This window comes from Mucilaginibacter sp., assembly GCF_039207105.1.
GTDB lineage: Bacteria > Bacteroidota > Bacteroidia > Sphingobacteriales > Sphingobacteriaceae > Mucilaginibacter.
In genome coordinates, this window is sequence record NZ_JBCECK010000033.1 from 1 (window position 1) to 44,091 (window position 44,091).

At 40.0% G+C, this 44,091-nt stretch carries 40 protein-coding genes and 1 tRNA gene; 14 read left to right on the forward strand and 27 right to left on the reverse strand.

The genetic code is table 11. The features are described from left to right. Together dnaX and AAGC65_RS09270 are read right to left on the reverse strand one after the other, a co-directional pair. Window positions 1-463: DNA polymerase III subunit gamma/tau (gene dnaX / locus AAGC65_RS09265; RefSeq protein WP_343112161.1), on the reverse strand; the 463-nt coding region annotated here is incomplete at its 3' end. A 77-nt stretch (window positions 464-540) separates the two neighbouring features. Further along, window positions 541-750 carry a hypothetical protein gene (locus AAGC65_RS09270; RefSeq protein WP_343112162.1) on the reverse strand — a complete coding sequence of 70 codons (210 nt, stop codon included), beginning with the start codon at window positions 748-750 and terminating at the stop codon, window positions 541-543. Window positions 751-945: 195 nt separating this feature from the next. On the opposite strand from AAGC65_RS09270, the gene rpsF reads away from it, so the two are divergent. The 4 genes from rpsF to mtgA all read left to right on the forward strand — a co-directional run bounded on the left by rpsF (window position 946) and on the right by mtgA (window position 2,891). Then, window positions 946-1,311: a 30S ribosomal protein S6 gene (gene rpsF / locus AAGC65_RS09275; RefSeq protein ID WP_343112163.1), complete on the forward strand. Its 366-nt coding sequence runs from the start codon at window positions 946-948 to the stop codon at window positions 1,309-1,311. Beyond that, complete coding sequence (gene rpsR, locus AAGC65_RS09280; RefSeq protein WP_022833472.1) at window positions 1,311-1,574, forward strand: 30S ribosomal protein S18; 264 nt, start codon at window positions 1,311-1,313, stop codon at window positions 1,572-1,574. Before rpsF ends, rpsR begins: the two co-directional genes overlap by 1 nt. A 15-nt stretch (window positions 1,575-1,589) precedes the next feature. Beyond that, window positions 1,590-2,033: a 50S ribosomal protein L9 gene (rplI, locus tag AAGC65_RS09285; RefSeq protein ID WP_290324172.1), complete on the forward strand. Its 444-nt coding sequence runs from the start codon at window positions 1,590-1,592 to the stop codon at window positions 2,031-2,033. Window positions 2,034-2,210: 177 nt separating this feature from the next. Continuing rightward, complete coding sequence (gene mtgA / locus AAGC65_RS09290) at window positions 2,211-2,891, forward strand: monofunctional biosynthetic peptidoglycan transglycosylase (protein ID WP_343112198.1); 681 nt, start codon at window positions 2,211-2,213, stop codon at window positions 2,889-2,891. 70 nt (window positions 2,892-2,961) lie between these two features. Here the strand turns inward: mtgA and AAGC65_RS09295 are convergent, their stop codons facing one another. Both AAGC65_RS09295 and AAGC65_RS09300 read right to left on the reverse strand, forming a co-directional pair. Further along, window positions 2,962-3,579: a YdeI/OmpD-associated family protein gene (locus AAGC65_RS09295; protein WP_343112164.1), complete on the reverse strand. Its 618-nt coding sequence runs from the start codon at window positions 3,577-3,579 to the stop codon at window positions 2,962-2,964. A 41-nt stretch (window positions 3,580-3,620) separates the two neighbouring features. Further along, window positions 3,621-4,103, reverse strand: coding sequence for an ABC transporter ATPase (locus tag AAGC65_RS09300; RefSeq protein ID WP_343112165.1), 483 nt, complete (start codon window positions 4,101-4,103; stop codon window positions 3,621-3,623). 45 nt (window positions 4,104-4,148) lie between these two features. On the opposite strand from AAGC65_RS09300, the gene AAGC65_RS09305 reads away from it, so the two are divergent. Then, window positions 4,149-4,631 (forward strand): hypothetical protein, encoded by a 483-nt coding sequence (locus tag AAGC65_RS09305; RefSeq protein WP_343112166.1) that lies wholly within the window; start codon window positions 4,149-4,151, stop codon window positions 4,629-4,631. Here the strand turns inward: AAGC65_RS09305 and AAGC65_RS09310 are convergent. The 3 genes from AAGC65_RS09310 to AAGC65_RS09320 are packed head-to-tail and all read right to left on the reverse strand — an operon-like array spanning window position 4,626 to window position 7,185. Further along, window positions 4,626-5,417 carry a (Fe-S)-binding protein gene (locus AAGC65_RS09310; RefSeq protein WP_343112167.1) on the reverse strand — a complete coding sequence of 264 codons (792 nt, stop codon included), beginning with the start codon at window positions 5,415-5,417 and terminating at the stop codon, window positions 4,626-4,628. The genes AAGC65_RS09305 and AAGC65_RS09310 overlap by 6 nt on opposite strands. Before the next feature lie 30 nt (window positions 5,418-5,447). Beyond that, a complete protein-coding gene (locus tag AAGC65_RS09315) occupies window positions 5,448-5,879 on the reverse strand; it encodes a DUF2750 domain-containing protein (protein WP_343112168.1) in 432 nt (143 codons plus the stop codon). Window positions 5,880-5,883: 4 nt separating this feature from the next. Further along, entirely contained in the window at window positions 5,884-7,185 is a 1,302-nt protein-coding gene (locus tag AAGC65_RS09320; RefSeq protein WP_343112169.1) for a (Fe-S)-binding protein, read from the reverse strand. 239 nt (window positions 7,186-7,424) lie between these two features. Between AAGC65_RS09320 and AAGC65_RS09325 the strand changes: the two genes are divergently transcribed. Further along, a tRNA-Phe gene (locus AAGC65_RS09325) sits at window positions 7,425-7,497 on the forward strand. 78 nt (window positions 7,498-7,575) lie between these two features. Here the strand turns inward: AAGC65_RS09325 and AAGC65_RS09330 are convergent. From AAGC65_RS09330 to AAGC65_RS09380, 11 genes are all read right to left on the reverse strand, one after another. Further along, the gene (locus AAGC65_RS09330) at window positions 7,576-8,151 is read right to left on the reverse strand and encodes a hypothetical protein (RefSeq protein WP_343112170.1); all 576 of its coding nucleotides are present in this window, start codon (window positions 8,149-8,151) and stop codon (window positions 7,576-7,578) included. 302 nt (window positions 8,152-8,453) lie between these two features. Continuing rightward, window positions 8,454-9,410, reverse strand: a complete 957-nt coding sequence (locus AAGC65_RS09335) for a hypothetical protein (protein WP_343112171.1) — start codon at window positions 9,408-9,410, stop codon at window positions 8,454-8,456. A gap of 64 nt (window positions 9,411-9,474) precedes the next feature. Next, window positions 9,475-10,593, reverse strand: coding sequence for an ABC transporter permease (locus tag AAGC65_RS09340; protein WP_343112172.1), 1,119 nt, complete (start codon window positions 10,591-10,593; stop codon window positions 9,475-9,477). Continuing rightward, on the reverse strand, window positions 10,590-11,696 hold the full coding sequence (locus tag AAGC65_RS09345; RefSeq protein WP_343112173.1) for an ABC transporter permease: 1,107 nt from the start codon (window positions 11,694-11,696) through the stop codon (window positions 10,590-10,592). Before AAGC65_RS09345 ends, AAGC65_RS09340 begins: the two co-directional genes overlap by 4 nt. Window positions 11,697-11,712: 16 nt before the next feature. After that, window positions 11,713-12,453, reverse strand: coding sequence for an ABC transporter ATP-binding protein (locus AAGC65_RS09350; RefSeq protein ID WP_343112174.1), 741 nt, complete (start codon window positions 12,451-12,453; stop codon window positions 11,713-11,715). Window position 12,454: 1 nt separating this feature from the next. After that, window positions 12,455-13,372 carry an ABC transporter ATP-binding protein gene (locus AAGC65_RS09355; protein WP_343112175.1) on the reverse strand — a complete coding sequence of 306 codons (918 nt, stop codon included), beginning with the start codon at window positions 13,370-13,372 and terminating at the stop codon, window positions 12,455-12,457. A 2-nt stretch (window positions 13,373-13,374) separates the two neighbouring features. Beyond that, window positions 13,375-14,307: an HlyD family efflux transporter periplasmic adaptor subunit gene (locus AAGC65_RS09360; RefSeq protein ID WP_343112176.1), complete on the reverse strand. Its 933-nt coding sequence runs from the start codon at window positions 14,305-14,307 to the stop codon at window positions 13,375-13,377. 20 nt (window positions 14,308-14,327) lie between these two features. Beyond that, on the reverse strand, window positions 14,328-15,590 hold the full coding sequence (locus AAGC65_RS09365) for a TolC family protein (protein WP_343112177.1): 1,263 nt from the start codon (window positions 15,588-15,590) through the stop codon (window positions 14,328-14,330). 214 nt (window positions 15,591-15,804) lie between these two features. After that, on the reverse strand, window positions 15,805-16,569 hold the full coding sequence (locus AAGC65_RS09370; RefSeq protein ID WP_343112178.1) for a LytTR family DNA-binding domain-containing protein: 765 nt from the start codon (window positions 16,567-16,569) through the stop codon (window positions 15,805-15,807). Then, complete coding sequence (locus tag AAGC65_RS09375; protein WP_343112179.1) at window positions 16,566-17,597, reverse strand: histidine kinase; 1,032 nt, start codon at window positions 17,595-17,597, stop codon at window positions 16,566-16,568. Before AAGC65_RS09375 ends, AAGC65_RS09370 begins: the two co-directional genes overlap by 4 nt. Before the next feature lie 236 nt (window positions 17,598-17,833). Continuing rightward, complete coding sequence (locus AAGC65_RS09380; RefSeq protein ID WP_343112180.1) at window positions 17,834-18,226, reverse strand: helix-turn-helix domain-containing protein; 393 nt, start codon at window positions 18,224-18,226, stop codon at window positions 17,834-17,836. Window positions 18,227-18,360: 134 nt separating this feature from the next. On the opposite strand from AAGC65_RS09380, the gene AAGC65_RS09385 reads away from it, so the two are divergent. Continuing rightward, window positions 18,361-19,497, forward strand: coding sequence for an alkene reductase (locus tag AAGC65_RS09385; protein WP_343112181.1), 1,137 nt, complete (start codon window positions 18,361-18,363; stop codon window positions 19,495-19,497). Between the two features lie 93 nt (window positions 19,498-19,590). Here the strand turns inward: AAGC65_RS09385 and AAGC65_RS09390 are convergent, their stop codons facing one another. Then, window positions 19,591-20,577 carry a DUF1080 domain-containing protein gene (locus AAGC65_RS09390; RefSeq protein ID WP_343112182.1) on the reverse strand — a complete coding sequence of 329 codons (987 nt, stop codon included), beginning with the start codon at window positions 20,575-20,577 and terminating at the stop codon, window positions 19,591-19,593. A 143-nt stretch (window positions 20,578-20,720) separates the two neighbouring features. Between AAGC65_RS09390 and AAGC65_RS09395 the strand changes: the two genes are divergently transcribed. Further along, entirely contained in the window at window positions 20,721-21,374 is a 654-nt protein-coding gene (locus AAGC65_RS09395) for a carbonic anhydrase (protein ID WP_343112183.1), read from the forward strand. 93 nt (window positions 21,375-21,467) lie between these two features. Here AAGC65_RS09395 and AAGC65_RS09400 read toward each other — a convergent pair whose 3' ends face one another. The 7 genes from AAGC65_RS09400 to AAGC65_RS09430 form a co-directional block, all read right to left on the reverse strand. After that, window positions 21,468-22,859 (reverse strand): MFS transporter, encoded by a 1,392-nt coding sequence (locus AAGC65_RS09400; protein WP_343112184.1) that lies wholly within the window; start codon window positions 22,857-22,859, stop codon window positions 21,468-21,470. Between the two features lie 57 nt (window positions 22,860-22,916). Continuing rightward, entirely contained in the window at window positions 22,917-23,345 is a 429-nt protein-coding gene (locus tag AAGC65_RS09405; RefSeq protein ID WP_343112185.1) for a MarR family transcriptional regulator, read from the reverse strand. Between the two features lie 144 nt (window positions 23,346-23,489). After that, entirely contained in the window at window positions 23,490-26,411 is a 2,922-nt protein-coding gene (locus AAGC65_RS09410; RefSeq protein ID WP_343112186.1) for a TonB-dependent receptor domain-containing protein, read from the reverse strand. Then, the gene (locus tag AAGC65_RS09415; RefSeq protein WP_343112187.1) at window positions 26,335-27,756 is read right to left on the reverse strand and encodes a hypothetical protein; all 1,422 of its coding nucleotides are present in this window, start codon (window positions 27,754-27,756) and stop codon (window positions 26,335-26,337) included. The genes AAGC65_RS09410 and AAGC65_RS09415 overlap by 77 nt, the downstream gene beginning before the upstream one ends. A gap of 94 nt (window positions 27,757-27,850) precedes the next feature. Further along, window positions 27,851-30,289 (reverse strand): bifunctional YncE family protein/alkaline phosphatase family protein, encoded by a 2,439-nt coding sequence (locus tag AAGC65_RS09420; protein WP_343112188.1) that lies wholly within the window; start codon window positions 30,287-30,289, stop codon window positions 27,851-27,853. A 75-nt stretch (window positions 30,290-30,364) separates the two neighbouring features. Continuing rightward, window positions 30,365-32,818 (reverse strand): bifunctional YncE family protein/alkaline phosphatase family protein, encoded by a 2,454-nt coding sequence (locus tag AAGC65_RS09425; protein ID WP_343112189.1) that lies wholly within the window; start codon window positions 32,816-32,818, stop codon window positions 30,365-30,367. 315 nt (window positions 32,819-33,133) lie between these two features. Then, entirely contained in the window at window positions 33,134-34,654 is a 1,521-nt protein-coding gene (locus AAGC65_RS09430; protein ID WP_343112190.1) for a glycosyl hydrolase, read from the reverse strand. A 799-nt stretch (window positions 34,655-35,453) separates the two neighbouring features. Between AAGC65_RS09430 and AAGC65_RS09435 the strand changes: the two genes are divergently transcribed. From AAGC65_RS09435 to AAGC65_RS09460, 6 genes are all read left to right on the forward strand, one after another. Then, window positions 35,454-37,073 (forward strand): DNRLRE domain-containing protein, encoded by a 1,620-nt coding sequence (locus tag AAGC65_RS09435; RefSeq protein ID WP_343112191.1) that lies wholly within the window; start codon window positions 35,454-35,456, stop codon window positions 37,071-37,073. A 212-nt stretch (window positions 37,074-37,285) separates the two neighbouring features. Further along, on the forward strand, window positions 37,286-37,876 hold the full coding sequence (locus tag AAGC65_RS09440) for a sigma-70 family RNA polymerase sigma factor (RefSeq protein ID WP_343112192.1): 591 nt from the start codon (window positions 37,286-37,288) through the stop codon (window positions 37,874-37,876). After that, window positions 37,869-38,594, forward strand: coding sequence for a hypothetical protein (locus AAGC65_RS09445; RefSeq protein ID WP_343112193.1), 726 nt, complete (start codon window positions 37,869-37,871; stop codon window positions 38,592-38,594). Before AAGC65_RS09440 ends, AAGC65_RS09445 begins: the two co-directional genes overlap by 8 nt. A 12-nt stretch (window positions 38,595-38,606) precedes the next feature. Then, window positions 38,607-39,968, forward strand: a complete 1,362-nt coding sequence (locus AAGC65_RS09450; protein ID WP_343112194.1) for a S8 family serine peptidase — start codon at window positions 38,607-38,609, stop codon at window positions 39,966-39,968. Window positions 39,969-39,978: 10 nt separating this feature from the next. After that, window positions 39,979-42,750 (forward strand): CHAT domain-containing protein, encoded by a 2,772-nt coding sequence (locus tag AAGC65_RS09455; protein WP_343112195.1) that lies wholly within the window; start codon window positions 39,979-39,981, stop codon window positions 42,748-42,750. A gap of 143 nt (window positions 42,751-42,893) precedes the next feature. Beyond that, window positions 42,894-43,325, forward strand: coding sequence for a hypothetical protein (locus tag AAGC65_RS09460; protein ID WP_343112196.1), 432 nt, complete (start codon window positions 42,894-42,896; stop codon window positions 43,323-43,325). Between the two features lie 82 nt (window positions 43,326-43,407). On the opposite strand, the gene AAGC65_RS09465 is transcribed toward AAGC65_RS09460, so the two are convergent. After that, complete coding sequence (locus tag AAGC65_RS09465; RefSeq protein WP_343112197.1) at window positions 43,408-43,845, reverse strand: hypothetical protein; 438 nt, start codon at window positions 43,843-43,845, stop codon at window positions 43,408-43,410. Window positions 43,846-44,091 lie beyond the last annotated feature (246 nt).

Consider the following 44,091-nt stretch of genomic DNA (forward strand, 5'->3'; position numbering starts at 1 on the left):
TAAATATGGCGTAATGAGGAGGCTCTTCCAGCGTTTTCAGAAACGCGTTAAAAGCTGCCTGCGATAGCATGTGCACCTCATCAATAATATAAACCTTGTAACGGGCCGCTTGTGGCGGTATGCGTACCTGCTCAATCAGGCTACGAATATCATCAACCGAGTTGTTTGATGCCGCATCAAGCTCGTGAACATTAAATGAGTTGCCGTTTTCAAAAGCCTTACATGAAGCACATTCCCCGCAGGCTTCGCCATTAGGTTGTAAATTGGTACAGTTTATTGTTTTGGCCAAAATACGCGCGCAGGTAGTTTTACCCACACCACGCGGGCCGCAGAACAAAAATGCCTGCGCTAACTGATTGTTTTTAATAGCATTTTTGAGCGTATTGGTGATATGTTGCTGACCAACAACGGTTTCAAAAGTAGCCGGGCGATATTTACGGGCCGAAACAATAAAATTATCCACAGCTACGAAGGTAACAAGAAATTGCTTTAAGTTAAAGTACCAATAAAACGAATGTGTAAAATTAGAGAGCCTTGATGTTATTGCAGGTCATCATCGGGTAAATGATCATCATCTTCCACGTCATTACCGGCTATATCGTTTTCCGAATCAAGCCTGTCGTCAAAGTCTTCATCATCTTCATCATCCCAATCACCTTCAATATGCCCGTTACCACCTGGCAATGTAATATTCAGAGGGCTTGTTGCATGCTGGTTTAAATTTGCGCCCTCGTAATGCGTAAATTTCATAGTTTTAATAATCTCGGCCGCAATTTACGCACAGAGTTTGTTCCTGCTTAATAATTCATTAAAATATATTCGAAAACTACAATTTACACACAAAACTATTTTGCTTTTAGCGCTAAAAACATTTGATAAATACAGATAATCTATCTACATTTGCAGCCCGTTTAGTGCGGGTAAATAATTAAAAATCAAATAATAATGCAACAGTACGAAATCGTGATCGTTCTAACCCCGTTGTTATCTGAAGAAGTTGCTAAAGAGGCTAACGCCAAATTCAGCAAAATTTTAACAGATGGCGGAGCCGAAATTGTCCAGGAGGATAATTGGGGTTTGAGAAAATTAGCGTACCCTATTCAAAAGAAAACTACAGGGTACTATCACTTAACTGAATTTAAGGCTCCAGGTGAATTAATTAACAAATTGGAGGTTGAGTTAAGGCGCGATGAGCGTGTTTTGCGTTTCCTGACCATTGCTTTGGACAAACATGCCATTGCTTACAATGACAAAAAACGCAGCGGTGCTTTTAACAAAAAACCAGCAGCTAAAGCGGAGGAAACAAACTAATGGCTAACGAACAAATTAAATACGTTACCGCTCCAAAAGTGGAGGATAACCGTAAAAAATACTGCCGTTTTAAAAAGAATGGTATTAAGTATATTGATTACAAAGACGCAAACTTTTTATTAAAGTTCATTAACGATCAAGGTAAAGTATTACCACGTCGTTTAACTGGTACTTCATTAAAGTTTCAGCGTAAAGTGGCTCAAGCTGTTAAACGTGCACGCCATATTGGTTTATTACCTTACGTTACAGATTCATTAAAATAATAGGAGATTTAAGAAATGGAAGTTATTTTAAAACAAGATGTAAAAAACCTGGGTGATAAAGACGATGTAGTAAACGTTAAACCAGGTTATGGCCGTAACTACCTTTTACCTAAAGGTTACGCCATATTAGCTACTCCAAGCGCACGTAAAGTTTTAGCTGAAAACTTGAAACAAGCTCAGTTTAAACAAGAAAAAATCCGTAAGGATGCCGACGCGATAGCTGCCCGTTTAGAAGGCGTTAAATTGAACATTGGCGCTAAAGCCGGTGAAAGCGGTAAAATTTTCGGTGCTATCAACACTATTCAAATTGCTGATGCATTGAAAAAAGAAGGCTTTGAGGTTGACCGTCGTCGTATTACTTTTGATCAGGAGCCTAAGTTTGTTGGTGATTACATCGCAAACGTAAACCTGCACAAAGAAGTAAAAGTACAGGTTCCTTTCTCAGTTGTAGCTGAGTAATTATACTGATCCATTTTAGGGTCATCAATGTTATTTAAAATTTTAGAGGGTGTTTTGCAGAGCAAAGCACCCTCTTTTTTATAGCTCAAATTAGTTTTCGTGAAACGAACTGCTTCATCAAATAAAAAGCCCGGTCAACGTTCCAAATCTGGTAATTCCAAATCAAAATTTGGCGGTATTTTTAAACTCGTATTCAGGGTATTTAAGCTGGTGTTTTTAATTTTTGTAGGCATAAGCCTTTTAGGGGTACTGTTCTATCGTTTTGTGAACCCTCCTTTTACCTGGCTCATGATTGAGCGTGGCTTTCAGCGCAAAGCCGCAGGTAAAGAGTGGAAAGTAGATAAACAATGGAAAGACTTTGATGATATATCAGATAATATGAAGCGTGCCGCTGTGGCCGCCGAAGACCAGTCTTTTTTGGAGCATCACGGTTTTGATTTCAGAGCCATTGAAAAAGCCATTGAAAGAAACGCGCACAGCAAAAAACTAATAGGCGGCAGTACCATATCGCAGCAGGTGGCCAAAAACGTTTTCCTTTGGGAAGGACGATCTTTATTAAGAAAAGGTATTGAAGCTTACTTTACCGTATTGATAGAGGTTTTCTGGAGCAAAAAACGCATCATGGAGGTTTACCTCAATGAAATAGAAATGGGCGATGGTATATATGGTATCGAGGCTGCCTCGCAAGCCTACTTTCATAAACCGGCAGCTAATTTAACCAAACATGAAGCTGCTGCTATCGCGGTGATATTCCCAAGTCCGTTGAAATGGTCGGCCACTAAGCCAACCCGTTACTTGAAGCACAGGCAATACCTGATTATGAAAAACATGCGCAGACTGGGGCCGCTGGATTTTTAAGCCCCCTAACCCCTAAAGGGGGAATAAAATTATATGCTTAAGGCTTCTCCTTTAGGGGGTTGAGGGGCCTCTACTTCTTATACTTCCACATTCTTGTTTTGCCTTCGGTGAGCCATTCAATAGATGTTTCCAGTCGTTTCTGACGGGTAGCATCGGTTTTGGCTTCGGTAAACCACTCTACATATTCTTTTTTATTGGAATAGCTAAATCCGTCAAAAACTTCTTTTGCACGGCCATGCTTGGCTAACAATTCAGTAAAATAATCAGGGATAATCAACTCTGCCTTTTCTGTTGCAGTCTTTTTAGGCTTAGGATGGGCTTTAACGCCTAATTCGTTCAGGGCTATGCCTTGCAGTATATAATCAATAATTATTTGTTTAGCCGGCAGGTTATCAATGCTGGTTAGCCGGCCAAAGCTGCCCATAGCGGCTTCTTCGCTCGGATTCAATATGCCGTAGTTATCTTTAATAAGAGATGACCTCCAAAAGCCAAATGCACCGTGTTGTTTAAAGGAAGCCATATGGCATACCGGGCCTTTGTACTCAAAAAAAGGCATACCCCACTTCATGGTTTCACCAATCAACGGTGAAGCTTCATGTACAACTTCCCGGATGTATTCTAATATGGGTTGAGCAAACTCGGCAGATTTGGCAATATATGCATCTACCCGGCTATCGTATTGTTCCATAAATAAATTTATACAAACACTACGATTTTTACAAGGGCTTATTAACTGACCAGATCCCGGAATAACTGTATGTGCCAGCTATTTTTAAAAGGCACCTCCCATTTGCTTTCCAACTCGGTTACGTTTTGTACCATATTGTTGTAAACAATGGTTTCGGTGTTGATCTTCCCTTGTTTTAACATATCCTCAAAGGCGTGGCGAGGTAATGATTTGATCTCCTCTCCTTCGCGGTAAGCCAAGTTAAACCTGTCGAACAGATTAATGCTGAATTTTTGCTCCAGCTGCTTCATAAAATGCACTGATTTATCAATAGAGCACCCGCTGGCACCAGCCTGACTTTCATCAACTATCAAAATAAAAAAACGATTGTAGCGCACCTCGGCTTTAGCCTTTAACTGGTTGTTATGGGCTGTCCAGCTGATGGTAAAATCATCCAGTTCCTGCTGTATTTGCAGGGCTTCCTGATCGGTCAGTTTTTTATCGGCCTGATATACCCAAACCCTTGAGTGTTGAGAAAATTCCATTTACAAAAATATCAATTTATTAACTTCGGGTTACATTTTGTTGTCATGAAAAAAACACTTCTGTCACAAACAAAAAAAATTTGGTTGGTTGCTCCTGTTTTGCTCATAATCGGGCTTAATTATAGCTTTAAAGCAGGAACCGACGATATAGAATGGCTGGGTTGGAGCAATAAATGCCTAACAGAAAGCTATAATCCCCTACCCGATACCAAATTAAAAAAGTGGGAATTGGCCCTCACTAATGATTATTTTTTGCGCCTCCGAAAAACTTATCAACATGGTAAACAGGAATATTTTTCCTTCAATTTGCATCGCTTAAACAGCGTAGATTACCAGGGCAATGAGCAAGCGGGTACACTTCAATTAAGCACCGCTGCCGATGACATTATTGTGCAAACTTATGAAGATCCCAAAGGTGATATCGACTCTATGTCGACCACACTTGAACTGCCGGTAAGAAACATGAGCGCCGCCCGGTTGGATAGCCTGAAGAGTGCGCTCAGTTATTTTAAAGCAAAGGGATTATAGGTTATTAACCCTAACGGTTATCTCGGCTATATCCAGCACTTGTATCTCCTGCTCTTTATCCTGGTGTTTTACACCATCGGTAAGCATGGTCATGCAAAACGGGCAAGCCGCGGCTACTACCTGTGCTTTGGCCTCCAAAATATCAACCATACGCTCATCGTTGATATCTTTTTTGCCTGGTTCGGGTTCTTTAAACATTTGCGCACCACCGGCACCGCAACATAAGCCGTTTGATTTGCAGCGTTTCAGTTCAACCAATTCGGCATCCAACACCTCAAGGGCAGCCCGTGGCGCCTCATATACATTATTACCACGACCTAAGTAGCAAGGGTCATGAAAAGTGATCTTTCTACCTTTAAAGCTTTCGCCGCCTTCGGCTTTCAGTTTACCATCATCAATCAGCTGTTGTATCAACTGCGAATGGTGAATAACCTCATAGTTGCCACCCAAACTCGGATACTCATTTTTAATGGTATTAAAACAATGCGGGCAGCTCGTCACTATTTTTTTAACATTATAGGCGTTAAGCACCTCTATATTGGTCATGGCCAGCATTTGGAATAAAAACTCGTTGCCTGCACGCTTGGCCGGGTCGCCGGTACAACTCTCCTCTGTACCCAGCACAGCATAGCCTATACCTACATGCTGTAATATTTTACAAATGTCCCGTGTGATTTTCTGTGCCCGCTCATCAAAGCTACCGGCGCAGCCTACCCAAAATAATATCTCCGGCTCTTGTCCATTGGCGGCCATATCGGCCATAGTAGGTATTTTCAGTTCACTCATTATTTATCCTTTATATGACCATTGATCCCTTTACTCACTGATCTCGGTTATAAATTCGTTTATACTGCTATAGTTTTTAAATCCAATTGCCGAATCAATAGCATCTAATTGCTTCAAAATATCAAGCGCTACGTTTAAAGCGTCAATTTCCTTTCCAACCATGTTGGCATCCCAATTAATACCGGCTAAGGCTTCATTTTCAGCCATTTCTATACACCAGCTTTCTAAAAATTCTGCCAGTGGAATTTCAACAGGCGAATAGCCACGCCAGTCATCCCGGGCGCAAACTTTAGCAAGGGCTCTGTCTGACCAAAACGGAATCACAATAACCTCTTCACTATCATTTGCATGAGAGTTAGCCCAGCCATCTTTACTTTTCAGCGTCCACACCAATTTGGTTGCCGCCACCTTATTTACAAAGAGCTGGTATTTTGATTCGTTGGTTGCTTGATCTTGTAACATAATCTTAGATTTTATCGGCCCAATTAAACCTGTCGGCCTGGCTGTATTTCCAGGGGGCGCCGTTATTTTCCACATTGCCAAACATGTTGTTCAGACTGGCGGGTGCCTGCGATTCTTCCATCACCACATAGCGGCGCATCTCGGTAATGATCTCCAATGGGTTAATGTTTACCGGGCATGCCTCAGCACAGGCATTACAGGTGGTACAAGCCCAAAGCTCTTCGCGGGTGATATAGTTATCCAGCAATGCTTTACCATCGTCATGATCCTTACCGTATTTATCCAGGTTGTTGCCCACCTCGGTAACCCTGTCGCGCGTATCCATCATAATTTTACGGGGCGATAAAAGCTTCCCCGTAATATTGGCCGGGCACACCGATGTACACCTGCCGCATTCAGTACAGGTATAGGCTTCCATCAGGTTTTTCCAGGTCAGATCCGTTACATCTTTAACTCCGAAACGTGCCGGCTCACCAGTATTTTCGGGAACGAAAGAAGGATCAAGCATGGCCTTCACCTCATTGGTAACCGATGCCATATTGGTAAATTTACCTTTATTATTCAGGTTAGAATAATAAGTATTGGGGAAAGCCAGCAAGATGTGGAAATGCTTGGAGTAAGGCATATAATTTAAAAACAACAAAATACCTACAATATGGAACCACCAGCATACACGCTCGATAATTGCTAAAGCCTGGGCGTTATCGGGCAATAAAGGGGCTATAAGTGAGCCTATCGGAAAACTTCCTGCCTTGACGTAATGACTAAAGTGCAATAACTGCAATTTATAGTCGGCCGCGTTCATGGTTAAAAAAGCGGTCATGAGCAATATTTCGGTAATTAGGATATAGTTGGCATCAGATTTAGGCCAGCTGGTCATCTCCACACCTGTAAAGCGTTTTAAATGCACCACATTACGCCTACACAGGAAAACAACACAAGCCGTAAGCACCAGCACCGCCAATAATTCAAACGCTCCTATCAGCAAACCATATAAAGCACCTAAAGGATGCGAAAATATACGGTGCGAACCGAATATGCCGTCAATCATGATCTCCAGCACCTCCAGGTTGATGATCACGAAACCTATATAAATAAAAAAGTGCATGATGGCCGCCACAGGCCGTTTTACCATTTTAGTTTGCCCCAGGGCTACTCGAGCCATCACCTTCCAGCGAGTGGCAGCGTTGTCAGATCGATCAGTATCCTTCCCTAACAATATATTGCGCCTTATTTTAGCTACGTTTTTGGCGAAGAGGTATATGGCTAATCCTAAAATGATAATAAATATAGCTTGTGCAATCATTATGCGTGCATAGTATTTTTTCTAAATTCAAAGTTAATTGAATTGTTGAAAGAGAAAAGCGGTTTTGGACATCAAATACAGACGTATCCGTAAGTAATTGATTACATGAAACATTCTTTACCAAAATGCTTAATTTAGAAGCAATCCAATTATTGGAGGATTATTTTTCTAAACTTTTTTCAAAAAAAAGTTTGCAACCATAAAAAAAAAGCTACATTTGCACTCCCGAAACGACGGAAGGTACCATAGCTCAGATGGTAGAGCAAAGGACTGAAAATCCTTGTGTCACTGGTTCGATCCCAGTTGGTACCACAGTTTCAAAGCCTCTTAGTAAATACTAAGAGGCTTTTTTTATGGCAAAATTGTGTTCCGTAGCCCAAATGCTTTTTTTTAATGCTCATTTTTTAATTCGCGGAGCTTGTTTATGTAAGATGTGTTGTCCTGATCCGCATTGTGTGCGATAAATTCTTCCAATACGTCCATATACTCTTTTTTGAAGGACGGGTCTTCGGGGCTGGCTTCGTATTGAATGCGTGCTTTGTTTAAAGCACTAAGTTCTTCGGATCTTTTGATGTCCTTGGCACCTTGTGTTTCCTCAAAAAGGATCACGATGTTTTTTTCGTAGCCCGGTATAAATTTTACGGGAAACTTTACACCGGTTTCCGGGATGTTGATGGTATTGGAAATAGGATAAATACTTGCTGTCATGGTTGAAAACGTCCCTTTTTGATAACTGCCATCACCCTTTTGTACAATAAAATCATAATCGTAGATATACTGGTCATTCAAGGTTGAATTGGTTTCAGTGGCTTGGGTAATGACCGCTGTACTTCGCGTTCCGAATGCGTTTAAAAATGCAGCGTTGATAAACTGGCCGGTAAACGCATTAATAATGGAGTAAACGAAAGCAACAATTGGGAAAACTATCTTCTTGAACTTGAATGCTAATACGATAGCGATGAACATAAGACATAAGGCAAACAAAAAGCCGTGGTGGCCCATGAAATAAAAGAATCTCGAGAAAATGACCATAAGCTAACCGTATTAATTTATCTGTAATTCTTTATGCTTAAAAAAGGAAAATAATCTAACAAAGTATTATTAAAATGGTTCGAAAGCTTTAAGGGGGGAGTCAGCTATCTATTTAACAATGAAGATAATTCCTTTTTAAGAACTTACATACTCCTTGGGCCAAAAGTTTGATGGACGCGGAAAGCTAAGCGCCTCCAAAACAAATTGTTTGGACAAGCTATTGCAGCATTAATATTTCAATGAATAAATCCCGCTTTTTCTTTCCATAAAGCTCCGACAGTACTCTGCTGAACTTCCAGCACCCGTTCAATATATTTAATTGCTTCTTTTGAAATCTCAATTCCATGACCGGTTGCATCAAATATTTTTATGTCGGCAATTGTCCCTATATGCTTCTTGGCTGAAGCTATCGCCTTTTTGTAGGACAATACCTTGTCGTTGCCGCCGAGGAGGAGATAGACTTCTGATTTAATTTGATTTAGCTCATCCGGTTTTAACGGCTGAGGATAATCTGCCTGATTAATAAAATTCCTGATCACAAACAGTTTGTATTCATTTAATAATTGCATAAATGGTTCGCTCAAGCTATGATTTGGTGGATGCAATATAATTTTATCAATGAATTTTTGTACGCTGCTAACCGTTTTCAGCAGTGTTGCTAAATTGCTATAATAAAGGTTTGCGACAGACAGGGAGTGTTCCCCTATCCCTGCCGGATTCATTAAAATCACCTTGCTAACCATTGAGGGCGAAATCTGACACAGCTTCATGCAAACAATTGCACCAAATGAAGCGCCCATAATTGTTGCCCTACTGATAGACAGTTTATTTAATACCTCTGTCGCCCAAATTCCATATCCCTGCGTTTTAATATCAGGACTATTTCCCTCACTTAAATTAGGCCCGCCGTTAGTTTCTACAAGGTACAACCGATATTTTTCTTTAAGCGAAGCCAGGTTGTTATCAAAATCCCAAAACAAAGAACTGGTTGTAGAACCCGAAAATATTACAATCGCTTCTTTATCTTTGTATTCGGTATTATAAGCCCAAACCCTGGTTTTGCCTAAAGAGTTATGAATAATCATGGTTTCGTACCATGATGAGTTTAATTGTTGTACTCGTGTAGCCCAGTCTTCCAGGAAAGCGTTAGCCTTCTCCGCATCCCGGAAATAGGATATTCCTTTTATTTTCATTTTTTGTTACTCATGGCCATATCTTAAAGGCGTTGATTTTATTTTGATCAGTTAATAATATTGATCAGGTTGTTTTTTTATAATTAAAAATTGCCCAGGTATTAAACACAATGGCGAAGGCCAATACTTTTGCTAAATGGTATTTTATATCGTCAAAACCGCTACCCTTTAATACAATCATTCGCATTACATCAATCATATAACTCACCGGGTTAAATTTTGTAACTGCTTTGGCCCAATCAGGCATACTCTCAATAGGTGTAAATAATCCTCCCATCATAATAAAAATCATGAGGAAGAAAAACGCGATAAACATGGCCTGCTGCTGTGTTTCGCAATAGGTTGAGATCAGTAAGCCTATTCCGAGTACAGCTAAAAGGTAAACCAATATAAATCCATACATCAACAGTATACTACCCTCGGGCAAAATGCCATATACAAGCCAGGCCACCAACAAGCCAAGGGTAAATACCAGCAGGCTCAATATCAGGAAAGGGATAAGTTTACCTAAAATGAACTGATACTTTTTTATTGGTGTTACATTAACCTGTTCAATGGTTCCTATTTCTTTCTCCTTTACAATATTCAGCGATGTCAGGTATCCGCCTATCAGGGTAAGTAATACTGCCAAAATACCCGGAACCATATAAACACGATAGTTCATTAAAGGGTTATACCAGTTAGTTGGGTTAACCTCAATTGTTGGTTTTGAGTTAAACTTACCTGGTACATCTATCCTGATCCGTACATCACTATTAAAATTGCTAATGATCGTGTTTAAATAGGCGCCGCCAAGGTTTGCCTTAGTACCATTAATGGCATTTACCGCTACAAACACTTTTTGTTGATCTTCTTTGATCAGGCGCTGTTCAAATCCCTGAGGAATTTCGAGCACAAGGTCGGCTTCGTCGGTTTCTATCAATTTAAAAGCATCGCTGTACGAGGTTTTTACACCAGTCATCTTGAAATACCCCGATGACGTAATTTTTGATATCAGTTTTGCCGAATAGGTAGAATGATCATTATCAACAACAGTGATATTAATATTCTTCACCTCATAATTAGCCGCTAAAGGGAGTATCAGTAATTGCATAACAGGTACCACCAATATCATGGCAAGGATAGCCTGGTTACGGAATATCTGCCTGAACTCTTTTTGGAGCAAAAATTTTATGGTTCTCATGCCAAACGTATTTTAAAGTTTTTGATACTTATTGTTAGTAGAATCAGAGTTATCGCCACCAGTATCAGTGTTTCCTGCCATATGGCGGAAAATCCCACCCCTTTTATCATGATTGATTTCACAATGATGTAAAACCATTTTGCCGGTATCACATTTGAAAGCCACTGTAGTGCAACCGGCATATTTTCAATCGGGAACATAAAGCCACTGAACATTACAGTTGGCAGCAACATTCCCATCAGCGATATCAACATAGCCACCTGCTGCGACTCTGTATTTACCGAGATTAGCAAGCCTAATGACAAGCAGGTAATGATAAACAAGGTACTTTCGGCAAAAAGCAGAAAGATGCTTCCGCTAATAGGCAGCTCCAGTACAAAAACACTCAGCAGTAGTATGGTGCAAACATTGCCTAATGAGAGAATCAGGTATGGGAATGCTTTGGCCAGTATTACCAGCATAGGCCTGAACGGAGATACTAATAATATTTCCATAGTTCCCGTTTCCTTTTCCTTTACAATGGAAATAGCGGTCATCATTACGCAAACCAGCATCAGTACCAGCGCCATAACCCCAGGTACAAAATTGGGCGCACCTTTTAATTCGGGATTGTACAGCATCCGCATTTCCGGAATAATTCGATGAGGCCTTTTCGATTCTTTATTTAACTCCCCCTGATAATCGGCCACCACGGAGGAAAGGTAATTGGTTAATGTATTGGCGGTATTAGGGTCTGTTGAATCTGCTATTACCTGGATAGTCGCCTTATTCTGATGCAGAAGATCATGATTAAAATGCTCGGGAAAAATAATCGCCAGTTTGATCTCACCCTTTTTAAACAGCGTTTCAATTTGCTGACGGTTCAGCGCTGTATTTTCAATCTCGAAATACTCGCTTGTACCTATTTTGGTAATGATCTTTTGCGATGCGATGTCTTTAGCATGATCAACGATAATAACCTTTGACTTTTTCACCTCATTGGTAAGCGCGAATCCAAATATAAGTATCTGTATCACAGGCAAACCAAAGAGGATAAGCAGCGTCTTTCTGTCACGAAGCACATGTGCAAATTCTTTTTTTACGAATGTTAAAAACTGTTTCATTTTTTAATTTTTAAGATTATTCACTTCTTTTTGCACCTCTCGCCAGTTCAAAAAATACTTCGTCCATTGAGCCTACCGAAAATTGCTTTTTAAGATTTGCCGGACTATCCAACGCTTTTATTCGTCCATCAACCATGATAGATATCCGATTACAATACTCGGCCTCATCCATGTAATGTGTGGTTACAAAAATGGTTATCCCCCTATCAGCCGCGCTGTATATCAGATCCCAGAACTGCCTGCGGGTTACCGGGTCAACACCACCTGTTGGCTCATCAAGGAAAACAATTTTGGGTTCATGCAATATGGCCACCGAAAATGAGAGTTTTTGTTTCCAGCCGAGAGGAAGCGAGCCTACTAATTTTTTAGCTTCGCTCTGCAATCCTAACTCATAAAGCAGTTCTTCACTTTTTGATTTGATCTTCTTATCTGTAAGTCCGTAAATACCGCCAAAAAATTTTATGTTTTCCAACACAGTTAGGTCTTCATACAGCGAAAATTTTTGGCTCATGTAGCCAATGTTCTTTTTGATACACTCTGTTTGTTTGTAAATATCAAACCCAGCTATGGCCGCGTCTCCTGATGATGGTATTGAAAGCCCGCACAGCATGCGCATGGCGGTAGTTTTACCGGCGCCGTTGGCACCAAGAAACCCAAATATTTCACCTTTATACACTTCAAGTGTTATTTCGTTGGTGGCAATGAAGTCGCCAAAACGCTTGGTGAGTTTTTCTGTTTTTATAACGGTCTCTTTCATTTCAGTTTTTCAATAGTTTTATAAAGCAATCTTCTATGGTGGGTTTTACTATATCCATTTCTATGTCCTTATACCCATTGTTTTGTAAGTGTATCATCAATTCAGCCTTTGCCTGCTCTGTGTTGTCTATTAACGACAGGTGCAGGTATTCGCCGAAAATGAAGCAACTCAAGGTGTTTGAGTAATTATTGAGATCCTTTAGCAGATCGTACATTTTGTTGGCCCTGATCTGGTACAGTTGTGAAGGATAGGCATTGATAATATTATCAGGTGTATCAATAGATAATATCTTCCCGTTCTGCATCAACGCTATCCTGTCGCACAAGGTAGCTTCATCCATATAAGGGGTTGAAACAACAATGGTTATATCCTGCTGCTTTAACCGCTTTAACATTTCCCAAAATTCCTTTCTTGAAACTGGGTCGACACCTGTTGTTGGCTCATCCAGAAACAGTACGGTAGGCTTATGGATCAACGCGCAGCATAGTGCCAGTTTCTGCTTCATCCCACCAGACAGCTTACCCGCCCTGCGCTTTTTAAAGGGTTCAATTTGTACGTAGATATCTTTGATCAACTCGTAGTTCTCTGCTACACTTGTACCAAATACAGTGGCAAAAAAGTGGATATTCTCTTCAATCGTCATATCCGGATAAAGCGAAAATTTACCAGGCATATACCCTACGTTATTCCTGATCTGCTTATAATCCTTAACTACATCAAAGCCGTCAACCATCGCGGTTCCGCCATCGGGTAACAAAACGGTAGTAAGTATTCTGAAAATACTGGTTTTTCCGGCTCCGTCAGGGCCTATCAGGCCAAATAACTCTCCTTTATTTACCTTGAGAGATATGCTATCTACAGCAACTTTTTGCTCTTTGCCATAGGTTTTTGTGATGTTATTGAGTACAACCGCTTCCATAATTATAGTTTTACATCGGCATACATACCAATCTTCAAATCACCATCATTCTTAACCCTGATCTTCACGGCATACACCAGGTTGGCCCTTTCATCTTTTGTTTGTATTGTTTTAGGCGTAAACTCAGCAGCGCTACTTATCCACTCAACTTTCCCGCTATAGTTTTTATAATTTCCGTTAGTATCATTTATCATTACTTTAACCGGTTGATTAAATTTTACTGCAGACAACTGATTACCGGAAACATAAGCTCTCAATATCAGCGTAGACAGATCGGCAATTTTGTAAAGCGGTTTTCCGTCTGTTGCTATTTCATTTTCCTCTGCATATTTGATCAATACCGTTCCTGTAACTTTATTTTCAATGCGGCATTTTGCAAGCTGATCATCTATCTGAGCTATCTGTGATTTTAAAGGGGCTACATCCTTGGCTATACCATTATTTTGGATGGTTAGTAATGATCTTTGTGCCGCCTGCTCACTTTTGATCACATTTAATTGTTTCTGAGCCGCGTCGACCGCGCCATTAATATCATCCAGTTGCTTTGGCGTTGCAGCATCAGCTTTCACTAAATTCTCAATGCGTTTTTGTTCTATCAGTTGTGTTTGCAAATTGCTTTGTGCCACGGCCAATTGTTTACTATAAGGATTGGTTTGCGTGGCAATGTCCTGGGTTCTGCTTTCCACTGATTTTATCTGCGATTCCAACTGTTCTTTTTTCAGTTGAAGCTGAACAGTATCAATATATCCGATGAACTGACCAGCTTTCAATATATCGCCTTCTTTTATATTGAACTGTTTGATCTGGCCTGATTGTTCTGCAGATATTATGGTTTCTGTTGTTTCAAATGTGCCAGAAGCATCATACTTGTTTTTGTTACTGCTGCATGAGGCTAAACCTATCGCTGCAAATGCTATAATAAATACCTTTTTCATAATGTTAACTCGTTTTTAGTTTAATTTCCTGATGTTGTTTTCTGATTGTATTGTGCCATAAGCAGTTGAATGCTATGCAGCGTTTGATTTTGTTTTGCCTGATCTTCCGCATTTACTTCGCGCAGGTAGTCATTGGCATTGATCACCCCGTTTGCTAACTGAGCCAAAGAGGTGGTTTTGATTTTTCCACGTAAAGCGATGATCGCATCGTCGGTTTTCACTAAGGCTTCGTGTTTGTTTTGTTCTGAAGCTTCCTGTTTAAGTTGCAGGTTAGTATTTAGCAAAAAGGTGTCTTTTTGATAATCAACCGATTTCTTATTCATCGCCAGGATAGCTTTTTCTTTTCTGCTTGTGTAGTAACCTGACACCGACCAACTGAGCTTTATACCACTCACGTAATAACCACGAAAACTATTTTGCAACATATCTAAACCCGGTCTGCCGTAGCCACCTTCAAAGAACAGCCCCAGCTTTGGCAAATTTTTAGCTGTGATACTTTTCGATTGAACATCAAACAATGTTTTCTGGGCATCATAATAAGCCAGTTCCGGCCGGCCAATTGTTGGTAAAACAGTTACTGACGCAGGTTTCTCCAGCTTTGTAAACTCATCTAATGGCTGGTTAATAAATAGGCTAAGCATTTGAATGTATGCCAGGCGTGTAGTTTTCAGTTCAATACTATGTTGATCGTCTTTTAAGAGTTCGGCTTTCAGAACGTCGGCATTTGATTTTAAAGCAGTGCCATTTGCAATCAACGCATTGGTTTTGTCAAGCCCTAATTGAACATCTCTTTTTACAGTATCTACCTGGGCTATTTCTTCGTTCGCGATAAGGATACCGAAAAACAACTGATTGATGCGGCTTTTTAACTGGTACAGGTCAACCTCCAATTGTTGTTTGTCAATTTCAGACTGGGCAGCTATTGCTTGTTTCTGTAGCTTGATAACACCACCATCGTATACCAGCTGATTTATGGAGGTGTACCCTTTGTACTGATCTTTTGCTAAACCCGGGATATCGACATTCGGCAGCTTGAAAGGTATCTGGGTTATATCTGATTGATAAGTAGCCTGACCATTAATGCTTACCTGAGGAAGATAACCTTTAGACGCGTTTTGAATTGAATACTGAGCGCTTTTCGTGATCAGTTCCTGCCTTTTGATCAATGGATAGTTTTGCCGCGCCAGGGTGTAGCAATCTTCTAACCGAAGTGGCTTTGGCGTTTGCGCATTTACTGCAAAAATTACAGTAAAAATGCTGAGGGTGAGGAATAAATGCTTCATTGTTTAATTATTTGTCTCTTAATTACTTGACAAAGAGACAGCTATAACATCTTTTATAAAAAAGTTATGCAACGAAGCAGAAGAATTGGACAGGGAAACGGAACCAGTATAGCCGAACTATTCGGAAGTTAAACACGTTTGCGTGTTTTAAAACCCACATCAGGAGATGATAGGAGGCCGGCGGGCCGGTTAACATAGTATATAAGAAAGCGTATTACTTATCAAACCACTTTTTAAACTCAGCGGCTTTTTCTTTGCTGATGATAAGATCGTTGGTTTTAATGCCACGCATTTTTATGGTCAATTTACCAGTATCATCGCCACGATAGTTTTCTATAAACGGTAGGTGGACAAGATGCTGCCGGTTGGCACGATAAAATATTTGAGGGTTAATCAGTTCTTCTACCTCATCCAATGAGCGATAATCGGTAATGAAACGGGTGCCGTCGCGGTCAATTAAAAATATCAGTTCTTCTTTTAAAAAGAAGGCGATCCGCTCTACCGGAACCAGCGTTACCGAACGGCCCATATTTACCGCAAAACGTTCTTTGTATTGTTTACTATTATTAAAATTGACAAATAGTTCTTTTAACTCCCTCACATAACCTGCATCGCCAAATTTAGATTGCATGAGATGAAATTTTTCAAACGCGGCTTGCAATTCTTTCCTATCTACGGGTTTTAAGAGGTAATCGATACTGTTCACCTTAAAGGCACGTATAGCGTATTCATTATACGCTGTGGTGAATATAATTGGGCAATCAATTTTATATTCCGTGAAAATATCAAGGCTGATACCATCGGCAAGCTGTATATCTGAGAGGATAAGATCAGGCCTGGTATTTTCAGACAACCATTTAATTGATTGTTTTACTTCGGATAACGGGCCTAAAATTTCTGCCGAAGGCTCCAGTTGCAGCACAATCTTGATCAGGCTTTCGGCAACAAGCTTTTCATCTTCAATCACTAATATTTTCATAATAATGGCAATCTTATTTCAAATTCAGCTTCAGACTCATCTATGGCTATTGGCAACGAGGTTAAAAATGAATATAGCTCCCTTAATTGCTGCAACCCCTGTTTATTTGATGTTTCAATCTGTTTGCGCAGCTGCTTGTTATTCTTAACATGTAAGTAACTGCCATCATCCCATATCTCAATGTTCAGCGGACTATTTACCTGCAAAGAATTATGTTTTATAGCATTATCAATCAGCATTTGAAGAGTAACCATAACTATACCCTTTTCCAATGCAATGTCTGATAAGTTTATATTGATCAGCAGTAATTCCTTGTAGCGTATTTGTAATAGATAAATATAGTGCTCTATAAAGTCAACCTCGGTTTGTAAATTAACCACCTCATTCTCTTTATTCTGCAATACATAACGGTACACTTTTGATAGCTGACGTACAAATTCAGAAGCAAGTACCGGATCGGTTTGTATAAGCCCGTCCAACGATGTAAAGGTGTTAAATAAAAAGTGCGGGTTTACCTGGTTCTTTAAATTGTGATATTTCATGATCAGCTTATCCTTACCAAGTTCTGCGGCTTCTATTTGCAGCTGTGCTTTTTCGGTAATAGAGTTTTGCCAGTTCAGAAAAAAGTAAAATGCGCTGTAAGATAAATTTAGTACCACCACAAATATGAAGAAAGCTATACACATAGCTACAATAAAAGGTCGTGTAAAAACAGGCAAATGAAACGATTGAATGTAATAAACCAAAAGTATACCTAAGGGAATAATAAGCACGAGTGATATAACAATTTGAAGAATAGTTCTTTTGATCACATCTTTTAAATTTGGCAACCGGTTGATAAGTATTGCGCCGGTTTTTCTAATAATTGTCCACGACAAGGTGAACAGGCTAATCTGGAACAAAAATGCCCCGGCCTGATTTAGCAGGTCCAATTCGGGCAACGCAAATACCCTTACTACTGATGTAACAAAGGAAAATGCTATAAGTACAATATATGGGATAACCCGCCACTTTGCCATTTTACTCATTGTTTCATTCTAATTTAAGTAATCTTTCTTTACTTGTAACAAATCGATAGTACCCCTAAGTGCAAGATGTGGATAACAGGCCGTACTACGTTGTAAAAAACAACGAAGCGGAAGAAAATGACAACGAAGCGGAAGAATATTTAAAAATATAAGTTTTGAAACAGCTATTAATCAAGAAACTCGAATCCAATAAGATCGAGCTTTTTTTGTGCCGCATTTTTAATAGAATTAGTCAGTTACTTTTTAAGTGTAGTTACCTTGGGGTGGTCTAACTCAGGGTTTGTTTTGGCAATCACTGCTTCTAAGTAAGTTCTATTATTATCGCCCCATCGGTTCATCGCATCGATAATTGGCATAAGTGTTAGCCCAAGCGGCGTCAATGAATATTCTACTTTCGGCGGCAATTGATGATAGATCTTTTTATTGATAATGCCGTGTTCCTCCAACTCCTTTAACTGAAGGTTCAGTACGCGTTTGGTCGCGTCCGGCATTGCCCTTTGCAGGTCACTGGGACGCCTGATGTTTTCATAGATCGCAAAGATGAGATTGGCTTTCCATTTACCGTTCAGTATCTCTTTGGTTAAATGCAATCCACAATCTACGGGTAAAGGTAACTTACGTTCGTACATGGCTTTTTAATATACAAATATAGCTTTAACTACCGTAAACAGCTTAGGGGAAAAATTTATCCCTATATGAAGAATTTTACCCTTGTTGATGGCGCCTTGATCACATCCGATCTTTGTTGTCAAAAAAATAAAGAATGGATCAAGATAACAAAGAGCCTCTTTTGGAAAGCTTTCAATTGGGGGATCTAACATTAAAGAATCGTATTGTAATGGCTTCACTGACCAGGAGTCGTGCAGACAATCCTGAATCAGCACCTACTGATCTGAACGTCCTGTATTATCAACAACGTGCATCGGCCGGCCTAATCCTGACGGAGAGTACCTGGGTAAGCAAAAATGCGATCGGTTTTATCAATCTGCCTGGTATTTACAGTGAAGCACAAGTTGCCGGCTGGAAAAAGGTGACTGAGGCCGTTCATGAAAAAGGTGGCAAGATATTTATCCAGATTGCTCATAGTGGCGCGGTATCACATCCTGATTTTTTTGATGGTGAACTGCCGCTGGGGCCATCCACGATTAACCCTCAGGAAAAAACATTCACCCCCAAAGGGTTCAAAGATACGGTTACCCCAAAAGCTTATACCGTACCCGAGATCAAAGCGACTATTGAAGAATATAAAAAAGCCGCCGCGAATGCCAAACTTGCCGGATTTGATGGGGTTGAGATCCACGCGCAAATATTTACCTTAATTCCGCAGTTCCTGCACCCGGCTACCAACCAACGCATAGATGAGTACGGCGGTACAATCCAGAACCGTGCAAGGATTATATTTGAGATCATCGATGCCGTAAAAACAGTTTATCCAGATCAGCGCATTGGTATTAAATTTACACCTGCTGCTTATAATATGGGGTTGATTAAGCCTATCGACAGTACTCTGGACACCTTCACCTATATTTTCAAGAAACTTAATGACCTCAATTTGGCCTACATACATTTAGTAGGACCGGATGTTGACCTAACCGGAACGCCATTAAACGATATCGCGACCAACTATTATGGTTATTTCAGGAAGTTATACAATGGTCGGATCATGGTGAACCGGGGTTTCAACAAACAATCGGCTAATGAAATCATTAAAAACGGAGATGCTGACCTGGTATCATTCGGAACGTACTACATCGCAAATCCAGATCTGGTAGAACGATTTGCTGCTGACATTGAACTTGCCGAGGCAGATAGTAGCACTTTTTATACTTCCGGCGAAAAAGGATATACAGATTATCCAACTGCTAATGAAGTAATAAGTAATGCCGACAATAAAGTTTAACAACTTTGAAAAGAAACAAGAAAACAAACATAAAATCCTTCAGAAAATCTGAAGGATTTTATAAATCTCACGGGATACCAATATTTCTATAACCTACTTCACAGGCGTTATCACAATGTTTCTGTAATCAATTGGGCCGTGATCTCCCTGAATAAATATCGGACCTGGTTCACCTTCTTTGCTGTCAATAGCACCGCCGGTTATACCAGGTATTTCCTGCTTGCATATCACCATAGTACCATTAGCTACAATGGTAACCAGGCGACCAACCAACGTAATATCATAGCTTTGCCATTGTCCGGCATCTTTAGCCATCATTTTATTTGGCGGCAAAAATCCATAAACAGCGCTAAATTGGTTGTTAATAGGTTCAGGCTCGCCGGTTTTGGTATCAATTATCTGTACTTCATACCTACCTCTCAAATAAACGCCGCTGTTGCTGCCTTTATCATATTTGAACTCAATGTGAAGCTTAAAGTCGGTAAATTTCTGATCGGTGATCAGATTTGCTCCGGAGTGTTTGCTACGCAAAACGCCATTTTCAACCACCCATTGGTTTTTTCCATCGGTATGCCAGCCCTTGGTATCTGTGCCGTTAAACAATTTAACGGGCTTACCCCAAACAGGTTCGGCAGTTCTGGTTAATAAAGGAGCACGCACACCTGTAAAATGATGGGTTGTACCATCTGTGTAAACCATACTACCTGTTAGTTTACCATCGTTAACCTCAAATTCAAAATCCATATTTCTGTTGCCTTTTTCCCATTGAGGAGGAATTGAAAAACGGAACTTGTTGCCATCGGGCTTAACCTCTGTAATAGGGCGGGCGCTACCAAAAGCATAGGTAAACCTGCCAATCAAGATATGGGTACCTGATTTTTGTACCTCCAGCCAAGATGGAATGGTTTTACTTCCATCTTCCATAGTGATATCCCATCGGCCAATAACCGGAAGATCGGGCTTTTGCTCGTTTTTTGCAGTTTGCGCCTCCACTGATGAAAAAAGGAATAAACATAAAATGAATTGGATACCCATTAAGCGGGGTATGCGCTGGCGGTTCAGAATTGGAAAATTTCTCATAATTCATAAATGTACAAACTAAGGTTAATAATACATCTATAATTTTCAATCTAAAGACCTGAGTACCTGTATCCCCATTTTTGGGGATATTGAAAATCGTCGCCACAACTTAATTTTAGAGAAAAATATTCAACCAAACACTTATGCTTAAAATAGATACCCTACTACTTGGAGCTGTCGCGGCCTTAACCTTATTTTCCTGTAATAGCTCAACCGCTGTTAAGCCTCAAAACAGCCCAACAATGCTTCATGATAAGGTAATAACCCTGGCAGAACAAAAACAACTCACACCCGACTCAGTTGTGGCCATGCTAAAAACCGGCAATGAAAATTTTTATAAAAATAAACTTACGCTCAGAAACGATAGCTTAAGGATCCATTTAACGGCTTCGGGCCAGTATCCTATTGCAGCTATTTTGGCATGTTCTGATTCACGGATACCTGTTGAAGAAGTATTTGATAAGGGTATTGGCGATTTGTTTGTAAATCGCATAGCCGGCAATGTAGCAGATACAGAAATTTTAGGGAGCCTGGAGTATGCGTGCAAGGTTTCGGGAGTAAAAGCTATTATGGTATTGGGGCATGAGCATTGCGGCACGGCGAAGGCTGCAATTGATAATGTAAAAGACGGCAACATGACAGCCCTGATCAGCGAGATTAGGCCAGCTGTAAATGCCGTAAATATTAAAGGCGACAATACATCCAAAAACGATTCGTTGGTACACGACGTTGTCGAAAAAAATGTGGAATTAACCATGAAAAGATCGTTGCCCAGAGTAAGCTTATTGAGCAGATGACACAAACAAAGGCGGTTAAGATTATCGGCGGTATTTACGATATCGACTCCGGAAAGATCAAATTCCTTGATCAGGTTAACTAAACAGCGATTATTATACTTGCTCAGGAACAAAATCCGCTTGTAAAATCTTTTTCCGGAAAAAGAGCGGAATCAGCAGAATAACCAAAGCAATGCAAGAGTAAAAAGTATAATACCCTATCTGATGAAAATTATGGTCGGTAATACCATTACCAAAAAGGCTTTTTAACTGGGTGCTGGAAATGATTGCTCCGATATAGCCAAAGGTTCTGAACAAGCCGAAAGAAACACCTTTTTTATTCAGAGGCGTTTCAGCATTTAGCAGAGCCTGGTTAGCGATCAGATTAATGCCATCGGCAGTACCCATAACCAAAGTAAACAGGATAAACAAATATATTGGCGTGTGCCCGGTGAGCATGAAAAGCCCGGTGCAGGCCAATAATAGGACAAATACTCCAAGCACATTTTGCAATATAAGTTTGTTGCTTTTTGAAGTTATTAATCCCACGGCTATAGCCATTAAAGAAAGCGGAAACATCAACAATCCGGTTTGTGCTGGTTTTAAATGCCTTACCCCCTCAATCCATTGTGGCATGGCGTACAGCATCAGGTATAAAACATAGTTTGTGGCAAGCGTGCGCACATACACCAGCAGCAAGGCCGGCTTTTGTGCCAATAGCTTAACATCAATAAAAGGCGAGCCTTGCCTCCACTCCCATACAATCATTAAAATTAATAAAACAATGGCTGCCCCTAACATAACCAGCGATAAATCATGCTGAAGCAAAAAGGCCAATAAAGCCAGTAAAAACATGCTGAACAAAACAACGCCTGTTACATCCAGTTTTTTATACAAACTATCTTTATTGGTGTTTTGTAATGAAGGGAAATCAGGAATTGCCCGGGATAAATAAATGGCTACAATAACCCAGGGTATATTGATAAAAAATATTCCTTTCCAACCCAGCAATTGGGTGAGCAATCCGCCAAGTACAGGCCCTAAAACCATACTCACTTGTCCCGACAGGGCAACAACACCCAATACCTTACCCGGAACCGGCATTTGCTTACTGGCATAATTCCGGTTAATAATGGCCATTGCCGATGGATACGCGGCAGAAGTACCCAAACCTAAAACAACCCTTGAAACAATAAGCCAGGAAAAACCTGGCGCTGCTATGCCAATGAGCGCCGCTATAAGCACCAAAACAAAACCCAGCATGTTCACCTTTTTGGCGCTGAACAAATCGGCAAGCCTGCCCATAAGCGGCTGCGCTATGGTTGATGTTACATACAGAGAGGTAATTAACAAAGCACCCGATCCGGCAGTTACTTTAAACGAATTGCATAAGGTGATCAGGGAGGTAGCCAGCATGGTTGAGTTTAGCGGATTCATCATGGTACCCAATACCAATGGAAGCATAAACTTATAAGAAACCCCACTCTCCTCCGCTGCAGTCGTCATATTAAGTTGTTTGAATTAATTTACCTTGATCTCAAGGTTTTGTAGTATTATAATTATTTATTTGGAATCACTCAATCTATCTATCAGCGCGATAGCACCTGTCAATTGCCTCTTTTCATCATCAGATAAGTTCTGGCTTATGGCATCTGTTAACCAATCATCACGTTCGTAACGGGTTTGTTCTACTATTTTTCTTCCCGCTTCCGTTAGCGAAACTGTGATTTTACGTTTGTCATCAACTGCGTTGGTTTTATTGATTAACCCGAGCTCATTCATATGCTTAAGCACCTCCGACATAGATTGAGCTTTTACTTTTACCAGGTCGGCCAGCTCAGATGGTGTATGGCATGTATTTTGGTACAAATACGACAGCGTAGTTATTGCGGTTATGGAAAGGCTATCAGCAGTGTGCATTTGCTTCCTGAGCCTTTTGTACATTTTTGAAGTTACCGTTCTTAATGCCGATGCCAGTTTTATATTTTCCATATCAATAATATACTAAGGTAGCCTTATTAGTTTACCTAAATAAATACAATTAAAAATATTATTCAAAGCTGACAAAGCTTTACCAACGCATTATCAGCAAAAAAGCCTCCAAACGGAGGCTTCCGGACGATGTTGTATATATAACTATAATTGATAATTTAACCCTAACTGATAATAAGCAGAAAAATCCTGTTTCAGAACAGTGATCTTATTAACCTGTTTTTGCGCAGGTAATAAATTACCTGAACCATTAGGGTTTGGAACTAATATATCATCAGTAATACCGTTATTGAACAGATTAGAAGCACTTAGCTTAATTTTAAACTTACGGCTTAATCTTTTTTCGGCAGACAGGTTAACCGTTACATTTGGCCTTTGCCAGTAATCCAGATTATACCACGGCGAAACCAGATCAATATGCTTGCCGGTATATATTAATGATACGTTTGCCAACCAATTGCCTGGAGTATTTTTGTACAACAAATTAACATTAACTAAGTGTTTGGCTTGCCCCTCCAGCGGCCCTTTCTCGGGCTTACTCACCGTAACCAGGTTGCTTGAAGGGTCGTTAGGATCTTCGCGGGTTAATAATTTTTTTATCCGTGTAATATTTGATGAGGTATAGGTATAACTACCTGTGATAACGAAATTGCGCCAATCGTAACTGTAATAAAGTTCGGCCCCATAGTTTATAGCTGTACCGGTATTTTTAAACTGTTCGGTTAACTGACCGGCTGGCGTATAATCTAATCCGTTTTGTGGTATAGGGTAAAGTTCATCATTGCCGTTTAACAACGTTTTTTCGTAAGCATCAACTATATGCTTGTAAAATAACGCGGCCTTTAATTGTGTATTTTTTGTTTGATACCAGGTATAGTTAAAATCATAGTTATCAGCCTGAGTTCGCCTTAAAAATGGATTTCCGGCAACTATGTAATCTTCGTAAGCAATGGTAGCAAAAGTGATATCGTACAAAGCGGGTCTTGAAATACCTTTAAAATAACTTGCCTTTAATTGCTGTTGATCATTAAGCGTATACTTCCAATGTAAATCGGGTAACCAATCCCTATACTTAATATTAACTATTTTTCCATAACTCACATCCGGATCAAGCGTTGAAATAAAATTTTGGTCTGTTTGCTCCATTCGCAGTCCTCCGGAAAATTCAGAGCGGCCACTTTGCAGATCGGCCATAATATAAGCCGCGTTGATACGCTCTTTAGCTGTATAGTTATTAGGATTGTTTACATTACCCAGCGGGTTCTGGGGACCATTATCATTAACCCAAACCGCGTTATTAATATTCGTAAAAGGTTCGTTAATCGTAGGCGTAAAAGTGTAGCTGTTATAAAAATTATCCCTGTTTTTACGGCGGATCAATCCCCCGCCACTTAACGTAAGCTTTTGGTTAAAGATACCGGGCTTATAATGCAGGTCGAGATATACATCAATATCTTTTTCTTTATTGCTAAACCATATCCTGTTAAGCGGTGCCAGATACAAAGGCGATTGGGTTATACTACCATCAGGAGCTACTAACCTGCCTGTATTTGCAGTCAATACAGACCAATCCGGATATCTGCCGGTAGCTTCAGAAAATACCCCGGCCCAATCTATACTTAAAGCATTAATGTTGTGATTGCCTTTTAAGTTGATGTTATTGATCTCCTGTTCATGAACACGTGAACGGTCGCTCACGTAAATCCGCCCTGTTCCGGCACCCGATCTCCCTAATATCAAACTGGTATCTACCGTGCTCCTGCTTTCAATATCTTTTTGATTCAGGTAAAAATGGCTAAGTGTAAATTTGTTGGAGTTATCAGGCTTGTAAACCAATTGCTCATTAGTACTCAACGCGACTTTATTATTGCTATAACTGTGCCTATAGAAATCAGAAAAAGCTGGAACGTTATTTAAATTCGGCTGTGTATTTAATGGGATAAAGAATCCATCGGAGCCGGTTTTAATATTCTTATAATCGGCAGCTACAATAAGTCCCAGCTTTTTATTTAAAAACTCATGGCTAAATAACAGGTTCGCGTTAACATCAGGCAGTGGCTTTTTATTATAAAAATCCAGGTTACTTTTTGAAAAATCAGCACCTGTTGCATAATAAGCAGGCCCAAAGCGTTCATAAGGCGAATGGTTTTGTACCGCGTCGCTGTTAAAGGTACGGTATTGATTATCAAAATAGTGCCCGCTGTAACCTGTACTTAAATTTATTTGAAACAATGGTTCGTCCTGTGGTTGGCGCATCACCATGTTTACTACGCCTCCAATAGCGTCGCCTTCCATATCGGCGGTTAATGATTTGTAAACCTGTACACTTTGCAACAAACCTGCCGGGAACAGATCAAGCGATATATACCTGCTTTTATCATCCGGGCTGGGTATTTTAAACCCATTGATAAGGGTGTAACTATATTTTGCTTCCATGCCCCTGATGATAGCCTTATCGGTATTGCCTGTACTGGTTCGCGTTACCGACAGTCCCTGAATATGCTGAGTAACATCAGCAGCACTGATGCTGCCGGTATTTTCTATCAGGTCGCCCGAGGCTATATCTATTGCAGGTATGGTATTTTTTTCGGTAAGCCTCGATTGCTGGTCAGACCGCGGGTTCACTTTTCCTTTAATAACAACTTCCTGTAAATTGATCTTCAGTTTTTCCAGGGAAACATTCAATTCTGTTGTTTTCTCCGTTACTGTAATATCTATAACTTGCTGTTTATAATTCTCAGCCCATACTATTATGGCAACCTTTCCAAATGGAACTTTATCCAAATAACAAATACCATCAGCGTTCGTAAATGCTGTAATTGCGCTATTGTTTACTTTAACAATGACATTGGCAACAGGCATTTGAGTAGCCTGATCAGTTACCTTAACTTTAATGCCTGATGCAAACGCGTAACCGCTGAAACTAATCAATAACAGCAATACCAAAAGCATGGCTTTTGGTATTGCTGTTGAACGATAATAATATCTTTTAGTGCTGATTACCTGTTCCATCCATTTGATATGCACCAATATCCTTACCTGGCGGCGTAATTTCTGTAGCGCCAAATACCTTATCAATTTTCACTACAGCATATGGCTTAAAATCAGTGTAGCCTTTCCCAACCGCAGGCGATGAAGATTGTAACCTGAAGTTATAATTACCCACAAAATCAAGGTTAATAAATGCTGTATTTGCAGCCATTGGCAGTGGATAGTTTACAAATTTTGGATTGTTAGCTCCCGGAACTGTCGCGTTACCACCGTTGATATCGCCGGTTTGCACCTTAGTTATAAAACCTGAAGGTAAAAACTGGGTAGTAATAGCGGTATTGTCGCCGTAGTTATAGGTATAACCATATTTAATGTTGGTTGTATCGGCAGCTGGTGTAGTACCTGAACCACCTAAAACACTTAAACCATAAGCACAGTTAACTATAAAGTTATTATAGGCTAAGCCCCTGCCACCGTTTTCAAAATCCAGTGAACCACCTTCACCAGCTTTTTGCTGACGGTAGCCACCTGTAACCATTGTGTTATTGTAGCAGGTCATGTTAGCCTGAGGCGATAAGCCACCCGCATTAGCAGATTTAAAACAGTTACCTGTACCGCCAACAGCCACGTTATAAGCTATATCGCCAACGCTGCCGCTTTTAATGTTTACACATTCGCCGGCAATGAAGCCAACTTTTTCAAAGGTGTTACGCATAATTTCATACTTGCCACCTGCAACCCTGATCATATCATCATGTGAGCCATATAACCAGCAATCTTCCAGAACAAAATTGGCATTAGGGTTTTGGAAAAACACACCATAGCTGCTTAATGTAGGGCGTGTAGGCGAATTAGCGGGAGTTAAACCGCCTACATATTCAAGGCGGGTCCATTTTAAAATAATATCACCTGATGTAGTGCTACCTTGTATACCACCCCAATAGCCTTTAAATGCAGGATCGGTGTTAGGGTCCTGAGGATCTTTAGTTGGGTCTGATTTTAGAGCCGTGTTTTGAACCGTGAAAATATTCGGGTTTTCTTTAGTACCTAAAGAAAGTAAAGTACCGTTAACCAGGATGCCCGGAGCGTGCTCCTGGGTACCGATTGCATTAGCACCACTTGCCGGGCCAACAATGTAAACTTTAACACCACTTTGTATAACCAACGTATCGCCTTTATTAATGGTAGCAGCGGCGTAATCACTGCTCAGGTAATATGTTTGTCCAGCCTTAAGTGTTCCTTTAATGGCCCTGCCGTTTGATTTGTTTTTTGAATTCAAGGTATCTCCATTCTGAATGAATGAACCGGTATGGTACTCCTGAGTAGATATTTGTATTTGCTGGTCATTAGATGATTTGCTACACGAAAACAGAAATACTGCCGGTAATGAAAGTAGCAGCAGGGATTTGAATAATTTCATAAATTGTTGTTTGTATATATTTGATCAATTGTTAAATCACAGCTATCGCTACGATCTTTTTATTATTAAAATTTTTAGCTTTAACAGTGGAAACTTAATCATCGTCATCTTTCTTTTTCTTTTCCAGGATAACGAAGGCGCTCCGTTTTGGAGCTGGCATAATAGATGATTCACCTTTTACCGATTTCCATATCACCTCATTCAAATCCAAATCAGGTATAGCGTCTTCCTTAGCAAAATTGAATTTATCTGAACGTTTACTGCTTTCATTCACAGCTATATTCCGTTGTTCAATATCAACCTGGGCTGGCTTAGCCACATATGGTGAAAAATCAGGCTTATTGGTAAAGCATTCATACATCGGCATAGCGGCCGCGTCATACTGGCTCATTGGAGGTAAGCCTAATATCAGTTCAATAGTACGTAGTACCCCGGATGTTGAATACATGTTATGAATTACCGTATTACGTTTAACATAAGGCCCGGCAATAAACACAGGCGAACGGTGTGCATCAATATGGTCTGAACCATTTTGGGCGTCATCTTCTAAAATAAATACCACTGACTCTTTCCAGATCGGGCTTTTTGACAGATGCTCAATAAAACGACCTATAGCCAGGTCATTATCACCAACCGCCGCAATAGGTGATACGGCTCCTTTTCTTTGCCCACTGGTATGATCATTTGAAATTCTGATGGTATTAAACTGAGGCACCGCGTTTTTAGTAAGCAGCGAATCAAAATCATGCGCCCATACATCTACTCTTTTTTGATCCTGAACCGCGAGGTTAAAGCCTGGCGAATGGGCGCAAAAATGCCCTTGCAAGGCTTTGATATTGGCTTTACCATTATCAACAAATTCACCATAGGTGCGATAAGTTACTCCTGCCCTGTTACAGTAATCCCAAATGTAACCATCTTTTGGGTCGCCAACTTTACGGGTTCCTTCAGAGTCATAGCTACCCCCACGACCACCATAGCTGGTTGGCCAGGTTTTCTCGATATAGTCTGTTGCATAAGCGGCCATGCTCCAGTTATGTCCATCGGCACTCACTTCGGCATCCACATAAAAATTATCAAGCAGTACAAACTCATTGGCTATGGCATGGTGGTTTGGTGTAACCTTTTTACCAAAAATACATAGCGATGTATCGCCATTACCTTCTGGCACATCACCCAAAACCTGATCGTAAGTCCTGTTCTCTTTTATAATATAAAACACATGTTTTATAGGTGATTTCTGATTCCTGTTACGCGGGATAGGATTACCTTCTTCACCCGGAGCGGTAGTCGCTATTTTATCATTAAAGGGTGTATTGGCATAAACCTGTTTGGTATACACTTTTAACTGCTCAGGTTTTGGTTCAGCAATAAATGAAAGTGTGCCTTTGAATAAGCCACCTATATATTGTTCTTTAGTATTGGTTGCTCCTTTTTGGTAACCGCTGTTATCAACTTTTTTAACAGGCATTGGCCCTTTAGGATTAGCCATCGAGGTGAATCCTTTCCCGTTAGCCACCAGAATTTTACTCCCCAGTGTTTTTACATTGGTTGGGTACCAGCCAACAGGAATAAAACCTAAACTTTGGCTGCTGCCCGGCTTGGTAACATCAAATACGGCTAAACAGTTATTATCGGCATTGGCTATATACAATGTTTTTTCATTGGCAGATAAAGCCAGTCCATTAGTAGTTGATCCGGTTAGTTTTGTAGGATAAAGCGCTGTAGAAACAACTTCAATCGTTTTACGGGTAACGGTATTGATAATAGATACCGAATTATCATTGGCATTAGCCACAAATAAAATATTACCCTTTTTGTTTAACAGTAGCTCGTTTGGATGGTTACCTGTTTTAATATGAGTTAACGCCCCCGTAGCCGTGTTATAACAAGCAACCTCTTCACCACCCCAAATGGAGATGTACAGCGTTTTTTCATCGGGCGACAAAACGCAACTATATGCTTCGGCAGTTAATTTAACTTTGTTTATGATCGACCGGTTATTCGGGTCGATGATATATAAACTACTATCCTCTTTGGTAACGGTGTATAAACGAGTGTTAGCTTTATTAACAACTATACCGGTAGGACATATTCTATTTTTAGGCCACTGATCGCCCAGTTTAATGGTATCTGCCGGGCCAAATTTATTGTTCTGGATTTGAAAAGCCAGTATCCAGTTATCATGACCACCTGATGCGTATATCTTTTTTTCATCATGGCTAAAGGCAAGGCCGTACCATGATTTGGTCAATATTTTCTCGTCAAGCTGGGTCTCGGTCTTAGGGTCAATCAATTGTAGCGACTGAGTACTTTGCCCGTTATTGGTAACCGCAAGGTATTTACCCGATGCTGATAGTTGAATATTTAAAGGCAGATCGCCCAGAGGTAAACCATGCCCTGCCGGGCTAAGTTTCCATCCATTGGGTAATAATACCTGGTTAGTTTCTCCTATTTTACCCGGCAGTTTAGTCTGCGCCTGAGCATAAAAACATCCGGATAATAAAGCCACTGCCAACAGTACCTTTTTCACAGAACAGAATTTATTTAATAGCATGATGTGTTTGAATTATTAATTTAATGACTGGTAGGTTTTGCGAGGCGCTACTTAATCGTCATCATCTTTCTTTTTCTTCTCCAGGATAACAAAAGCGCTTCTTTTTGGAGCAGGCATCACTGAATTTTCACCTTTAACCGATTTCCATATCACTTCATTCAAATCCAGATCAGGTACAGCGTCTTCCTTAGCAAAATTAAACAGTTCAGAACGTTTACTGCTTTCGTTCACAGCTATATTACGCTTCTCTATGTCAACCAGTGCAGGTTTAAGCTTATATGGTGTAACATCGGGCTTACTGGTAAAGCACTCATAAAACGGTAGCGCGGCAGCATCATACTGGCTCATTGGTGGCAAACCCAATATCAGCTCGATGGTACGCAGCATACCTGTAGTTGAATACATGCTATGAATCACGGCATTCCTTTTCACAAACGGCCCTGCAACATAGGCCGGCGAACGGTGCGCATCGATGTGATCCGGGCCGGCCTGCGCATCATCTTCCAAAATAAATACAACAGACTCTTTCCATATAGGACTTTGAGATAAATGCTCAATGATACGGCCAACAGCCAGGTCGTTATCAGCTACTGCCGCTATCGGTGTGTATTTACCCTTTTGCTGACCACTGGTATGATCATCAGAAATACGTAAAGTATTAAATTGCGGAACGGCGTTAATAGTCATGAGCGAATCAAAGTCGTGCTGCCAGGCATCGGCGCGAACCTGGTCTTTAATATTCATATCAAACCCCGGCGAATGCGGCCCTACGTGGCCTTGTAAAGATTTGATCACTGCTTTACCATAGGCACCAAACTCACCATAAGTGCGGTAGCTAACACCAGCGCGTTTACAATAATCCCATATATAGCCATCATTAGGTGGTGTTGCTATACCGGAATAACCCGGGCCGCGATTGCTGTAATTGGTTGGCCAGGTTTTTTCAATAACATCGGTAGCGTAAGCACCCATGCTCCAATTGTGGCCGTCTTCACTAACTTCGGCATCAACATAAAAATTGTCAAGTAAAACAAATTCGCTGGCTATAGCATGCTGATTTGGGGTGATGTTTTTCCCGAAAATAGTTAAGGAACTATCACCATTTCCCTGTGGCATATCACCCAGTACCTGATCATAAGTTCTGTTCTCCTTTATAATATAGAACACGTGCTTGATAGGCGATGTTTCACCCGCCTTACGCGGAATAGGATTACCTGCCTCACCATCGGCCATTTTTGTTTTTTTATCGGTAAATGGTGTATTGGCGTAAACCTGTTTGGTATAAATTTTTTGCTGCTCAGGCTTAGGAGCATCAATAAACGATAATGAACCTATAAATAAGCCACCTATATATTGTATTTTACTTTTGGTGGTGATACCTGTGTGTATACCTAGGTTATTCTCTTTTTCAAAAGGCTGCGGGCCAAGTGGGTTGGCCATTGATGTTAAACCCTTGCCGTTAGCAACAATTATCTTGTTACCCAGCGTTTTTACATTGGTTGGGTACCAGCCAACCGGTATAAAACCCTGGCTTTTGCTATTACCTGGTTTAGTAACATCAAATACAGCCAGGCAGTTGTTATCGGCATTGGCTATATATAAGGTATTCTCATTGGCAGAAAGCGCAAGTCCGTTGGTAGTTGAACCAGCCAGATGGGTAGGATAAAGTACCGTTGAAATGGTTTCGATAACCTTGTTTTCCTTAGTGCTGATAACAGAAACAGTATTGTCATTAGCGTTGGCTACAAACAGGTAAGTGCCCTTTTTATTCAAAAGCAACTCGTTAGGGTGGTTACCTGTATTGATAGTAGCTTCTATATTTTCAGTCTCGGTATTAAACGCTGCAACCTTGGCCCCACCCCATAAAGAAATGTATAAGGTTTTTTCGTTAGGCATTAGCGTACATGTATAAGCCATACCCGGCAATTGCACCCTTTTTATAACAGAATGGGTGGCAGGCTCAATAATGTATAATGAACTATCCTCTTTGGTTACAGCATAAAGGCGACTGTTATTTTTAGTAGTAACCATACCCGTAGGGCATATTTTATCATTTGGCCATTGCTTACCTAACTTAATGGTGTCAGCTTTACCTAATTTGTTATCCTGTATATGAAAATCAAGTATCCAGTTATCATAGCCTCCGGATACATACAGGTCTTTTTCATTATTGCTGAAAGCTAAACCATACCATGACTTGCTCAGCTCTTTCTCATCCAGTTTCTTTTCACTCTTAGGGTCAATCAATTGAACCGATTGAGTACTTTGCCCGTTATTAGTTACCGCAAGCAAACGTCCTGATGAGCTTAACTGCACATTCAGAGGCAAATCTCCTAAGGGTAATGAGCGGCCTGCGGGGCTCAATTTCCAGCCGTTGGGTAATAAAACCTGGTTACTTTGCCCAATTTTACCTGGGGTTTGTGCCTGCAAATAAACACAAGCGCCGAGAAAAAGCATTACCAGCAGTAATCTTTTTGCAAAACCTGATTTGTTAATTAGTGCCATTGTGGATGTGATAATTATGGGAACTTGAATTTTTACCAGAGAAAACCATATAGCCCCGTTGGGGTTATTAAGCCTGTTAAGCGGAAGCAAAATTAGTACGGCAATTAAGCAAGTGTGTTAAGAGTTGGTTAATCAATTGTTACCAAAGCATAACAATGTTGTTGCACTGAAACACACTCCGCACCAGCAAACAATATGTTATTTAACAAACAAAAGCCCGGTAGCATTTTAAAAATGCTACCGGGCTTGATAAATATAGGGGTACTAAGGGGAATTTAAATCGCGATTAGGGTACGCGACATTGTTAATTATCAGTTAGAATCTGTTGTTTGAAAACGTATGAGCTACAGTTTTCATAGTGTATTGGCTATAAGGTACTGTCCATTTTATTAAACCGTAGTTTTGCTCTACTGTACCTCTTTGAGGTTCATTAAACAGTTCGTAGCACAATACCGCTTTTACACGTGGGTTTTGTTTCATCTTTTTAGCAAAGGCGAATAAGAAATCGCTTTGTGCCTGATCAATATCAGCTACCTTATCTGGTCTTTGGCCAACTTCGGTAAACCAGATAGGTTTATTACCAAACATGCTTCCTACTTTTACCGAGATATCTGGTATTTTGATTCTGGTAGCAGTAGTTTCCATATCAGAATACCAGTGCCATGCCACGATATCAAACTTGTTACCATATGCTTCCATGTATTGTAAGAAGTAGTAATGCAACCAGCTGGCATCAATCATGGTTTTAGCGTCGGGCTGTGATGCTTTAATACCATCGTCCAAACCTTTTAAGTAAGCAGCTATGATTTTCAATTTATTAAGATCATAATCAGCAGCTTTATCGCCATTACCGCTTTTTATACATTTAAGGTCAAGCTCATTGGCTAACTCGTAATATTTAAAGTAAGCAGAATTTTTAGCGGCAAGTTTAGATCCTAATAGGTTACCTGCAGCATAAGAATCTTTTTCGCTGGCATTCAAATTCAGGGTAGTGCTATTAACCATTGGTAATATGGTAACCCCGTTTGCTTTTGCCGCAGCGTAAAGCGGATTAAAAACTTTGGCGTTAGGAATAGATCCATCTGAACCAAAATTAATGTTTTGACGATAGCAGGTCATGCCCATTTTTTTCAAAAGAGATATCTGCTCTTCGGGGCTAACCGAGGTATAGGCAGGTATTCCCAGTGAGTGACCATTAACACCCAGCATAAACGAAGTGTTATCGATAGGTGCTGAATCATCTGGTGTTGATGGCGGCGTAACAACTGGTTTGGCCTTAGCAAGTACGAAGTACTGATTTTCGATACCAGCCGCGCCGGTAGCGTTAGCAGAACCCAATTCGACCGAGCCAGCGGCATAGTTTTTGCTATAGAGCTCGTAATGACCTACTTTTGAGTCATTAAGCTCAATAATAGCATTGAGTTTTTGCCAGCTTTTTAACCATGAAGGCAAGCTTTTAGCGCGTGGATCAAGTGCTACATACACTGTTGCAGCCTGCGACAAACTGAACTTAAGATACGAAGCAGAAGTACTCCATTTGTCTGCATTAGTTGTTTTGATCATTGGCAAATTAGTCAATGAATCGGGTACCGATGTAACAGCATACGTACGATCAGTGTAGTACACTGCACCCTTTAAAAGTGTGGAAATTTGGCTTGCTGCACCTGATGCAACCACCACATTACTGATTAAATTAACAGCAGTAGCATTAGTAGCAGATACTGCAAGGGTGCTAACCGGTGCTGTTTCAACCGGTGCAATTTCTTCCTGCTTTTTACAAGCATTTAATGATAAGGCAAGGCAGGCAATAGCCAACATCTTTTTTGAGTTAAGCATAACTTCTTTGTTTGGGGTTAATCAATAGTTTAATTATGCACTTTAACGGACCCGTCACAAGAAAGTTACAATAGTGAGAATAAGTGTTTAACTTCTCACTAATTTCACAGTATTAAATGAACAGTAAAATAGTCATTTTCAGCCTTTTTTAAGTATAAAAAACTATGCCAAAAAATAATTGTCATAGAAATGTCATTAAAATTTACACATTAAAATACACACAAAAAAGAAGACCTTGCATCATTGTTAAAAAATTATAAACTAAAAATTAACTTAATTAGCACCCAAAATCTAAGCTAAGAATCAGGAATTCCCAATTGAAAACTTATCAACTTATATTTTTATAAAGACAGTTGAAAATCCCTGGAAGAATTTGAGATGAGATCATAAAAATGCCCGCGAGAAAATATCCTCGCAGGCTAACCATTTTGTGAATTTAAACAACCCCTTGTTTGAAACTTTATATATGGTTAAGTATTACTATTATTAAAAATAATAATCATACCAATACAATATTAGTAAAAATTAGCTATAATTCCATACTCGAAAATATATTCTTTTGATATTACAGTGTCTAAATAATTGATTTATATCATATATTTTTGAATATCAGCCATTAAACTCTTTAAGAAAAAAACTGAACTGCGGCTTAATTTTAGTTTACACCTTTTCACATATTAAGTACAATCCAATCTCCATTTCCTATTAGTATAATTCCTATCGTTATATTTATTACACATACGGTATCTGCCTTAAGTACTATTGAACCTTATTATCAAACATTAATAAATATTACAATATGAAAAGTTTAAAAGTCAGATATTTACCCGTTTTGATCTGTATTATTGGTATTCTTTTCTTCCAAAACTGTAAGAAAGGCCAAAATGAGATGGACGCGCCTACTCCAACACCTCAGACAGAAGAAGAAGAAAGCCTAACCGAAACTCCTTCGGTGGCTGCCAGTCCGGATTTTACTACTATCACATGGTCAACTGCTAAAAGCCAACCAACCTTAACCCATGAAGTACATGGCGAAGTAGTTAAAGGCAAGCTATATATTTTTGGAGGATATGATATTAATAAAAGGCCTAATGCCTGGACCCCAACCAAACGTTCATATGTATATGACCCTATTAGCAACACCTGGACAGCCATAGCTAATTTACCGCAAACACCCAGCGGCAGCAATTTTGGTGGAGTTACCCACTTTGGCCTCACCACTGATGGCACTGATATTTACTTTGCAGGTGGTTATACTTCAAATGCTAATGGTACCGGGCAGCTTTTCGGAACAAAGCAAGCCTGGAAATATGTTGTAGCATCAAATACATACGTGCGCCTGCCAGATCTGCCGCAAGAACTTGCAGCCGGGCAATTAAGGTACGTGAATGGTAAAATACACTATATGGGCGGTGCAAACCTGGCCCGTGCAGATGTTGGCCTGCATTACGCCTTAGATCTGAATAATTTGGGCGCTGGCTGGAAATCACTGGCACCTGTTCTTAACCCGGTTAACCACCCCGGATCGGCAGTATTGGGCGGAAAGATCTACTTTTTAGGCGGCGCGCATCACCAGGACGAAGAAACTGAAACGCAAACTACTCTTGAGGTATATAACGAAACCAGTAATTCCTGGGCCCAGTTAGCCAAAATGCCTACCGGTGTTGATCACGTTTCTTCTTCTGTAGTAACTTATGATAACCGTATTATTGTGCTGGGTGGCGAAACATCGCACAATGTATTAAGCAAACAAGTTATGGCCTACACCCCAACTACAAATAGCTGGGCCGAGCTAACTCCGCTTCCGGTTGGTAAATCTGCAGGGGTAGGAGCTGTCTTGAATGGCAACATCTATTACACAGGTGGTAATTTTTCAAATGTCAACCATAAAGGTATACCTTCAGGAGGTAGCACTAATCCGGGCTCGGGTACCACATTGCAACCTACAGCGGATGCCTTTGTACGTAACGGAACCTTTGCAACGGCCAACTACGGTTCTGACGCAACTTTAGTTGTAAAAGGATCAAATTCAGTTAACTATGCCCGTAAGTCTTATCTTAAATTTGCGCTTGGCAGTTCAATAACCAGTGTTACATCGGCCAGGTTACGTGTGTATGGTTTAAATATTGATAATGCTACAGCCGTTAAATTATCCTGCTATGCAGTAGATAGTGATAACTGGACAGAGGCTGGAATAAACTTTAACAATTCGCCGGCAACAGGTAGCAATTTAAGCTCTGCCACGATTAACAATCAGGCCAAATATGTTGAATTTGATGTAACCGCATTTGTAAAAACACAATTAGCTGGCGATAAAACTGTCACTCTATCTATTAAAGATCCAACTAATCAGAATAGCACTGTGCAATTTAACAGCAGAGAAAACTCAACTAATAAACCACAGTTGGTAATTCAATAAGGAAATATCAGCTAAAAAATACTTATTCTCTGTTACACTAAATAAGGAAAAAACAATCATCTGTTTTGCAGCTAAACAACAGAACAGATGATTGTTATATGAATAATTATGGGTACTAAATTGTACCCATAATTACGCATTACATGGATTTTTTTATTATATATTAGTTCTATATTCTACTCCAAATACCTCTGCTATAACCCCTTACCGCTATGGATCCGGTTTCAGAAAATTTGATCTTGAATGGACTAAAGTCTGGCGGGCTTTCGAGGCTTCATTTTGAAAAAGAACTTTATATAAAATTCTTTTATCTCATTAAAGAAGCCAACAAAAAATACGGTATTGAAAGCGAAGAGGCGGCAAGCATTTACTCCGACACCATTATAGCGGTTATTAAAAATATCAATTCGGGCAAATTTGAAGGCCGCTCCTCCCTTAAAACGTATACCTACCAAATATTTTCAAATAAATGTGTTGACCTGTTACGAAAAAAAACGACTAATCAGGGAAAGTTAGAAGATACCATGCCCTATGATAGTTTAGTTTACGAACTCCCCGACAATACAAGAAGTGTTATCCAGGCGTTGATTGCCCAGGACGAAAGACAGCAGATAATAGACCGGTTAAAGGAAATTGGGGATAAGTGTAAAGAGTTACTGCTACTTTTTGAAGAGGGCTATAACGATAAAGAAATTGCAGGGCATATGAATTACCAATCGGCAGATGTAGTTAAAACAACACGGCTGCGCTGCCTGGAAAAATTAAAATTGAGATTGACCAGATTACTTCATCAAAATGAATAACTCATTAAACCTGATAGATGATTACTTCAGCGGGATATTAACCGATGATGAAAAAACTGCATTTGAAAAAAGATGCCTTGCTGACAGTGCCTTTTCCAAAGAGGTAGCCACTTACATCAGTCTTCGCGATGCATTAAACGCGCACCTACAACAACAAAAAAAGCAAGAATTTGCACAGTTATATCAGCAATTATCTATCCCTGCTAAGTCTGCTAAAATTATAACCTTTAAACGGATAGCTTTCCTGGTAGCAGCCTGTGTTTTATTAGTAGTTGGCTGGTTTGCCTTTTTACAGCCCCCCTCTCCGCAAAAAATTGCTGATAAATATATCGCCACTAATTTAAACACACTGGGATTAAACATGGGTAACTCAGATTCATTACAGGCAGGGATAGCTGCTTATAATTCCAAATCCTATGCGAAAGCCGAGGAACTTTTTATCCCATTAACCATAAAACCAGAAACCGCTCCCGAGGCTATTAAGTATTTGGGATTAACCCATTTGGCTATAAAACAATATGAAGAGGCGCTAAAAAACTTTGATCAATTATCGGCCATGCCTTTACATACCAATCCCGGCCAATTTTACAAGGCCCTTACCTTAATGGCCCGGTCAGAGGGCTCGGATAATAAGCAAGCGAAAGAAATATTACAAAATATCATCAGCAAAAACTTATATGGTAATCAGGAAGCCAGGAACTGGATAAAAAGTATTTAAAAATTAACCCCTATGAAAACTAATCAGCAAAACTCAGCAGCTTCGGTTAATCGCATTACATGCAAACCAGATTTTAGTCTTTTAGAAAAAAGCTATAAAAAAAACCAGCTTATTGTAAGGTTCAACAATACCCCTTCCGACACAGAAGAAGAAGCTGTAATGGGTTATTTTAAACAAATGGGCTATAGTAAGATTAAAGTATTTAGATATTCCAATTGCCCACTCCCGGTACAGTTATGGGAGGCTGATGGTATTGACACAGTAGTAAGCGGAAAAGGTGTAAAAGCAGGAACCGGCCCTGGTACCCAAACTGTAGGTGAGAATTATTCGCTAAACTTTTTAAGTAAAATCCCGAATCTTTCATGGAATCAGCCCGGCCAAAAGTCATCTATTGAAGCTCCTGCTGATAAAAAGGAAGTGGTTAAAGTAGCGGTTCTTGATACTGGTATTGACCCTTTTATTGTGGAACCAGGCTATGTAGGCACCAACATGGAAAACAAACCAGGCTATGAATGTTTCAGTGATTCGCCCAACGGGTGGAATTTTATTAATGACAGCAGTGATATAGAAGATGATAACCCCGGCAGGCATGGCAGTTTGGTAACCCAATTCATCATCAATGAGTTTAAAAAAAGCCCTGACAAAACAGTACAGATCATTCCGCTGAAAACACATGACAGTAACGGCCACGGTGATCTGTTTAAAATATTTTGCGCCGTTTATTACGCTATAGCCAAAGGGGCCAAAATTATTAATGCCAGCTGGGGATTTTACTATTACGAAGATGAACCCTTAAGTCAACTCAATGAATTAATCGATATTTTAAGACAAGAAGGCATTTTATTTGTTACCGCAGCCGGTAACCAAAGCGATGCTGATGATACCATAGCAAAGGCAATTCTGGCTCAACGGGGCATAAACCCTACTCCTTCCCAACTACGCAATCTCGCCATTCACCAATTTATGCCGGCCAACCTGAGTGAGGAGGCCCAAAACCTGATCACGGTAACTACCAGTGATGGCGATATAGTTTCGGCTACGGAAAATTATTCGAATGTTTATGTTGATATGGGGGTTATTGCCGATAAAGCTGAAGACGGTAGTTTAGTGTTTGAAGTTCCGTTTAAACAGATTGGGCCTGCAGAACATATTGGCGGTTCATCTTTTGCAACGGCTATTGCTACCGGTATTATCGGCGCTAATTGTGATACCGGGCTTTATATTCCAAAAAAGGTAAATAAGCAATCATTTATCGATGATCTTTTCGTGGCTTCTGAAAATGCAGGGGCGGCCGGGCTATGCCAAAAATTCCCGGCCTTGGAAGATGACCTTATCAAAGATGGTATATGCGTGCTCAAGCAACCTAACGCTTAATGATTTCGTCATGAAATCTTTTTTGGGAGTTGTTGCTTGGCTCGGCCTCATGGTTTTGGGGATAGGTATATGCAATGCGCAGTGTATTACTGATGACAGCATTCACCAAGAGATCAATAATATCAAGAATACCCCTGGCGACAACTACTCAAAAATACGCAGGCTCCAAACGCTGCAGTCCACTTATTTAAAATGCTATCACAAACAAGGCTCAACATATGCAGAGCTCATGCACCGCCTGGGTGATTACTTCGCCAAAACCGGAGATCTGCCATTAGGTATTGCCTATACAGCCGCGGCTGTTGATATTAATGAACGTTCCGGCACCAAAGAACCGTTTTTATGCAATAGCTATTATAACCTGGGGATCTTTTATTTACAATTAAACCTCATACATCTGTCAAACAATAGCTTTAACCACTGTATAATAGCTGGACAAAATTTTCCTGAGAAATATTTTATTGTAGGTATGGCCCATACTCAGCTGGCATATGCTTTTTTTAAAGCCGGTGATTATCAACAGGCCAAAAATATGGCATATCAGGGCCTGGATTTTTCTGAAGCAGCTGCAGATAGTGTTGAGGAGGGAGCTTTATGGGCTCAAAAAGCCCAGGCCGAGGTTGAACTTGCTGATTTTATTAACGCGCGCCAAAGCATTGATACGGCTTTATCCAAACTCAAAACAACCACAACCATACAACTTGCTTCTGTTTACTCTATTTATGCCAATTTATTAAATGCCACCGGGCAATACCAGGCCAGTGTACTTTATTACCGCAAAGCTTTCCGGTTAAACAAAAGCCTGCAAAACTACACTCAATGCGCTAATGACCTGAATGATCTGGGTAATGTTTACGATAGCAACCTGCACCGGGGATACAACGCCCGTATATGCTATAATGAGGGGCTGCAGTTAGCCATGCAACATAAAAACAGTTACCAGATGGTTGGCTTTTATGAAAACATTGGCGTCACCTATTGGCGCGAAGGTAATTACAGGCAAGCTTTACAATTTTATCAGAAAGGATTAAACGCGCTTCCCATAAACTTCACAGATCAATTGGTCACGAGCAACCCAAGTGTAGGTATGCTTAACAAAATATCGAACGATTATTATGTAAGCACTTTACTGGCCGACAAAGGCGAAAGCTTGCTTGCTTTATATAAACAAAAGCATGATACCTTGTTACTGAAAGCTGCCTTACAGACATTTTTGCTTGCTGACAGATCGGTAGATATGATGAGATGGAAACAGCATACCGAACTTTCAAAACTGCTTTGGCGCAGCAAGATCAAGCAAACGTATGAAAATGCCATTGAGGTTTGTTATTTGTTAAATGATCCGGAAAAAGCGTTTTATTTTTTTGAAAAAAGCCGGTCGGCCTTACTGAACGACCAATTGAATACTACATTGTATACACCATCAAAACTGAGAACAGCAGAGGATAAAAACCTATTGCTTGAGTTGAGTAGCATTAATAAAAAATTATCATCATTAAACTACAACAATGCAGATACAGGCTTAAAGAAAACCTGGATGTCTTTGCATCAGCAATGGGAAGACCGGCAGAATGAGCAAAACTCGCGAAGGGCAGAAAGTTCAATATTGCCAGGTAACTCATTCTGGTCAATTAAAAGTTTACAACAGGAATTAGCAAAAACGAAACAAACCTTAATTGAATATTTTTACAACAACAATACAGTTTATGTTTTACAAATAAGTGCTATTCAAGCCAAGATATACCAAATCCCCTACGTCTCTTATCTTCATGACAGCCAAGAGTTTTTAAAATATTGCTCGAACGCCGGCTTGCTCAATCAGCAATATGATTCATACACGCGTTTAGCGAGCAGGTTATTTCAAAAGCTATTTGAGCCGCTTAATGTCAATACCCATAGGGTAATTATATCGCCCGGAGAGTATTTTATTCCTTTTGACGCCCTACTATACAATCGGGAAGAAACTAACAGCTTTCTGATCAGGAAGTATTCCTTTAGTTATGTTTACTCCATGCAGGTGCTATTTAATCATAGACCTGTAGCTCCCGATACAAAAAACTTTTTTTTAGGGGTAGCGCCCGAAAATTACGAAAAGGCTACAAAGCTGCAACCCCTGATTGGCTCAGTAGCATCTCTTGATCGCATTCAGGATGAATTTAAATCAGCATTATTATTGAAGGGAGCGGATGCAAAAAAGAGTCGGTTTCTTACTCAGTTACCCGGCTCCCAAATTGTCCAGATATATTCTCATGCTGCATCTGACAGCAATAGCCGGGATCCGGTGCTTTATATGGCCGACTCTGCAGTACTCATGAGTGATATTCAAAAACTTCAATGCAGATATACCAATATGGTTGTACTTTCTGCCTGCAATACCGGTACCGGATACCGGGCCGTTGGTGAGGGCTTATTTAGTCTGGCCCGGGGATTTAGGTTGGCCGGTATACCTAGTACGGTAACCAACCTCTGGCAGGCAGATAATCAGGCCACATACCTGCTTACCGAAAGTTTTTATAAATATCTGCGCACTGGCTTACCAAAAGATGAAGCGTTGAGATCGGCAAAGCTTGATCTTTTAACCAATAATCAATCGTATTTACTGCCTTATTTTTGGGGCAGTACTATTATTCTAGGTGATAGCTCTCCTTTAATTGTAACCGCCGCATCTGGCGGACTTAACTTTTATTGCCTCATTGGCTTTTTACCTGTACTTATTGTTTTTGCAGGTGGCATTTATCTTCTCTCCTACAGCCAAAAAAAATCTGACGATCAGGCAGATTAACCCTCACTCTTTTCAAAATATATTAAAATAAAATGGAAAGTTGTTTCCTATTGCTGTCCATTTTCCGACTAATAAAGTAAATCCGGATTAATAAAACTTGTTTAATAGCCCACACTTTATGGATCACTTAATTAACCAACGTCATGAAAAATTTAATTTATTCATCAACCCTGATATTTTCGTTTTTGGCAATTACAGCCTGCAATAAAAACGACGCCATACAACCCAGAAAAGGTTTAAGCCAACCAGATTCAATTGCCGCTGCCGCCCCTCCAGACCGCGAGTGCGACTCATCAGAACCTGTGAAATACGTTTTGAATAATAATACCGGCATCAACTCTTTTATAATCACCTTTTCGGGTTCAAGTAATTATACATTCGCCTTCCCGGCAAACGGAAGTAAAACAGTAGCTGTTAAGCCCGGCATATACAACATTCAGATACCCCCTGCCGGTAACTTTGCAAGCCACGGTTTTTACATGGATAACCAGCCAAGTGTACATGCACCTACCGCCAGATACCAAAATGTAAAGATCAATCCCTGCTCAGTTACATTGCAAACAAGTATTGATTAACCTTCTCTCACATCGTTACCAAAACAAAAAGCCTCGAGTTTTTAAAACTTAAGGCTTTTGTTATATGTTTTAGACTATAAATTTACTGCACAGGATTGTCGTGATCTTTTATTTCATGACTTAAAACCTCATTAAACTTTTCAAGTAACTTGATATACCTGTCCATCCAATAATAAATAGCGGTGTTAGGTTGCTCGGCCTGGATTTGCGCTGCAGAATCGCTGGCTATATGATTATCGGCATTTGCAAACTCTTCAGGAAATTCATCAGAAAAATCATGCCCTATTACAAAGCCAATTTTACTAATGATATCAATACTTAGCCGTTCCATCTCAAACCAATTATAAATTGTCCGACGGCTCACTTTCAATCTTCTTGCGAGTTCGCTGATACCCATACGGTCTCTTCGTACAACGCGTTCAACTATTCGTCCAAAATTGGGGCCTGAGCTGTTTGTACTACCAGCGGTCCGGTTACTAATCATATAACCAATAACCGGATAATCAATTTTGTTGTGCATACCTTAAAATTCTATATATGATGATTCACCTATTTAAAATTTATTAGGCTGATGTAAACACTCACATCAACTTTTATTTATTGTTGCCTTTGCACATATGCGTTTACATAATGTCAAATTGCTACAATAAAAATAAGTTAAACAAAGCACTTAAAAGTGATATATATCACTTTTAACGATGATTCTCGTCAAAAGTATATACCTGTATTTCAACACACTATAATTAATTTTCCACCTGTATTATCT

Coding starts and splice junctions, on each gene's coding strand:
- AAGC65_RS09270 (WP_343112162.1), bottom strand. CDS start 750: ATGAAATTTACGCATTACGAGGGCGCAAATTTAAACCAGCATGCAACA.
- AAGC65_RS09400 (WP_343112184.1), bottom strand. CDS start 22,859: ATGACGACTGCAGCGGAGGAGAGTGGGGTTTCTTATAAGTTTATGCTT.
- AAGC65_RS09365 (WP_343112177.1), bottom strand. CDS start 15,590: ATGAAGCATTTATTCCTCACCCTCAGCATTTTTACTGTAATTTTTGCA.
- AAGC65_RS09300 (WP_343112165.1), bottom strand. CDS start 4,103: ATGGAATTTTCTCAACACTCAAGGGTTTGGGTATATCAGGCCGATAAA.
- AAGC65_RS09395 (WP_343112183.1), top strand. CDS start 20,721: ATGCTTAAAATAGATACCCTACTACTTGGAGCTGTCGCGGCCTTAACC.
- rplI (WP_290324172.1), top strand. CDS start 1,590: ATGGAAGTTATTTTAAAACAAGATGTAAAAAACCTGGGTGATAAAGAC.
- AAGC65_RS09370 (WP_343112178.1), bottom strand. CDS start 16,569: ATGAAAATATTAGTGATTGAAGATGAAAAGCTTGTTGCCGAAAGCCTG.
- AAGC65_RS09435 (WP_343112191.1), top strand. CDS start 35,454: ATGAAAAGTTTAAAAGTCAGATATTTACCCGTTTTGATCTGTATTATT.
- AAGC65_RS09335 (WP_343112171.1), bottom strand. CDS start 9,410: ATGAAAATAAAAGGAATATCCTATTTCCGGGATGCGGAGAAGGCTAAC.
- AAGC65_RS09455 (WP_343112195.1), top strand. CDS start 39,979: ATGAAATCTTTTTTGGGAGTTGTTGCTTGGCTCGGCCTCATGGTTTTG.
- AAGC65_RS09390 (WP_343112182.1), bottom strand. CDS start 20,577: ATGAGAAATTTTCCAATTCTGAACCGCCAGCGCATACCCCGCTTAATG.
- AAGC65_RS09305 (WP_343112166.1), top strand. CDS start 4,149: ATGAAAAAAACACTTCTGTCACAAACAAAAAAAATTTGGTTGGTTGCT.
- rpsF (WP_343112163.1), top strand. CDS start 946: ATGCAACAGTACGAAATCGTGATCGTTCTAACCCCGTTGTTATCTGAA.
- AAGC65_RS09380 (WP_343112180.1), bottom strand. CDS start 18,226: ATGTACGAACGTAAGTTACCTTTACCCGTAGATTGTGGATTGCATTTA.
- AAGC65_RS09355 (WP_343112175.1), bottom strand. CDS start 13,372: ATGGAAGCGGTTGTACTCAATAACATCACAAAAACCTATGGCAAAGAG.
- AAGC65_RS09465 (WP_343112197.1), bottom strand. CDS start 43,845: ATGCACAACAAAATTGATTATCCGGTTATTGGTTATATGATTAGTAAC.
- rpsR (WP_022833472.1), top strand. CDS start 1,311: ATGGCTAACGAACAAATTAAATACGTTACCGCTCCAAAAGTGGAGGAT.
- AAGC65_RS09360 (WP_343112176.1), bottom strand. CDS start 14,307: ATGAAAAAGGTATTTATTATAGCATTTGCAGCGATAGGTTTAGCCTCA.
- AAGC65_RS09385 (WP_343112181.1), top strand. CDS start 18,361: ATGGATCAAGATAACAAAGAGCCTCTTTTGGAAAGCTTTCAATTGGGG.
- AAGC65_RS09330 (WP_343112170.1), bottom strand. CDS start 8,151: ATGTTCATCGCTATCGTATTAGCATTCAAGTTCAAGAAGATAGTTTTC.
- AAGC65_RS09460 (WP_343112196.1), top strand. CDS start 42,894: ATGAAAAATTTAATTTATTCATCAACCCTGATATTTTCGTTTTTGGCA.
- AAGC65_RS09350 (WP_343112174.1), bottom strand. CDS start 12,453: ATGAAAGAGACCGTTATAAAAACAGAAAAACTCACCAAGCGTTTTGGC.
- AAGC65_RS09320 (WP_343112169.1), bottom strand. CDS start 7,185: ATGATTGCACAAGCTATATTTATTATCATTTTAGGATTAGCCATATAC.
- AAGC65_RS09415 (WP_343112187.1), bottom strand. CDS start 27,756: ATGAAATTATTCAAATCCCTGCTGCTACTTTCATTACCGGCAGTATTT.
- AAGC65_RS09440 (WP_343112192.1), top strand. CDS start 37,286: ATGGATCCGGTTTCAGAAAATTTGATCTTGAATGGACTAAAGTCTGGC.
- AAGC65_RS09405 (WP_343112185.1), bottom strand. CDS start 23,345: ATGGAAAATATAAAACTGGCATCGGCATTAAGAACGGTAACTTCAAAA.
- AAGC65_RS09345 (WP_343112173.1), bottom strand. CDS start 11,696: ATGAAACAGTTTTTAACATTCGTAAAAAAAGAATTTGCACATGTGCTT.
- AAGC65_RS09430 (WP_343112190.1), bottom strand. CDS start 34,654: ATGCTTAACTCAAAAAAGATGTTGGCTATTGCCTGCCTTGCCTTATCA.
- AAGC65_RS09310 (WP_343112167.1), bottom strand. CDS start 5,417: ATGAGTGAACTGAAAATACCTACTATGGCCGATATGGCCGCCAATGGA.
- AAGC65_RS09315 (WP_343112168.1), bottom strand. CDS start 5,879: ATGTTACAAGATCAAGCAACCAACGAATCAAAATACCAGCTCTTTGTA.
- AAGC65_RS09445 (WP_343112193.1), top strand. CDS start 37,869: ATGAATAACTCATTAAACCTGATAGATGATTACTTCAGCGGGATATTA.
- AAGC65_RS09425 (WP_343112189.1), bottom strand. CDS start 32,818: ATGGCACTAATTAACAAATCAGGTTTTGCAAAAAGATTACTGCTGGTA.
- AAGC65_RS09340 (WP_343112172.1), bottom strand. CDS start 10,593: ATGAGAACCATAAAATTTTTGCTCCAAAAAGAGTTCAGGCAGATATTC.
- AAGC65_RS09295 (WP_343112164.1), bottom strand. CDS start 3,579: ATGGAACAATACGATAGCCGGGTAGATGCATATATTGCCAAATCTGCC.
- AAGC65_RS09450 (WP_343112194.1), top strand. CDS start 38,607: ATGAAAACTAATCAGCAAAACTCAGCAGCTTCGGTTAATCGCATTACA.
- AAGC65_RS09375 (WP_343112179.1), bottom strand. CDS start 17,597: ATGAGTAAAATGGCAAAGTGGCGGGTTATCCCATATATTGTACTTATA.